At 49.5% G+C, this 57671-nt stretch carries 45 protein-coding genes, 3 tRNA genes and 1 other RNA gene (2 of these 49 only partly in view); 13 read left to right on the top strand and 36 right to left on the bottom strand.

Annotation, left to right across the window (positions count from 1 at the left end):
• The 6 genes from L4174_RS10725 to L4174_RS10750 all read right to left on the bottom strand — a co-directional run.
• Positions 1 to 61 carry the beginning of a RidA family protein gene (locus L4174_RS10725; protein WP_248140803.1) on the bottom strand. It extends 401 nt beyond the left edge of the window, so only the first 61 of its 462 coding nucleotides appear in the window; its start codon is at positions 59 to 61; its stop codon lies off the left edge, out of view.
• 37 nt (positions 62 to 98) lie between these two features.
• Entirely contained in the window at positions 99 to 569 is a 471-nt protein-coding gene (locus tag L4174_RS10730) for a GNAT family N-acetyltransferase (protein ID WP_248140805.1), read from the bottom strand.
• A gap of 229 nt (positions 570 to 798) precedes the next feature.
• Positions 799 to 1683, bottom strand: coding sequence for a radical SAM protein (locus L4174_RS10735; protein ID WP_248140807.1), 885 nt, complete (start codon positions 1681 to 1683; stop codon positions 799 to 801).
• Between the two features lie 311 nt (positions 1684 to 1994).
• Positions 1995 to 2122: non-coding RNA, RtT sRNA (locus tag L4174_RS10740), on the bottom strand.
• 46 nt (positions 2123 to 2168) lie between these two features.
• Positions 2169 to 2259, bottom strand: a tRNA-Ser gene (locus L4174_RS10745).
• A 6-nt stretch (positions 2260 to 2265) separates the two neighbouring features.
• Positions 2266 to 2353: transfer RNA gene (locus tag L4174_RS10750), tRNA-Ser, on the bottom strand.
• A 201-nt stretch (positions 2354 to 2554) separates the two neighbouring features.
• On the opposite strand from L4174_RS10750, the gene mscM reads away from it, so the two are divergent.
• On the top strand, positions 2555 to 5869 hold the full coding sequence (gene mscM, locus L4174_RS10755) for a miniconductance mechanosensitive channel MscM (RefSeq protein ID WP_248140809.1): 3315 nt from the start codon (positions 2555 to 2557) through the stop codon (positions 5867 to 5869).
• A 67-nt stretch (positions 5870 to 5936) separates the two neighbouring features.
• On the opposite strand, the gene L4174_RS10760 is transcribed toward mscM, so the two are convergent.
• From L4174_RS10760 to L4174_RS10785, 6 genes are all read right to left on the bottom strand, one after another.
• On the bottom strand, positions 5937 to 6386 hold the full coding sequence (locus L4174_RS10760) for an L-alanine exporter AlaE (RefSeq protein WP_256549293.1): 450 nt from the start codon (positions 6384 to 6386) through the stop codon (positions 5937 to 5939).
• Between the two features lie 642 nt (positions 6387 to 7028).
• The gene (locus L4174_RS10765; protein ID WP_371929335.1) at positions 7029 to 8855 is read right to left on the bottom strand and encodes a M4 family metallopeptidase; all 1827 of its coding nucleotides are present in this window, start codon (positions 8853 to 8855) and stop codon (positions 7029 to 7031) included.
• Between the two features lie 719 nt (positions 8856 to 9574).
• Positions 9575 to 10750, bottom strand: a complete 1176-nt coding sequence (locus tag L4174_RS10770; protein ID WP_248140811.1) for a toxin-antitoxin system YwqK family antitoxin — start codon at positions 10748 to 10750, stop codon at positions 9575 to 9577.
• Positions 10751 to 10760: 10 nt separating this feature from the next.
• Positions 10761 to 11384: a hypothetical protein gene (locus L4174_RS10775; RefSeq protein ID WP_248140813.1), complete on the bottom strand. Its 624-nt coding sequence runs from the start codon at positions 11382 to 11384 to the stop codon at positions 10761 to 10763.
• On the bottom strand, positions 11365 to 13083 hold the full coding sequence (locus tag L4174_RS10780) for a toxin-antitoxin system YwqK family antitoxin (RefSeq protein WP_248140814.1): 1719 nt from the start codon (positions 13081 to 13083) through the stop codon (positions 11365 to 11367). Before L4174_RS10780 ends, L4174_RS10775 begins: the two co-directional genes overlap by 20 nt.
• Before the next feature lie 88 nt (positions 13084 to 13171).
• Positions 13172 to 15739 carry a hypothetical protein gene (locus tag L4174_RS10785; protein ID WP_248140816.1) on the bottom strand — a complete coding sequence of 856 codons (2568 nt, stop codon included), beginning with the start codon at positions 15737 to 15739 and terminating at the stop codon, positions 13172 to 13174.
• A 399-nt stretch (positions 15740 to 16138) separates the two neighbouring features.
• On the opposite strand from L4174_RS10785, the gene L4174_RS10790 reads away from it, so the two are divergent.
• Complete coding sequence (locus L4174_RS10790) at positions 16139 to 19141, top strand: tetratricopeptide repeat protein (RefSeq protein WP_248140818.1); 3003 nt, start codon at positions 16139 to 16141, stop codon at positions 19139 to 19141.
• A gap of 243 nt (positions 19142 to 19384) precedes the next feature.
• Here the strand turns inward: L4174_RS10790 and L4174_RS10795 are convergent.
• Positions 19385 to 19472: transfer RNA gene (locus tag L4174_RS10795), tRNA-Ser, on the bottom strand.
• A 244-nt stretch (positions 19473 to 19716) separates the two neighbouring features.
• Between L4174_RS10795 and L4174_RS10800 the strand changes: the two genes are divergently transcribed.
• Positions 19717 to 20295 (top strand): UPF0149 family protein, encoded by a 579-nt coding sequence (locus L4174_RS10800; RefSeq protein ID WP_248140820.1) that lies wholly within the window; start codon positions 19717 to 19719, stop codon positions 20293 to 20295.
• A 105-nt stretch (positions 20296 to 20400) separates the two neighbouring features.
• Here L4174_RS10800 and nadA read toward each other — a convergent pair whose 3' ends face one another.
• The 18 genes from nadA to aspS all read right to left on the bottom strand — a co-directional run bounded on the left by nadA (position 20401) and on the right by aspS (position 37992).
• Positions 20401 to 21462, bottom strand: a complete 1062-nt coding sequence (gene nadA / locus L4174_RS10805) for a quinolinate synthase NadA (RefSeq protein ID WP_248140822.1) — start codon at positions 21460 to 21462, stop codon at positions 20401 to 20403.
• A 156-nt stretch (positions 21463 to 21618) separates the two neighbouring features.
• The gene (ybgF, locus tag L4174_RS10810) at positions 21619 to 22368 is read right to left on the bottom strand and encodes a tol-pal system protein YbgF (protein ID WP_248140824.1); all 750 of its coding nucleotides are present in this window, start codon (positions 22366 to 22368) and stop codon (positions 21619 to 21621) included.
• A 15-nt stretch (positions 22369 to 22383) separates the two neighbouring features.
• A complete protein-coding gene (gene pal, locus L4174_RS10815) occupies positions 22384 to 22914 on the bottom strand; it encodes a peptidoglycan-associated lipoprotein Pal (protein ID WP_248140826.1) in 531 nt (176 codons plus the stop codon).
• Positions 22915 to 22950: 36 nt separating this feature from the next.
• The gene (gene tolB / locus L4174_RS10820; protein ID WP_248140828.1) at positions 22951 to 24297 is read right to left on the bottom strand and encodes a Tol-Pal system beta propeller repeat protein TolB; all 1347 of its coding nucleotides are present in this window, start codon (positions 24295 to 24297) and stop codon (positions 22951 to 22953) included.
• A gap of 13 nt (positions 24298 to 24310) precedes the next feature.
• Entirely contained in the window at positions 24311 to 25357 is a 1047-nt protein-coding gene (gene tolA / locus L4174_RS10825; RefSeq protein WP_248140830.1) for a cell envelope integrity protein TolA, read from the bottom strand.
• An 8-nt stretch (positions 25358 to 25365) separates the two neighbouring features.
• The gene (tolR, locus tag L4174_RS10830; RefSeq protein WP_248140832.1) at positions 25366 to 25815 is read right to left on the bottom strand and encodes a protein TolR; all 450 of its coding nucleotides are present in this window, start codon (positions 25813 to 25815) and stop codon (positions 25366 to 25368) included.
• A 5-nt stretch (positions 25816 to 25820) separates the two neighbouring features.
• Positions 25821 to 26507, bottom strand: coding sequence for a protein TolQ (gene tolQ, locus L4174_RS10835; protein ID WP_248140834.1), 687 nt, complete (start codon positions 26505 to 26507; stop codon positions 25821 to 25823).
• On the bottom strand, positions 26508 to 26912 hold the full coding sequence (gene ybgC / locus L4174_RS10840; protein WP_248140836.1) for a tol-pal system-associated acyl-CoA thioesterase: 405 nt from the start codon (positions 26910 to 26912) through the stop codon (positions 26508 to 26510).
• A 226-nt stretch (positions 26913 to 27138) separates the two neighbouring features.
• Positions 27139 to 27444, bottom strand: a complete 306-nt coding sequence (gene ybgE, locus L4174_RS10845) for a cyd operon protein YbgE (RefSeq protein ID WP_248140838.1) — start codon at positions 27442 to 27444, stop codon at positions 27139 to 27141.
• The gene (cydX, locus tag L4174_RS10850) at positions 27434 to 27556 is read right to left on the bottom strand and encodes a cytochrome bd-I oxidase subunit CydX (protein ID WP_248140839.1); all 123 of its coding nucleotides are present in this window, start codon (positions 27554 to 27556) and stop codon (positions 27434 to 27436) included. Before cydX ends, ybgE begins: the two co-directional genes overlap by 11 nt.
• Positions 27557 to 27567: 11 nt before the next feature.
• On the bottom strand, positions 27568 to 28704 hold the full coding sequence (gene cydB, locus L4174_RS10855) for a cytochrome d ubiquinol oxidase subunit II (RefSeq protein WP_248140841.1): 1137 nt from the start codon (positions 28702 to 28704) through the stop codon (positions 27568 to 27570).
• A gap of 25 nt (positions 28705 to 28729) precedes the next feature.
• Positions 28730 to 30313 (bottom strand): cytochrome ubiquinol oxidase subunit I, encoded by a 1584-nt coding sequence (gene cydA, locus L4174_RS10860; RefSeq protein WP_248140842.1) that lies wholly within the window; start codon positions 30311 to 30313, stop codon positions 28730 to 28732.
• Positions 30314 to 31356: 1043 nt separating this feature from the next.
• Complete coding sequence (ruvB, locus tag L4174_RS10865; protein ID WP_248140843.1) at positions 31357 to 32370, bottom strand: Holliday junction branch migration DNA helicase RuvB; 1014 nt, start codon at positions 32368 to 32370, stop codon at positions 31357 to 31359.
• A gap of 14 nt (positions 32371 to 32384) precedes the next feature.
• The gene (gene ruvA, locus L4174_RS10870; protein ID WP_248140844.1) at positions 32385 to 33005 is read right to left on the bottom strand and encodes a Holliday junction branch migration protein RuvA; all 621 of its coding nucleotides are present in this window, start codon (positions 33003 to 33005) and stop codon (positions 32385 to 32387) included.
• A 102-nt stretch (positions 33006 to 33107) separates the two neighbouring features.
• Positions 33108 to 34565 (bottom strand): methyl-accepting chemotaxis protein, encoded by a 1458-nt coding sequence (locus L4174_RS10875; RefSeq protein ID WP_248140845.1) that lies wholly within the window; start codon positions 34563 to 34565, stop codon positions 33108 to 33110.
• Between the two features lie 173 nt (positions 34566 to 34738).
• The gene (gene ruvC / locus L4174_RS10880) at positions 34739 to 35260 is read right to left on the bottom strand and encodes a crossover junction endodeoxyribonuclease RuvC (protein WP_248140846.1); all 522 of its coding nucleotides are present in this window, start codon (positions 35258 to 35260) and stop codon (positions 34739 to 34741) included.
• Positions 35261 to 35265: 5 nt separating this feature from the next.
• Positions 35266 to 36009, bottom strand: coding sequence for a YebC/PmpR family DNA-binding transcriptional regulator (locus L4174_RS10885; protein ID WP_248140847.1), 744 nt, complete (start codon positions 36007 to 36009; stop codon positions 35266 to 35268).
• Positions 36010 to 36204: 195 nt separating this feature from the next.
• Positions 36205 to 37992 (bottom strand): aspartate--tRNA ligase, encoded by a 1788-nt coding sequence (gene aspS / locus L4174_RS10890; protein ID WP_248140849.1) that lies wholly within the window; start codon positions 37990 to 37992, stop codon positions 36205 to 36207.
• 299 nt (positions 37993 to 38291) lie between these two features.
• Between aspS and L4174_RS10895 the strand changes: the two genes are divergently transcribed.
• The 9 genes from L4174_RS10895 (at position 38292) to L4174_RS10935 (ending at position 47347) form a co-directional block, all read left to right on the top strand.
• The gene (locus L4174_RS10895) at positions 38292 to 39164 is read left to right on the top strand and encodes a DUF72 domain-containing protein (RefSeq protein ID WP_248140851.1); all 873 of its coding nucleotides are present in this window, start codon (positions 38292 to 38294) and stop codon (positions 39162 to 39164) included.
• A 201-nt stretch (positions 39165 to 39365) separates the two neighbouring features.
• The gene (gene cmoA / locus L4174_RS10900) at positions 39366 to 40094 is read left to right on the top strand and encodes a carboxy-S-adenosyl-L-methionine synthase CmoA (protein WP_248140852.1); all 729 of its coding nucleotides are present in this window, start codon (positions 39366 to 39368) and stop codon (positions 40092 to 40094) included.
• Positions 40095 to 40126: 32 nt separating this feature from the next.
• Positions 40127 to 41101, top strand: coding sequence for a tRNA 5-methoxyuridine(34)/uridine 5-oxyacetic acid(34) synthase CmoB (gene cmoB / locus L4174_RS10905; RefSeq protein WP_248140854.1), 975 nt, complete (start codon positions 40127 to 40129; stop codon positions 41099 to 41101).
• A 102-nt stretch (positions 41102 to 41203) separates the two neighbouring features.
• Entirely contained in the window at positions 41204 to 41959 is a 756-nt protein-coding gene (locus L4174_RS10910; RefSeq protein ID WP_371929406.1) for an ATP-dependent zinc protease, read from the top strand.
• Positions 41960 to 42062: 103 nt separating this feature from the next.
• Positions 42063 to 43568, top strand: coding sequence for an inactive transglutaminase family protein (locus L4174_RS10915; RefSeq protein ID WP_248140857.1), 1506 nt, complete (start codon positions 42063 to 42065; stop codon positions 43566 to 43568).
• Between the two features lie 3 nt (positions 43569 to 43571).
• Positions 43572 to 44543: an alpha-L-glutamate ligase-like protein gene (locus tag L4174_RS10920; RefSeq protein ID WP_248140859.1), complete on the top strand. Its 972-nt coding sequence runs from the start codon at positions 43572 to 43574 to the stop codon at positions 44541 to 44543.
• Between the two features lie 97 nt (positions 44544 to 44640).
• Complete coding sequence (locus tag L4174_RS10925; protein ID WP_248140860.1) at positions 44641 to 45789, top strand: MalY/PatB family protein; 1149 nt, start codon at positions 44641 to 44643, stop codon at positions 45787 to 45789.
• An 88-nt stretch (positions 45790 to 45877) separates the two neighbouring features.
• Positions 45878 to 46399: a VC2046/SO_2500 family protein gene (locus L4174_RS10930; protein ID WP_248140862.1), complete on the top strand. Its 522-nt coding sequence runs from the start codon at positions 45878 to 45880 to the stop codon at positions 46397 to 46399.
• A 258-nt stretch (positions 46400 to 46657) separates the two neighbouring features.
• Complete coding sequence (locus tag L4174_RS10935) at positions 46658 to 47347, top strand: SDR family oxidoreductase (protein WP_248140863.1); 690 nt, start codon at positions 46658 to 46660, stop codon at positions 47345 to 47347.
• Between the two features lie 83 nt (positions 47348 to 47430).
• On the opposite strand, the gene adhE is transcribed toward L4174_RS10935, so the two are convergent.
• Entirely contained in the window at positions 47431 to 50148 is a 2718-nt protein-coding gene (gene adhE / locus L4174_RS10940; RefSeq protein ID WP_248140865.1) for a bifunctional acetaldehyde-CoA/alcohol dehydrogenase, read from the bottom strand.
• A 600-nt stretch (positions 50149 to 50748) separates the two neighbouring features.
• Here adhE and L4174_RS10945 point away from each other — a divergent pair.
• Entirely contained in the window at positions 50749 to 51594 is an 846-nt protein-coding gene (locus L4174_RS10945; protein ID WP_248140867.1) for an ion transporter, read from the top strand.
• 57 nt (positions 51595 to 51651) lie between these two features.
• Here L4174_RS10945 and L4174_RS10950 read toward each other — a convergent pair whose 3' ends face one another.
• The 4 genes from L4174_RS10950 to cysS form a co-directional block, all read right to left on the bottom strand.
• Positions 51652 to 52680: a hypothetical protein gene (locus L4174_RS10950; protein ID WP_248140868.1), complete on the bottom strand. Its 1029-nt coding sequence runs from the start codon at positions 52678 to 52680 to the stop codon at positions 51652 to 51654.
• 65 nt (positions 52681 to 52745) lie between these two features.
• Positions 52746 to 54350, bottom strand: coding sequence for a D-arabinono-1,4-lactone oxidase (locus L4174_RS10955; RefSeq protein ID WP_248140869.1), 1605 nt, complete (start codon positions 54348 to 54350; stop codon positions 52746 to 52748).
• Between the two features lie 73 nt (positions 54351 to 54423).
• Positions 54424 to 56265: a carotenoid oxygenase family protein gene (locus tag L4174_RS10960; RefSeq protein ID WP_248140870.1), complete on the bottom strand. Its 1842-nt coding sequence runs from the start codon at positions 56263 to 56265 to the stop codon at positions 54424 to 54426.
• Between the two features lie 367 nt (positions 56266 to 56632).
• A protein-coding gene (gene cysS / locus L4174_RS10965; protein WP_248140871.1) for a cysteine--tRNA ligase crosses the window boundary here: on the bottom strand, positions 56633 to 57671 show its 3' portion. It continues 341 nt past the right edge of the window; 1039 of the gene's 1380 nt are visible here — the last part of the coding sequence; its start codon lies beyond the right edge, outside the window — the gene reads right to left on this strand; it ends in the stop codon at positions 56633 to 56635.

A 57671-nucleotide genomic window follows, 5' to 3' on the forward strand; every position in this document is an offset into this window, starting at 1 on the left:
GCGGTTCACTGACATGCGGCAATACTAAACCTAATTCAACAATCCTTTGTTCGATTGACATTCAGTCTCCCTCAAAAGCCACGCTTTGAAAACTTACCTCAACTCTCAATGGTGTCGAGATCAAGCTCCATGAAAATACTGAGCGGATGTTCCTGATACTGACCATACGGTGGACGTACCCTGTATCCCAATGTCTGATATAACCCCAGGGCTTCGGGCTGACTCACACCGGCTTCCAGGCGTGCCACCCGGACACCATTGTGTTTCAGATAATGGTGCAATGCATCCATGATCTGCCGTGAAATGCCCAGACCGCGGTAGCTGTCCAGGACAAACATCCGCTTGATCTCGCCATATTCGCCTTCATCATCCATCATTTTGACGGCGCCGATACCGGCCAGCGCGCCGCGTACAAAAGCACCAACAAGGTGAACATTCTCTTTCATCAGAGATTCTTCACTCTCCAGATTGTTTGTCTCCGGCGGATAGAGACTGTACATGTAATCATCGGACGCGCTGAGGATGCCTCGTACGTCGTCACGGTTGGGCATAATTTTTTGAATATACATAGTGTTAACCGAACGAAATTGTCACTGCCACACAGTCAAAAAATAGTGGTAATCATTGTTATCGTATTGAAATCCCAAAACTTATAAAAAGCGGGACAGCTTTTCGTGCTTCGATCCGGGACCGAAAAAACGGAAGCGAAATCGCATAATAGCAATCTCGCGACAGGAAATTGAGTCTAACTTGCAAATCACCGCATTTTTGTGCACTCACGCACATAGTGACCATTGCTTACAATCCGCGTTGCCATTCCTCACGCAGCGGGATGACTCCGGGATGACTGATTGCCAGATGAATCTGCGACAGTAATTTTTGCTTGTCCTGCCCAAGAACACCTTTCAGAACGAGATAATTCGAAGCATGATCCGAACGGAAGATCGTTTTCTCCAACTCCAGATGTTCCAGCAATGTTTGCATCTCATGAAACAGCTCAGGTTGAGTCAACGGCCGGAATTTCCCGTCAAAACCAGCCGAGAAGCGATCCTGTCCCAGCGGAAAAGACACCACCAGCGTGGAAAGGTAATCCGGTTGCGCTTCATTCATCAGACGCGCAGAAGAAACGGCATGCTGTTCACTGAGCGCAGGGCCGCCTAAACCATTGAGAATCATCACCGAGCTTTTCATCCCCGCCGCTTTTATTTTTTCCAGGGCCGTCAGGGAAGAGGCATAGGTTTCGCCTTTCCGGACCCTTGCCAGCACTTCATCATCACCGCTCTCGCAGCCGACATACATCAGGCTCAGACCCAGTGAGCGGAGTTCCGCTAACTGCCCGACCGTTTTATTCGTCAGATTACGGGGCAGACAATAGCTGGATATGCGCGTCACGGACGGCAAATATTGTCTGATTAACTCACAGATCAGTTTCAACCGGGCATACGGCAAGGTCATGGCATCGCCATCTGCCAGAAAAACCCGGCTGACCCTTACACCACTGGCTGCAATCATTGTCAGCTCGCGCTCAATCTCTTCCGGCTTTTTAGGCCGAAACTTTTTCTGCGGCTGAGTGTACATTTCACAAAAAGTGCACTGATTATGACTGCAACCGTTCGTGACTTGTAAAATCAGAGACTTCCACTCAGAAGGCGGGCGAAAAACGGGTTCAATATAATCCAGCATCGGCTCACGTCCTTACTTAAGACATCATCATTTTTGGAGTCATGACAATTTTTGGAGTCATAGCACCAAAGACGGAGGCGTACCTTACTACAGGTTGCAGGGAGCTGCTATAAAACAGCGGAGACTTCAGTAGGCTTAGCAAGCTTCAGATAAGATTTTTACCTGATCCTGTCAGGATTGACCTACAAAGCGATAAGAGCTTCGAGCAGCTGAATACTCGCCGTCCGTCCCGCCAGGCTTCTCACCCTATCTCTGCGTGCCAAAGTGCAGACGAAAAAAAACCGCTGATAGTTCAGCGGTTTCTTTAAATGTGGCGGAGAGATAGGGATTTATCGCTCGCAAGCTCGCGCCCCTTCGGGCGTTGCCTGAAGGCAACGTGGTCTCGCTGCGCTCGGCTGAACCCAACCAGGCTTCTTCACCCTATCTCTGCGTGCCAAAGTTCAGACGAAAAAAAACCGCCGATAGTTCAGCGGTTTCTTTAAATGTGGCGGAGAGATAGGGATTTGAACCCTAGATACGCTATTAACGTATGCCGGTTTTCAAGACCGGTGCTTTCAACCACTCAGCCATCTCTCCGAAATGTGGCGGTGAGGGAGGGATTCGAACCCTCGATACGTTGCCGTATACACACTTTCCAGGCGTGCTCCTTCAGCCACTCGGACACCTCACCAAATTTTTCTGTCACCGCCTGTCGCGGCAACGGCGGCTAATTTACTGGCTTGAGCCAATGGGGTCAAGGGCTTTTCCAAATTAGTTGTACTTTCTTGGCTTGAACGATGATGAAAAGATCAAATCGTTTTTTTCTTAGGCCTGACACTGGCTTATTTCTACACTAATAAGATATCTCTTTCTCATTCCATGACGTTTCAGTATGCGCAGATTCCAATCCCTTTGCCTTCTCTTACTGCTGCTGATCCCTTTTTTTTCTTGTTTCGCCAGTGAAGAGCCGCCAAGCTCGACAGAAAATAAGCATCTCACTGAATACAGCCAGGCACTAGAGAAACAAATTGAGATCGTACAGAGTCAGGAATCCACTCCGGAGAACGAAAAATTACTGGAACGCCTGCTTCAGGCACAAGATCAACTTCAAAAATCAAAAAGTTATCTCGAACAAATCAAGACCGACCGGCAACTGCTGGATAACTTCAGTGATGAGACCAAATCACTCAAATCAAAGATCGGAGAATTCAATGCGTCGACGTTCCCTGACTTCAGCAAACGGGGACAGGACCAGCTCACCCTTGAGATTGCAGAACAGGACAACAAACTCGAGCAATTGGATCTCCGCCGCCATAACTTTCGAAACGAACTGGAAGACATTGAAAGAAACATCGACGCTTTTCCAAAACGTGCAGAGCAGCTCCACCAGCAAGTGAACGATGCCGACAAAGCGCGAAAGCAGGCAGAGCGTGACCGGGATACTCAGCTTTTACTGGTTCACAATATTGAATACGACTTTTACAGCAATCAACTCTCAGCACTGGAAAGTGAGCAGCTGTCAGCGGATAACCGCAGAACACTGACCAAGCAAAAACTTCAGCTGGTGAATATTGAAATTGAGGCCCGTCAGGCCTATCGCAATAATCTCCAGCTGATGCTCAACCGGCTGTTAAGGACGGATGCAGAACAGTCTGCGCAGGATACCGATGCGCTGGTACAAGAACTGGAAGATTTGCCCCCCGAACTCAAGCAATTGAGTGAAGAAAACCGCCGCTATGCCAATGTACTGTCTGCCCTGTCTGATCAGCTCGATCAGGTTCAGGCACTTCAGGAAAAAACCGATCAGCAGATTGAGCAGGTGGCGAAATCAGCCCAGGACCTGAACAACATGGCCGAGTGGCTGCCACTCAGTCCGGCATTCAGTGAAAACATGCGCACCCGCCTGAGCCGGTTACCAAGCCAGCCGGATATGGCAGGACTCGATAACAACATCGCTCAGAATCAGGTCCGAAAATATGAGTATCAGCAGCGCTTTGAAGACCTCTCTGATATTGCCAAGTCGCCGCAGGCCAAAAATCTGTCAGAGGAACAAAAAGCACAACAAAGTGAGCTGATCAAAAATAATCTCTCCCTGCTCGAAAAGCTGATAGACAGCAGCGATATTCTGATTTACCAGCAAGCGACGCTGAAAGTCGCTTATGACAAACTCGATTCTTCGTTAAATGCACTGAAAAACAATGCCGCCAGACTCTTATTCTGGGCACCGGATACCAATGCATTCAATCTGAAGTTAATTGAGAACACGCTGGAAAAATTACAGTGGTTTTTTTCACCGGCTCATTGGGTGGGCTTACTGAAAGTTCCGTTCGTCGCTGACCCAATCCTGCTGATCTTCTGTCTGATGATCATCGGTCTGCTGATTACAGCGCTCAGCTGGTGCAGAAAACGCTGGAAACGTTACCTGAAAGACACCAGCCAAAAGATAGGCAAAGTGACGCAAGACCGATTCAGTTACAGCACAATCAACGTCGCCGTCTCCGGCCTCTTTGCCTGGCCGGTTCCACTGTCTATTGCCGTATTCGGTGCACTGTTGACGGCACTCTGGCAGCTTCCGTTTATCCATCACCTGGGTCAGGCATTGGCCCTTCCCTGGCCGCTGGTGATGTATTGTTTCATGCGGGAATTAGTTCGCCCTGACGGTCTACTGATCAAACACTTTGACTGGCATCCCAGCATCATTCAGCGGTGTTTCAGTCACTACCGGCGTTTAATCTGGATCTATTTGCCCATGATGATCCTTCAGAATTTCGCTTTCTTTTATAACGACAGCGAAGTGAACGCTACACTGGGCCGACTGGCATTTCTGATCAGTAATCTGGCCGTCAGCTTTTTCCTGTGGAAAATGGCCAGTGAACGTATTCCCATGACCTACCGGGATCTGCCGCAAGGTAATCTCCACATCGGCCATCATCTATTCTGGTGGGCACTGATTCTGTTGCCGCAAATCCTCAATTATTTTGCACTGCAAGGTTACCTCGGTTCGGCACAAAAACTGATGTCGAAACTCGAATACGCGGCTGTTCTGGGTGTCTTTACGCTGCTGATCTATTACCTGATCAAACGACTGATGCTGATTCAGCGCCGCCGCCTTGCTTTTGAACGCGCCAAAGCCAGACGTCAGGAAATCCTCGCCCAGCGGAAAGCTGAAATACTGGAGTCGAAGGAAGAGCATGCCAGTCATGAACTGCAGATTGAAATTGAAGAGCCCGAGTTAGATCTGGATGTGATCAGCGCGCAGTCGCTCAGATTACTCCGCTCTCTTCTGCTGCTGATCTACCTGTTTCTCCTTGCGCTGCTCTCTTCCGATCTCTACCAGGCCACCAGCTTTCTTGAAGATATTACGCTGTGGGATGTCAGCGCGAACATAGATGGCATTGAGCAACTCAGCCACATCACCCTCAAGAGTGTTCTGCTGGCTTTACTGGCGCTGTGGCTGACCGCCATTATTGCGCGGGATTTACCGGGCGCCATGGAATTACTGGTATTGCAGCATATCAGCCTGAATCCGGGAACGGGCTACGCCATCACCTCACTGACCCGGTATCTGGCCATTTTCTTTGGCATTATTATCGGCTCTGCACTGATTGGCTTTGACTGGTCGAAGATGCAATGGCTGATCGCAGCACTCGGTGTGGGTTTGGGGTTTGGTTTGCAGGAAATATTTGCCAATTTTATTTCCGGCCTGATCATTTTGTTTGAAAAGCCTATTCGTATCGGAGATACGGTCACCATCAGGGATTTAACGGGCGTTGTTGCCAAAATCAATACCCGGGCAACCACCATCGTGGACTGGGATCGGAAAGAAGTCATTGTTCCCAATAAAGCCTTTGTCACGGAACAGTTTGTGAACTGGTCACTCTCGGATTCCATCACCCGGGTGACCATTGCAATCAGCGTGAAGTATCTTTCCGATACTGAACTGGTCACCCGGCTGCTGTTTGAAGCCGCTGAAGAATGCGAGCTGGTACTGGATAATCCGGCTCCGGAAGTGTTCTTTCTCAGTATCACTGCAGATGCGCAAAACTTTGAAGTGCGGGCGTATGCCGCTGAAACCGGGCACCGTCTGAGTCTCACACACGATCTCCACAGTCGGATCAAACGTAAGTTTCTCAGTCACGACATTGCCATCGCCCATCCGCAGCTTGAAGTCGCTATCAAGAAGCAACAACGACATCCGATGCGTTGACTTGTCCTTGCCTGACAATCAAAAAAGCAGCCTAAATCGGCTGCTTTTTATCAGATATTCATGTGCTTCAGGCTTGCTGATAATATCCCGGCACTCTGAACATTCGCCGGCAAGCTTCCAGAAACTGTCCGTAGACACCACCAAGCATGCCACTAACAACGGCATTACTGGCAACAGCAGTCATGATTTGCTCAGGCGCTGCGCCCACAGCCCACAAAATTGCGGCGTACACAGGTGACTGGAACAGTACATAAGCCAGCATATCAGAAAGAAATTTCATCCATTTCTGTTGGCTCCGTTGCGATCCCTGCCGAATCATCCAGTCCCGGAACACTCCATAAGGCCAGGCAATGGCGATATTGACCGGAATGGCGAGTGTTCGGGATGCCAAAGACTGCTGAAGCGTCATCCCGGAAACAAACACTTCAATCATCATGCCTGTAATAAAGCAAAAAACGACCATCGCAAAAGTGTCTGCCGCTGCATTACGCACGTTAAATTGTTCTTTCACTGCCACTCCGACAAAAACAAAGAGATATTAACCAAAAAATAACACGATGAAAGACTATGCGACCGCAAAATCACCAACCACCCAGTCATATGTCGCATTAAATCAGCTTTTTTAAAAAATATCCCACCATATTGATATCAAGGTTGTCAATTTACTACTAATAAGTGTGATTCAGACCGAATTTTTAGCTACTTGCGCATCATTGGCGTGCTACACGCTCCCAAAAGCACATCTGAAACGGTCATTTTATTACACTCTTCTCGGGCAAAAACAGGCTCATGAGCCAGGTTCTGATATCAATAAACAGAATAAATCGTCAGGATAAAGAGTACGTATCAAAATCTGATAAAACGTTGCAAATGACCAATTAATCTTCTTTAAAACAATCTCTTATAAAACAAGCGCAATCAATAGCGAAGGTTTTTCAACGAATTGAATGCCTTTGCGCTACAAAAAAGTGGGTTTAAGGATCGGTACAGAAGGCAGTCGCAGGAAACACAGGAAAAGTGACAATAAAGTAATACATATGCTCATTCGTCACTCTGGCAGTAGATTTCACCAAAGAAAGTAAATTACATTTTCAACCACCAAACAGCAGAAATGAAAAAAGGGAGCCTGGCTCCCTTTCAAGTTTTGTCTCGGACACACTTAGTAGTTCAGGCTTAGCGTCACACCAGAGAAGCTGCTGTAGCCACGAACCATGACATGATATGTCTGTGATGCAGAAGCTGCGACATTACAAGTCTCACTGTTACCATAGCGATATGGACGGCAATCCCAAGAAGTCGTTGTTGGCTGGCTGCCTGCTTTCACATACAGATCCGCGTCACCTGAGCCACCGCTGATGCTTACAGACGCAGTCACAGACGATGGAACAGTGAAGGTATAACGCAGCTCAGTACCAGTGTTACCAGTCAGGCCAGTGATTGGCTTACCTTTTTCCAGCACATCAGTTGGTGGTGGTGTTGTGCCACAGTTCGCGTTCACACCAACAGTATTAAAGGCATCAATAACATCAGCCGTGTTATAACCCAGATCCTGTGCCGCTTTCACAACACCACAACCGCCCTGGTCGAAGTTCGAATTTGGTGTCCAGTACATCTGGTTCGCAACCGCAAAGATTTCAAAGCCCTTACGTGGATCCCAGCCAGCTTTATTCGACAGCAGGTAGTAAGCACGGTTGAATACACCACTTGAGTAGTGAACATTCAGACCCGAAGTATATTCAGATGCGTGGTCAATCGAACGGCCATCGCGAGAAGGCTGATCGAAATAACGTAATCCACCGGATTGCTTAAAGATATCGCTGCCGACTAACCAGTCAACATGACCGCGCATGTAATATTCCGCAGCCTCACCTGCAATATCGGAGTAAGCTTCGTTCATACCACCGGACATATCACGGTATTCCAGGCCGGAGTTTTGCTCGGTGAAACCATGGCTGACTTCGTGCGCAGTGACATTAATGTCAACCAGCGGATAGAAGGTGGTGGCACCATCACCGAAGGTCATCGCACTACCGTCCCAGAACGCATTTTCATATTTGGAACCATAGTGCACACGCATGGTCAGCTGGAACGTCAATGGTGAAGTGTTCAGCCAGTCTTTGTACATGTCGAAAACGACTTTACCAAAGTAGTGCGCGTCATTCAGCGGCGAATATGCGCCATTGATTTGCTTGTGATCATTGTAGTTACTGTCCGTCGAACAGTTATAGCTGAATGCGCTGGAACCCGAAGTTCCACCGTTCAGGTCTACAGTTTTCACCGCACTGGTATTCATGGTACAAGTCGAACCATTTTTCTCAACCATGAAGTTCGGGTAGTCGGTACCAAACTGATACTGACCGGTCTTCTGGTTACCACCAGGGCCTGTACCTGGTGCCTGAATGTGCGCAATGCTATCCCAGTTATCCACAACCGCACCCGTATTCGCATCAATGAAGTAATAAGGGCGTGACGGTTCATCACTGGCAACAAAGAAACTGACCTGATAAACAAGCTGTGCCTGATTGCTCTCATCCAGACGAACCATCAGTTTGACTTGTTCATTCTCAACCGGCAGCACCTCCCCGGCAACAGTATGTGCTGCTGCATGATGCGCCTTAGCAATCCCCAACGCTTTTTGACCTTCCAGTCCAGGCTGAATCGCAGGCAAATCCTGCTCTACATTCTGAACCATCTGACCATGGACCTGGCTCAGACCTTTTGCGTTCGTCGTCGCAACCACGCCCGAGTTATAAATAGGTAAGCCTTTATACAGCTGCTGATAACGGACTTTTTGTTTACCATTCGGCAAGGTGATCGTTTTTACTGGTTGAAAACTGTTATTTAAAGGTGTCAGTGAACGTGCCGTTAGTCCTTGCTCAAGCACGGAAGCATCAGTCACATCGACAATGTTTGCTGCCATTGCAGGCAAAGTAAATAGAGAGCCTAGCGTTAATACTGCCAATTTTTGTCGTTTGTTTGTTTTCATTACTCATTCCTAGAGATTTTTAGCGAGCTGTCCTGTTTTTCCCCAACCAATAAACCACTTCACTACAGATGCTTTATCGCCATACTTCTGAGGCCTTCCTGTTTCAGCCCTGTTATAGGTTGATTTGCTTTTTGTTAAAAGCCAGTCAACTGTGGCGTACTTTTTCAATTTGTTGCAAACAAAATAATTAAAAAATAGGGAGGGATGTGTATATGATAATTAACACTTTATTAACAAACAAAACAGTTATTAAGAGCAAAAACTCTAAAGTCAATGGAAAACAATGAGTTGATACAAATATCAATGTATTAAAATCTTTACACTTTGGTATCAACTAATATACGGATACAGGTGAAATGAAAATTAAAATGTAATTTCCGGAATGAAAATGAATAGTGACTCGCAAATATTTCCCTTATTTACTTTGGGGAAATATTAAGTTTTATTCAATAAACTTTTTTGATTTTTTCAAAACTTTATTGTGTTAAATCTTAATTGATATGCCATGTTGAAATCATGTATCAGAAACATTCCCTGAACATCACTCTTTCATGACATTTTGATGAAAAACGCGGATTGGTTATTTTTTAATCACAATCAATTCGGACTAAAATTCCAATCAACAGACCATGATCTTCTGACAATGCAGAATGCAACATTTCAATATGAAAAAAGCCCGCTGTATTCACAGCGGGCTTTCAGATCAATGGACAACTCAATTACCCCGATTCACTTTCTGAAATCAATCGAGCCTGAGTCAGCCTTCCGTTCAGATAAGTTAAGATCAACTGACGCGGCGGATGCGCTGGGGTCGCTGCGATATAGTATCGTTCTTTGCCATGCAACCGACCGTCCACGTATTCAGACACCATTAGCAGACTGCCGTCAGTCCCCCAAACACGGCTTATCCCAGTAAGTTTATCGTTTACATAATGGTTTTCGGCAAGCAATGTTCCGTCGGTATTCCAGAAACGTTCCGGGCCATGATAACGCCCTTGTTCGAAGTAACGTTCTGTTTTCAACTGAGGCTTATCTGAACCAGCAACCTGACCATACCAGCGCTTTTCAACCCCCTGACGCGCTCCATCAACGAAGTTAACCTGAACCAGTTTATGTCCCTGATTGTTCGCAATCAGAGTTTCACCATGCGGATTCGCATGTTTCAGACCAATGCTTGCCTGAAGTTTTTTATTGTCATAGAAAGTCTCAACGACCGCGCTCAGAGCATTGTCAAATTTCGCGTTTTTTTTGGGCAGATTCAGACCACGGAATCTATTTGAGGAGGCTGTACCATCTTCATTAACAGAGTAGCGCTCAATACCAATGTACTCATCAACTAAAAGGTGCTCAGTGACATACGGCGTTTGGTTGGTATAACAGCAGCGAGCCTGAAAACCATCCCTCTCTCCCCAATGATACTCCCAGCTTCTTTTCAGGTTACCCGCCATGGGTAGCTCTGCATTCGCTTCTGAGAACTGGGCTTCCCGGCCAAATTTAGCTCTGTCGACCTTGAAATAATGCCCATAATTCCCGTAAGCATGTTCATAGCCCCAACCATTCGGAACACCATTATGTCCCCGATTGACACTGTGCAGGCGGTCTCCACCATAGCTGTGTATCGGGCCATAGTAATGACCATCGATATAGAACACGACATGGCGTCCTTCTTCGTCAATCACTTCCCCTGTAAAAGGCTGACCATCCTTGACTCGAATAGATTCTGTGCCTTGTCTCACTCTTGCCAGCTCTTTACTGAGAACCTTATCGGTAAAACCTTTCATTTCGACAGTATAAAGCGCAGGATCAGTCCCTAACTCAGGGCGGGCATGAATATTGAGCGTATACGTCGCTAAGAAAAAACCTGCCACCAGGTGAACATAGTTATTGAATGTCATCGTGATTTCCTCAGTGATAAGTCACTGGTTCTCCATAAAACAGTAAATCAAGTTCCATAACTGGCTGCCCTGTCAGACCGTAGATACGCAGCCCCTGATGTGCTTCATCATCTAACACTAAGGTTTTCAGATTGTTGTATTCCAGGCTTGCGACGCGTAATTTCTTTGCCGGGTTCAGATCTAATTCGGTCAGCTGATTATCACCAAGATTGATTTTGGTTAAATTGGGAAACGCTGATATATCAAACTCACGTAAGCCAACATTGTGCAACATCAGATTGTCCAGCCGCGAATGCTGCAGTTCAGACACATCCTCAAGAAACATATCCATCAAATGCAGCTCATTCAGGCCACTCAGCTGACTCACCACCGCCAGTTCGACCGGTTCCATGGAACAGGTCAGTGATGACAATGATGCTGAGGAACGGTCAAGAGATATTTTATTTCTCTCCAGACAGGCGCGCAGCTTCGGGGCTCCTTCAGTCAGCGCCGCCAGCGTGACTATCTCTTTTGCAACCGGTATCGATGCCTCAGGTTGTGCATCAGTTTCAGTTCGATTGTCAAAGCAACCGGAGAGCATCACACTGCCGAATAAAACAGGCAGTATTGCCAACTTAACGATAACGTCTTTCAAAAGTATTCTCCTCAATTGGCAATTGATTCCCCATGCGATCGAAATGAACACCACTCAGCACCTTCTTATCTTGACGATGAACTTCGGCTTGTAACGAACCATCAGGATAAAAATAACGAACAACATCATTGTCTAAATCACGCTCGACCAGCAATTTGCCGGTGCGTTCATGAAAACGCCGATTGAAACCAACCAAGGTTCCCTGATTGTAATGAGCCTCAGAGACAACAACCGGAGAACGTTTACTGAATTCAATCACATCGCCATGAAACTTGCCGTGGTCATAGTTTGCGAGCCGTTCTGGAAAACCTGCAGAATCATACGCTTCGAGCAGACCATGCGGTTGACCATGAATGTAATGTGCCTGCTCAGATAATGTGCCATTCTGGTTGTAGGCCACAAAGTCACCATGACGCTTTCCTTCGACATAATGGGATTTTTCTTTCAAATCACCATTTTCATAGAAATGACGTTGCTCACCGTGCAGCTTATCATCCTGATAATTTAATATTCCGGTCAGTGAAGCATGCGATTCATAGTCAAATTCGCGCTTCTCTGCATCAGACAAGTAGGTGAGGAGCCGATCCACCCTTTCTTTCTGATAGTCCCGCATTTCACCCTGGCGTTGACCATCCACATATGTCACGCGGCTCAACTGGTAAACGTGTCGGTCAAAGCTGATTTGTTCTTCTATCCCGTGCTTTTTGCCCTTCACATAATGCGCTTTGAGAGTATGACGTCCTTTACTATCAAACCCTTCCACCAGACCATGCCGCTCCCCATCAACATAAGGTGTTTTCAGCGCCAGATAACCGTAACGGAACTCTTCACTGATGCCATTCTTCTCGCCTTCCTGATAACGAATAATTGAGGTTAATTGACCATCATCATCATAGTTGCGAACCTCACCGTGACGTTTCCCGCCGACAAACTGAGTGGTCGACGTTAAATGCTCACACTCGCCTTCGTCGTCACGTTCATATCGCCGGGTCGTGCCATTTAACTGGTCATCCTTATAGATATTCTCAGTACAATATCTTCGTGTAAAAGACCAGCTGGTTCCCTCACGCTTACCGTGCTGAAAATAGACTTCTTCCGTGAGCGCATCCTTATTTCTTCCGTCTTTCAGCTTCTCTTTCGCGTAATGTCGTTCCCAGCCATGCTTTTGACCGTTTTCAAAATAACGCTCATACAGCAAGCGCCCTAAACCCTCGTGATCAGAGTAACTCGGCGCAATAAAAGCACGTTCCCAGCCATGCTGAACGCCATCCACGTAATTCCCTTCATACAGAACACGTTCCGGGCTGAGCTCATAGTAACGTTCTGGTTTGGGGTAGATTCTGTCCCAACCCTGTTTTTTGCCATGCTGATATTGCGTCTGGTTTCGGATCGCATTCTCGTCATAGAAATCAGTGAAAAGACCATGGAACGCCCCGTCTGCATAAGTTATTTGACGAGCCAGATCACCGTTGGTTTTAAACAACGTGCCAGTCCCATGCCGTTTCCCATTGAGATAGGGGATTTCGCTTTTCAGCTGCCCGTCTCTGTAATAGGTACGATGCCAGCCATGCTTCTGTCCGTCTTGCATCTCAATGGTTTGCCAAAGGCTGCCATCTTGTCGATGGTATTTTTTCAACTCTGCCGCGCTCACAGACAGCGGAATTAACAAGGAAAGGGTCAATACCCTCAAAACATTCATTCAATTATCCTTTGATTGATTGCAAGGCGGTTGAAAAACCGCGGCCCACCGAATCAGGTGCCGAAGGTAGTAATACTGAGCGAATGGCTCAAAACCACTCAATATACGGCGTATCTGATACCAGGCGTCTTATCCGCCAATGGGGGTAAATATCCGATGCATGATGCTGATTTCTTGAATTGATCGGTTCAACAAATTCAAAAATTTTGCCATCGCGTGTTTCTGCCACGGTGTAATACTTAGACTTGTCGTAACGTTGACCAAACCGTTTCCACTTTTCTTTGAACAAAGGCCGTTCTTTTGAGGAGTCAGGTTTGATCATGGCAAACTCTTGCATATGGCCTTCTGCATCAATCGCGAAAACAGTCCAGGCAGCCCCAGCGCCCTTCGGCACGATGATCTGAGCTTGATTGATTGTGATTTGTGTGCGGGTGGATGGTGCGGAATGCTCATCCAAAAACTCGACACGACCATCATCTGTGAGCAGAATCAGTATTGGGATACCTGGGTCCGCACTGATACTTTGATACTTCCCTGTGATTCGGTTATCCCAATCTCCGGTATACATCCCCCAGGTATAGACACTGCCATCTTCTTTTAAAGCAAAAAAAGCCCCTTGGGTCGCCGCAAGTTGTACCACCCCTTGCTTCAGCACATCATGTGTCGCCAACTCTTCTTCAAGCGTCTTGTATTGTGAATCACTAAACATGGAAAGGCTGCTCTGAATGACCACGCCACTTGCGGCCTCTGATCCCCAGGCCATGACACTGCCATCCCGCAACAAGACAGCACTGGCACCAATATTATGCACCAGGCTTTCAACACCAACTTGCTCCATACGTTGCCTGTCGGTTAGAGCGGGATAGCACAGCCCCTTTTTTACATCTCCCAGAAACAGCAGCTCTCCGGTCGCACGCTCAGCAAGATAACCGCAATGCGTCGGCCAGATCTGCGTAATATTAACCCTTAATTTCTCTGCGGAAACTGAAGGCGGCACAAGCCGGGATGGAAGACTGATCCCGCCATCATCAAACCGATAGACAACATCCTTCCGCCAGCCTCCAAGGTGATTGGAGTTCCCATTGGCGTGTCCTGGCATCAGGCCCTGACGATCTTCACTCAACCCAACGTACGAACCTGCATAGCCATAGCCCGATACAAGGTTTTCGTCAGCTTTACGATACCAATAATTCTTGAGATCGTGAGTCGAACCGCGTCTCCAATACAGCTCACCGGTTCGTATTTGCGAGATTGGATCCCCCAATGCTGCAGACTCTCTCAACCAGACATTGGCGCATGCTGTCTGTTTTTTTTGTCGGTAGTAGCGCTCCAAAAAACGGGTTGCTTCAACAGCACCACCAACGGCTGCCTGGTGCATCTGAACGAATGCATCCGATTCCGGTTCGGGACATGCATGGCGACGAACCACCGTTTCCTCCGTCGTTAACGCTTCTGCCGGCCAGGCTGCATCAAACCACAATTGTTTTGCAGAGTCGTTGTACCCATATTTCAGATGCTTCGGCATCAAAATGCCGTTCTGAACCCGTTGATACTTATAGACATCACTGGCCGTTTTCGGTAGTTCTTCTTCCCACGCTTTGAGTGCCAGCTGGTATTTCGCCTGACTGCTGCCCAGCACAGCAGCTTGCTGCAAGTTCGATACAGCCTGTTCCCCTTGCTGATGTGTCGCCAGCTGAAACAGGCAAGTTTCACCGCAATAGCCTGACTGCTCTGCTTTCGTAAACGACGAAATCGCCTGTTCCGGTTCACCAAACTTCAGATGCCATTGACCCCGCAAATCCATCGCATACGGGTTTTCATCCTGAATCGCTTGGTTGAGCAAATCCAATGCGCGTTGTGGGTCGTATAATTTATGTACTTCGGGATTTGTGTATAACGAATAAAGTGCTTCTACCGCGAGTGGGTACTTTGCCAATGCCGCTTGAAAGTGTGCTTCTGCCTTACCCTGGTCAGCATCTTGCCCCCGCTCTAAGCCATATTGCATCACATAGCCCATGCGATAATGAGCAAAAGCGTCACCTGTCTTCTCTGCACTGTTCATGACCGGTTTAATACATGCCTGATCCAGCAAAATCGGGTCAAAAGACGCGCACACTTCAAGCATCTTGGCCTCAGAAATCTCACTGTTACTGGCATAAGCCCAACTACGAGCTGCTTCTGGTGAATGTGGTAATCCATACATGCCATACAAATAGCCGCTGACCAGATAGTCCTGACTATCATTGACGCCCTGACTGGCCGCTTGCCACAAATAAGGGGCTGACAGATTGGGATCACTGTCTTCACTCCAGAAGTTGTTGTGGCCAAGGAATGCATAATAGGCACTTTGCGCGTCCCCTAATTGCGCAGATAGCTCAAAAAGCGATAATCCCTTGGCTGGGTTAGCCTCCCCACCCTCTCCATTCACCAGCATTCGACCCAACATAGCCGCGCTCAGGTGATGATGCTGCTCGATTGACATCAGCAACTTTCTTTGTGCAATCAAATCCTCTGGTGAATTCTGATAAAGTTCAGCAAAGGCTTGCCAGCGTTGCGCATCGTTTTGCGGCATGGTTTCACTTGCACTGACAGGCGCAAGAAGTGGCAGCGACAAAGCAATACATCTGCATATTGCACTGAGATGATGGGGAAACATAATTTCACCTTAAGGAATAAACAACGAAGGATGATTGACTTTCGTGCGCTAAATCAGAGGAAAACAGCAATGAAAACTGTTAGATAGAATCTGAGTATGCAACAGAACTCTGCCATAAGCTTGATGGGCAAGTCCATATTTTATATGGGGAAAACAAACATTCACCCCAGATAACATCCTAAAATGCCTGAACTTATGGTTATGATGATTATTTCATAAAACCCATACCATCGTCGCTCAATACCATTGAGCCAAGGTAAGTAAACCGGTTGGGATAGCGAAATAGACTTGGATTTTGCTTTAGACAAGCCAGCGCTTTTCGACACTTGTGAAAAGTGTCGTTATCTTGTCCGCTTACAATACTCTCTTGATTAAAATTCTATTTTTCGGTGACTTACGGTGAAAAAAGCGTCTCTCGCCTGCGTAATGGGCCTCTTCCTCAATGCCTGTAGCAGTGTGCCTACCCCAACTCAATATGATGTCCTGTTAAAAGGTGAAGCCCGTGACAAGTACATGAGTCAGCTCATTGATGACGCCAACAGTGGCGATCCTGAACTGCAGTACTATCTCGGAACCTTGTATGAAAATGCACGTTTTACCTCAAAAGACCGGACGAAAGCCATAGAATGGTACCGGCTTGCTGCCGAGCATGGCTCAGAAAAAGGACAGGCATCCTTACTGAGATTGCTCATGAACAGTGCTGATTATTACGATCAGCGCTTCTATGTCGAGTTAGGTGATTATTATCTGCAGGGACGATATGTCCCCCAGGATTATGAAAAAGCGCTCAATATTTACTTACATGCAGCTTCTCGTGGCAATAAAGACGTCCCGCAAAAATTAATCGCATTACTCAATCAACTCATCGCAGAAAAATGTACAAACAATACAATCAGTCACTGCGACACACTCCGTACCGAGGCACAGTACCAGCTCGCGATGCTCTATCGTTCCGGCAAGTACCTTAAGAAAAACACCACAAAAAGCCAGGCACTCATGCAAAAAGCAGCCGCTCAGGGTCATGATGGTGCAAAGATTAAAACAGCAAGCGATCTGATTGGCGTCGAAAATCAGGATTGGTCAAAAATTCGCAACCTGCTCGAAAGCATCAAACAACACTCGGCGTGGAGTGCAGCATCCCTTGCTTCCTTGAGCTTCAACGGGCAAGGTGGCGACGTTGATCAAGAAAAAGCCCTGCATTTTTACGAAATCAGTGCAGAATTAGGCAATGAAGAATCTGCCGCTTATGTCTCTTACTTACACAATCAAGGGGAAATACCGGGAACGAGCCCGGAAAAGGCAGGCCACTATCTGTGGATCGCAGCCCAAAAGGATTATAAGAATACCCGCGCCCTCCTCGCCCAGTCCTATCTGTTCGGCTCAAAAGGGATTCCTGCCGACGATAGTGCAGCAGCAGAATGGGGGAAACTCGCAACAGGCGTAACAGCGGCATGGCTGTGTCATGAAGCTTATTTCCCCAATGTCCCTCAAGCTTGTATCAATCGTTCACTGGCCAAGATGGTACGCGAAGAACACCCTTTCGCCCTTTTCCTGATGGGGCGAATTTATGCTGAAGGCCCAGACAGTCACAAAAATATTGAACGTGCTATTTCGCTGTATCAATCCGCGATGTCCTACGGCGAATATGCCGCCAAATCTGCATTGGCCGAGCTCTATCTTGATGGTAAAGCAGGGGCTGAGAATCAAGAAAAAGGACTCAAATTATTACATGAAATGCAAAGAGACAGTGAGCCAGGGGCTGCCTTTCAACTTGCCAACTATGCTTTTGAACAAAAAGACTATTCACAGGCACTGCGCTTTTCTCTGCAAGCGGAAAAAGAAGATTGGGTCGGAAAGGACACCTATTACCACTTATATCGCCTCTATAGCGGTGAGCTTGGCACGCCGAAAGATAACGAGAAAGCAGCCCATTATTTTGCACTCGCCCTGAGTGAATTGAACAAAACCGCCCTCTATGACAAGGCAATCACAATTCTCGACAATATTCATGACACGATCATTACTCTAGCCAGCGATGGCCAGACGAATGGTGAGACCGCTAACGATCGTCTCGCGGCAGCCATGAATATGCTCAAAAAATCAGCGAGCAAAGGTTATATTCCCGCCATGCTTCGACTCGCGACTTATTACAATGACCAGAATCAACCCCGGCAAGCTCAAATCTGGGCATTGGAAGCTGCGGCTAACGGTGATATCAAGAGTCAAAAAGCTATCGGGGCATTCTTTGAAAGTAAGCAAACACTCACTACTGCAGCATATGCCCGTCATTGGTATGGCCAAGCCGAAATTCAGGGAGACAAAGACGCCACGCAATGGATGGCTAAATTTGGCGCAGGCAATATTGATGTTGACGACAAAGGCAAGTATTGCAACGAAGCGACAGAGTATTATTGCTACTCGCGATCAACAAGCAAAAATCCAGTCCGGTACTTCAGACAAAAATATCGCAATGAGTACAAGCTGCAACAATACGCTGACGGTTCCGTCACCTTTAGCGATAACCTGCAGCCCCATGAAGACTGGCTGCCCGATCTCAAAGCGAATATTGAACAGGTGTGGCCAACACATTGTGGATTTGCTCTGCAAAAAGCCACAGGTAACGGCTTACTCCTGTTCTCCCGGACCAAGCAATTTTGCCAACCACCGCACGATGTGGTCATGGCGGTTTACAAACATGGCATCAAAGATGTTGCCGCCAGTTCCTCAGCGACCAGTTTGTTATTAAACAATGGCGAAGTCGTTGGATTTGGCGGTGCATATAATGGTGGTGGCCTGATTATACCGGCAGCGCATAGCTATCATGAATTTCAAAGCTTAAATGATGAGGTCAAGATAAAGCGCGCCCTTGCCAGTGATGTCACCAAAATCGTCAGTGCAACAACAAGCATGGCTGCCCTCAAATCTGATGGCAGTGTTTATATCTGGGGAGATCAAGGCATCCACTTAAGCCTTCAACTTCCTGGCACATATAAAGACATCATGGCCAATGGCTCTATCGATGCTTACTGTACGAGAGACAACAATGATAAAATCAGTTGCTGGTCAGAACGTTCATACGATCACCCACAATCGTACCCAGACAATATCAAGCAATTTGCCTTGATTGAAAATGACGAGATGGCCCTGTCGTTTGACGCACAAGGTAAACTCACTGCCTGGCCAATGTACAACCTGGGCAGCCAGTACTATACGCCTTACCCATTACCATCCAGTTTGGCGAACTTCAATTGTACTCAAATCAGCAAAGAGCAAGTCACCGATGGTTTCGTGACAGTTTTGACGCGCTCTGATGGCGAACGCTTTGCCGTGCGATTCAACTCGAATCAATTTGCTGTACGACCGTTTCATCCCAAACAACCGAAAATGATGCGTGCAATGTAGCAATCACTTGCTGTCCGCCATCGGTATCACCCGATGGCACAGCAGGCGTAATACATGTTTCGTGAATAACCTCGAGCCATCATGATTTCATGATGGCTTGATTTGTTCGGGTTTGATTCAGGTATAGCGACGACTCAGATCGCACAAATGTGATGGCGTCGAAACTGCTGATAGATTTGAACGAATAGTTTTGGATAATTTTCAGATAAGAAAAAAGACGTCCTAGGACGTCTTTTCAGAAGATGGCGGTGAGGGAGGGATTCGAACCCTCGATACGTTGCCGTATACACACTTTCCAGGCGTGCTCCTTCAGCCACTCGGACACCTCACCAAATTGTTTGATCACCGTTTCTCGGCGACGGGGCGTACTATAGTGATCCTCTCATAACAGGTCAACCCAATTTCTTACATTGGCGATCAAGTGGGTAATTTTCCATCAGACATGCCGCAATCCCCCCATTTTGGGACCAATCAAAAGAACAACGCTGTGTCTTCCGGCTTCGCCTGCTACAATACCGGCATTCTGCTACAGGCTCTGCCACGCCAAGCCTGTTCATTCGATAAGAGAACGGATCATGTCTGCACAACTTTCAGTCATTTTGCAAAATTCTGAGCTCAGTCAGCATTTACTGTCTGAGCATCAAACCCGAGGCTTTGTCACTGCGATGGCTGCTGCCCCGTACCTGCTGGATCCGGCCGAATGGCTGGCCTATCTGTGGGGCGGAGAAGAGACCTCCCCTTTCACCAGCCATGAAGCATTAGAAGAGTATGCCAACGCTATTGTTGAGCTTTGGAATGAATCCAGACAGACGCTGCTTTCAAACACCTGGCAATGGCCTGAAGCCTGTCAGCTTGATGACAAGGAACTGGTGACTGAAGCAACCCGGGAATTTGCGGAGGGTGTGCTACAAGGCTGGCAACTGGCGCGTGACGACTGGGAAACCATCATGCCGGAAAATAGTCAGGACAATGCTTTATTAGGGGGTGTGCTGCTTTCCATCAGTTTGCTGTACGATCCGGAAAGTGCCATGGCGGCACTCACTGAACAAGGTGCAGAAGGATTAGCGCAATTTGAAGAAGTCTACCATGCTGTGCCCCAGATGCTGTGCGGTCTTACCCAACGCGCACAACAACTCACTGATGAAAACCCCTGATCTTTTGATGAGCCTCTGATTCTCGCCTTGTTGAGATGATAAAAAGTTAGGATGAAAAAAGCGGCTTTAAGCCGCTTTTTCTGTATGAGAGCAGTACCTGTTTTGTCAGGCGTTCCCTTTCACTTGCATTTGTAGTGAAGCAGCGAAATCCAGCATGCGGTTTAACGGGATCAGTGATTTTTGACGAATCGCTTCATCAACAAAAATTTCGTGCTGCTCACCGCCTTCACGAAGTGCCGTTTCAATCGCTTTCAAACCGTTCATCGCCATCCAGGGACAATGTGCACAGCTCCGGCAAGTTGCACCTGCCCCCGCTGTTGGTGCTTCGATCAATTCTTTCTCTGGCACCATTTGCTGCATTTTAAAGAAGATGCCTTTATCCGTGGCCACAATCAGTTTTTGCTGTGGCAGGCTCTTCGCTGCTTTAATTAACTGACTGGTCGATCCGACAGCATCTGCTAATGCAACCACACTGGCAGGGGATTCCGGGTGGACTAAAATCGCAGCATCCGGATGTAAGTGTTTCATATCTTTCAGTGCTTTGGCAGAGAACTCGTCATGAACAACGCACTCCCCCTGCCACAGCAACATATCAGCACCGGTTTTTTTCTGGATGTAGCTTCCCAGATGGCGATCCGGCCCCCAGATAATTGGCTTACCTTCGCTATCAAGATGCTCAATAATTTCCAGGGCGATACTTGAAGTCACGACCCAGTCCGCGCGTGCTTTTACCGCTGCTGAGGTATTTGCATAAACAACAACGGTATGATCAGGATGTGCATCGCAGAATTCGGTAAACGCTTCCTCAGGACAGCCCAGGTCCAGGGAACATTCAGCTTCCAGTGTCGGCATCAGAACCTGTTTCTCTGGTGTCAGGATCTTGGCAGATTCCCCCATAAAGCGAACACCGCAAATAATTAAGGTTTTCGCTGGGTGCTGGTTACCAAAGCGTGCCATTTCCAGAGAATCACCAACAAAACCACCGGTTTCTTCAGCCAACGCCTGAATCTCAGGGTCAGTATAATAATGCGCAATCAGCACTGCTTCTTTCTCTTTCAACAGCGCTTTAATTTTCGCTTTATAGTCTTGCTGCTCGTCCACAGTCAGCGGCGTCGGCTTAGGCGGGAATGGGTAAATCATTTCTGTAGGGTCAAATGTCAGACTCATTACGTCTTGCTCTATCGCTCGTCCTTTCAATCCGGGCATTATACACTGCATTAGCAGTGGAGTACCAATACGGATCGCAAAGGATGAAGCTCACCATCAACCCAAAGCGTCACTGGATTGATGGCGAAGATATTCATCTGACTGAATGCAGGAGGTTTACTTCAGTGATTTCAGGCTCTTTGTCGCCTGTTGGGAAGTGGCCGTATTCGGGTATTCTGCAATTACCTGCTGATACAGTTTTTTCGCCTCTTCCGGCTTTTTCTCACGTTCAGCCAGGACGCCCATCTTCAGCAGCGCATCACCACGCTTATTCGAATCTTTGTAATTGGCGACCGACTGGAAATGCGATTTTGCCTCAGACAATTTGTTCTGAGTGAAATACAGCTGCCCCAACCAGTAATGCGCGTTCGCTGCATAGACAGATTCTGGATAAGCTGACAGGAATTCGTTAAACGCAGTAATCGCTCCGGCATAATCCTTTTCTTTAAGGATCAGATTCACGGCCTGGTCATAGGCAGAATTCTCATCAGCATTCGCTGCATAAGACTCGCCGCCAGCCGTCTCTGCCTGGTCGTCTTTTGCTTTCGCCGGTTGCTCACGGCTCAGTTTGTCAATTTCACGATATAGCTCACGCTGACGTTCCAGCATCTGCTTCATATCATAGCTATTTCGTTCAACCATACCGCGCAGTTCACCGACTTCACGGGACAGTTCATCAAGTTGACGCTGCATCTCCAGTTGCATCTGGCTACGCGCTTCAAACATACGTTCCAAACGTTGCAGACTGCTTTCACTGCCAGAGGAGCCTGAATTCAGCTCTGTAACAGGAGCAGGTGCGGCGACCACTGGGGTCGCCGCACCAATCAGCAACGTTAATGCGATGTTTCGCATCATGTTACTGTTCATCTTAATGGCCTTTCATTAGTAAACCAGAACCGAACGACGGTTCTTCGCGTAATCGGCATCAGTGTGGCCCAGTACCAGCGGCTTCTCTTCACCGTAACTTACGATTGAAATCTGGCTTGCAGAAACACCCAGTGCTTGCAGGTATTTAGCAACTGCATTTGCACGGCGCTCACCCAGAGCGATGTTGTACTCAGGTGTACCACGCTCATCGGCGTGACCTTCGACAACAATTTTCACATCGCTGTGGTTACGCAGGTAATCAGCGTGTGCTTCCAGCATTTCCTGGTAGCTGTCCTGAATTTCTGCATTATCAAACTGGAAGTAGATAGTTTGCTCTTGACGCAACTGCTGGTTGCGAACTTCCTGCTCTGACATAGCCGCTGAACCAGAATCTACAGGAGTTACAACAGTAGTCTCTGTACCAGTCGTCGCACCAGCGTTCGTTTGAGCTGCAGAGCTGTCAGTACTTTCAGTAGAGCTACAAGCAGCCAGAGTAAACATTGGCAGCGCAATTGCCAAACCCTTTAAAACTTTATTCAGTTGCATTATTTTTCCTTATATATCGCTTTATTGCGGTGAACCTTATAAAAACGGTCCCCAAGATGGTGCCCTAACTCGACCACTGGTGGCTGGCAAACGGGCTTTGAAACGCCCATCAATAGACACCAGAGACAATTCGTTAGACTTGTTATTTACCGAACTGTAGATAACCATCCCACCGTTCGGCGCAATGCTTGGAGATTCATCCAGGAAAGTCTTGGTCAGAATCTGCAACGCACCAGTTTTCAAATCCTGTTTAGCAATGTTGTAGCCAGAATCCGATCTGTGCACCATCACCAAATAACGCCCATCCGGAGTCAGCTGACCACCGAGGTTTTGCGATCCCTGCCATGTCAGACGCTCAGTCGAACCGTCAGCTAAATTTACTCGATATATCTGAGGTTTACCACCTCTGTCTGACGTGAAGATCATCGATTGACCGCTTGGATCCCAAAACGCTTCAGTGTTGTTCGCTCGTCCGTCAGTCACCTGTTTCATCTTCTTCGTCTGCAAATCCATCACGTAGACCTGCAAACTCCCGCTTTTTGACAGAACCATGGCCAGCTTCCTGCCATCTGGCGAGAATCGAGGAGAGCCATTGTGTCTTGGGAATGAGGCGACCATTTCCCGGGTCCCATTTGTAATATTCATAATAAAAATCTGGGACTGCTGATTTTCAAAGCTGACATAAGCCAGCTGATTCCCATCCGGAGACCAGGATGGCGACATTAATGGCTGTTTCGACTTCAGAACCAGCTGCTCGTTATAACCATCGTAATCAGAAATGCGCAGCTGGTATGGATAGTCTGAGCGATCGTCAATCACGACGTAGGCAATACGCGTCAGAAACGCGCCTTTCTCGCCTGTCAGTTTCTCATAAACCACGTCCGAGATACGGTGCGAGAACTGGCGCAGACGGTTCAGTCTGACCGTCGCACGGTTGTGCAGCAAAATATGATCACTGGTCTGAACCAGCTGGCCATTTTCCAGACCGCGACTTTCGCCATTTGTCAGTTGCCCGCGCACCACATCAATCAGTTTGTAGTTGATGACATAATTCCCGTCGGCATTCTTCGAAACTGAACCTGTCACCAGGGCATCAACACCCATGGCTGTCCATGCGGCGTAATCAATCTCTGCATCTGTCGCTGGTGTCTGCGGCATTTCGCTGGGTGCGACAGGGCTGAATTTACCACTGCGGCGCAAATCAGATGCAATTACAGAAGCCATGTCGACCGGTGCAGCACCATTCCCTTCCCACTGAAACGGAATAATCCCTATAGGCCGGGCAGAGTTAACACCTTCGGTGATCACCAGTTCCAGTTCAGCATGCGCTAATTGACTCATCGTGAGCAGGGCTGCGCACAGGCCCAATATCCAACGTTTCATTTAGCCTTTCCTCTTAACTTACTGGCTTCACGGTTAAGCGAATTGATCGCACTTTCTCCGCCACAGCCGGATCCTCCGGCATCGGGAACTGGCTGACTTTCACAACAGCGGCTTTAGCGGCACGACAAAGACTGTTGTCCCCGCCAACATCCGCAACATCCAGCAACAAGCCGCTTGCCGAAAGGCGCATTTGCAAATTGCATTCTTTCCCGTTAAAACTCGGGTCAGTCAGCAGATTTTGTTGAATCATCTGTTTATAGATTTCACCATACCGAGCAGCTTCATCTGCAATAAACTGCCCTTTCGCTCCGCCACGCTGCTCACTTTCCGCTTCCAGACCAGCGAACATATCATTGAGTGCAGCCTCCTGCTGACGCTGCAACTCTTTTGCTTCTTTCGCCTTCCGTTCAGCTTCCTTTCGGGCAGCTTCAGCTTTACGGGCCGCTTCTTCCGCTTTCTTCTTCGCGGCTAATTTGGCTTTTCGCTCTTCTTCCGCTTTACGGGCAGCCTCTTCAGCGCGTTTTTGCTCTTCAACTTTCTTCTGACGAGCAATTTCAGCCTGACGGGCCGCTTCTTCAGCTTCCTGTTTCGCTTTGAGTTTCACCTGACGTTCAGCTTCGGCTTTCTTCGCAGCTTCACGGGCGACACGTGCTTCTTCGTCCGCCTGACGCTTCTCTTCGGCAGCTTTCGCTTTTTCGCGCGAAATCCGCTCACGTTCAGCATCCGCTTCACGGGCAGCTTTTTCAGCCTGAAGTTTGTCGGCTCTCAATTTACGCAGGCGTTCTTCTTCAGCCTGACGTTGCTGTTCAAGCGCTGCAGCCTGTTGTTCCAGACGCTCTAAACGCTCTTTTTCCGCCTTCTTCGCCGCGTCACGCTGCTCGCGGATCTTGCGGGCTTGCTGATTCACCAGTGCCGGATCGACGACCACAGCCTGAATTGTTGACCCGGCGGGTTTCGGTTTCGATGTGGTAAAATCCGCCCCCCAAATCAACGCAGCAATCAGTACAGCATGAAAAAATAACGAAACGATGATAGCAACTGAGTAGTTGTTTTTTTTCATTGACTTCCCTACTGCTCAAGCGGCTCTGTCATGAGTCCCACAGAGCCAACACCCGCCTGATTTAAGGCATCCAGTGTTTCGATAATGGCTGAATAAGGTACTCTTGCATCACCGCCAACCATCACCGGCGTTTTCGGGTTCAATTGCAACTCTGCTTTCACCCGGGTCAGTAGTTCTGTCAGTGCCAGACCCCGGATCATGTCGCCGTTATCGACACTCAGACCCAGCTGTCCGTCTTTATCCACTTCAACAATGATGGGCGAGCCGCTGTCATTTTCACCAGCCAGTTCTGCTGCTGTTTTTGCCGTATGTGTTGCTGGTAAATCAACATCAACGCCCTGCGTGACGAAAGGCGCTGTGACCATAAAAATGATCAGCAGCACCAGCATGACATCAATGTAAGGCACCACATTGATTTCAGCCGTCATTTTCCGTTTTTTCGGTTGATACGCTGCCATGGTGTTTACTCCTGGTTAGCAGCAAACGCCTGGCGATGCAGGATACTGGAAAACTCTTCCATGAAAGTCGCGTAGTTGTGTTCCAGCTTAGAAACTTTGTTCGACAGACGGTTATAGAACATGACCGCCGGAATGGCAGCAAACAGGCCCATAGCTGTGGCAACCAGCGCTTCGGCAATACCCGGTGCAACCATCGACAGGGTAGCCTGCTTCACCGCACCCAGCGCAATAAACGCATGCATAATCCCCCACACTGTACCGAACAGACCGATGTATGGGCTGATAGAACCAACGGTGGCCAAAAATGGCAGATGCGTTTCCATGTCTTCAACTTCACGGGACAAAGACACACGCATCGCACGGCCGGCACCTTCCATCACGGATTCCGGTGCTTTACCGTTATTCCGGTGCAGTCGGGCAAATTCTTTAAAACCCGCGTAAAAAATCTGTTCAGTTCCGCTCAGGTTATCTTTGCGACTTTGTACTTCCTGAAACAGATGAGACAAGTCAATGCCTGACCAGAAGCGGTCTTCAAAACGTTCCGCTTTCGCCGTTGCCTGAGACAGGACCTGAGAGCGCTTGAAAATCAGCGCCCAGGAGATGACCGACATGCCCAGCAGGATCAGCATCACAATCTTGACCAGCAGGCTCGCCTGCAAAAACAAATCCAGAATAGAAAGTTCAGCACTCACTTAGGCTATCTCCGACAATATATTCTTTGGTATCACAATGGGTTTCATTGTTTGAGGGTTGACACAGGCTACCTGAACAGTGGCTTTACACAAGAACTGCCCCTCATTGTTTACTAAAACCTGACAAAATTCGATCGAGGCGCGGCGCACCTGGAGCGGCCAGGTACGAACCTTGAGCTGATCGTCTAATCGTGCGCCTTTCAGGAAATTGATGTCCATATGGCTGACCACAAAGCTGTAACCCTGGTCCAGCATGTCCTGTAAGCTGACTCCGAAGCTTCTGAAAAGTTCAGTTCTGCTTCGCTCAAAGAACTTGAGATAGTTGGCATGATAAACAATCCCGCCAGTGTCCGTATCTTCGATATAGATGGTAATAGGCCACTCAAAGGCGTTTTCTTCCGTCATCCGAATACCACTGTGATGATGCATGTTGGACGCCAAAATTATGACGTCTGAGAAAAATTTTCAGCGGTAACTATACCGGAGTTAATTTACAGAATGAAACTCTCAGCCCTTCCCCGGCTTAATTTCCTTTCAATTTTTGACCCTGATGGAATTTTATTAATTTCTCAGGGCATAAAAAATACGGCCCGCAATGAAAGCGGGCCGTATCATGGACAACAATTTTGCTTCAGCTCAGACGAAGCCAGAGGATCACGGCCAGTACAGGTAAGGCAATATAGGGGCTGAACAGTACCTGCCAGTACCACCGGCGCGGCACAAAACCGACGCCAAAAATCATAGCAGTACAGCAAGACCAGATCAGCGCAGGTGAAACGACTGGACCAAAACCGCCAATCTCACGTGCAAACAGCACCGGGTCCCACATCACCAAACCGCCGGTAGCCAGCCCCATCACCAGGGCAAGCAACCGAAGCGGACTGCAGGCCAGCCACGCATGGCTGTTCTTGACCCACAGATCAATCCTATGACTCAATATCTGACTCATCATTCGCATCCATGTTCTCTGTCGTTTCCAGCCACAGCGCATTGATGATGCCAAATGAACAGGCTAACAGGACTCCCAGAATCCAGGCGAAATACCACATTGTAAGCCTCCTTAGTACAGTGAATTCTTGTTGTCTTCGATAAACTGCTTATCGAGACGACCAAACATTTTGTAATAACACCAGCAGGTGTAGCCCAGGATGATTGGCACCATCACAAAGGCAACGCCGGTCATAATCTTCAGCGTCAACTCACTGGACGTTGCATCCCACATTGTCAGGCTATGTGACGGAATCTCGCTGGATGGCATGATGAACGGGAACATGGCAAAACCAAAGGTCAGGATGATGCCCGCCATGGTCAGACTGGAGAACAGGAACGCAAAACCGGCACGCTCCATACGGGAAGCCAGGACAGTCAGCAATGGCATCACAATACCCAGTGCCGGCGCCAGCCACAGCAGCGGCTGTGCATTGAAATTATCCATCAGGGCGCCCGTTTTACGCAGAACTTCTTTGTTCAGCGGGTTGGATGCCGCATCTCTGACCAGGTCAGTCACGACAACATAGCCTTCAAGGTTTTTCGCCCAGAATCCCGCCAGAATGAAAGCAACCATGGTCATCAATGCCGTAATTGAAGCAACATTGCGAGAACGGGTGTGCAGTTCATCTTTGGTTTTCATCTGCAGATAAACCGCACCCTGCGTGATGATCATGGCCAGGCTGACCACACCGCACAGCAACGCAAAAGGATTCAGCAGTGCAAAGAATGATCCTTTGTAGGTTGGAATCAGCAAATCACTCAGGACAAAAGGCACGCCCTGCAGCAGGTTTCCGAAGGCCACACCAAAGATCACAGGCGGTACCAGACTGCCAATGAAGATGGCGCGGTCCCACAGGTTCCGCCATTTCGGATCTTCAATTTTTGAGCGATAGTCAAAACCAATCGGACGCAGCCACAATGCCGCCAGGGTGACAAGCATCGCCAGATAGAACCCTGAGAAAGCTGTCGCATACACCAGTGGCCAAGCTGCGAACAGCGCACCACCTGCAGTAATTAACCAAACCTGGTTACCGTCCCAGTGAGGGGCAATCGAGTTAATCATGATACGGCGCTCGGTATCAGTTTTACCGATCACATTGGTCAGAACACCAACCCCCATATCAAAACCATCCGTCACTGCAAAACCGATGCACAGCACACCGATCAGCAGCCACCAGATCAGACGTAACATTTCATAATCAAACATTTATTATTCTCCTGTCCGACACTGATTACTTCATGACCGGATTTTCAGTCAAATCATACGGCGCTGGATTCTGCTCAAAATGGTAACGGCCGGTTTTCAGGCTGCTTGGACCCAGACGAGCAAATTTCAGCATCAGATACACTTCCGCGACCAGGAAACAGGTGTACAGCGTAATAATCGCGGCCATTGACGTCAGGATATCCGATGCTGCCAGATTAGAAGCGGCCATACTGGTTGGCAGAATTTCACCGACTGCCCATGGCTGACGACCGTACTCTGCGACAAACCAACCGGCTTCAACAGCGATCCAAGGCAGTGGAATCGAGTAAAGTGCCGCACGAAGTACCCATTTTTTCTCGGTAATTTTGTGACGGCAGGTCTGAATAAAGGCAGCACCAAACACACCCAGCATGATAAAGCCACAGGCCACCATGATTCGGAAGCTCCAGAACAGCGGCCATACGGTCGGCAATGAGTCAGCCGCAGCGTTGGCAATGTCTTCCTCAGTTGCATCAACAACTTTATCTGTATACGGCTTCAGCAGCAGGCCGTAACCCAGGTCTTTTTTCACTTCATCGAAGGCTGCAATGTTTTCCGGCGATTTGTCACCAGCGCGCAGTTTTTCAAGCAGACCATACGCGACCATCCCGTTACGGATACGCACTTCGTGCTCATCTTTCAGATCACGAAGACCCGTCACTTCGGTGTCGATAGAGCGCGTTGCGATAATCCCCATCACGTACGGAATTTTAATCGCATAATCTGTGTGCATGGTTTCCTGATTCGGAATACCAAACAGTGTAAAGGCTGCCGGCGCTTCTTCTGTGTTCCATTCGGCTTCAATCGCTGCCAGTTTGGCTTTCTGGACGTCACCCAGCTCATAACCGGACTCATCACCCAGCACGATCACAGACAGAATCGATGCCATACCGAAAGAAGCTGCGATCGCGAAAGAACGTCGTGCAAACGGAATATCACGGCCTTTCAGCATGTAGTAGGAGCTGATACCCAGAACAAACATAGCACCGGTGACATAACCAGATGCGACAGTGTGAACAAATTTCACCTGAGCAACAGGGTTGAAGACAACTTCAGCAAAGCTCACCATTTCCATACGCATGGTTTCAAAGTTGAACTCTGCACCGACCGGGTTTTGCATCCAGCCATTTGCAACCAGAATCCACAGTGCGGAGAAGTTTGAGCCCAGTGCAACCAGCCAGGTGACCACCAGGTGCTGACGTTTGGTCAGGCGATCCCAACCGAAGAAAAACAGGCCGACAAAAGTGGATTCAAGGAAAAAGGCAATGAGCGCTTCAATGGCCAGAGGGGCGCCGAAGATATCACCGACGTAATGAGAGTAGTAGGCCCAGTTCGTACCGAACTGAAATTCCATGGTGAGACCTGTCGCCACACCCAGTGCAAAGTTGATGGCAAAAAGCTTACCCCAGAACTTGGTCATGTCCTTATAGATCTGCTTTCCTGTCATCACATACACAGACTCCATGATGGCAAGCAGGAACGCCATGCCTAAAGTCAGAGGGACGAACAAAAAGTGGTACATCGCAGTCATTGCGAACTGTAACCGCGATAGTTCGACGATATCAAACATGATAACTCCTTAAGTCACCAGTCAGCTGGTAACGTACGACATTGTAGATAGAGTACGCCCGGATAGCTCTCGTGCTGGCCGTTTTCACCTGCTGAAAATGACAGCATTCCCAGACTATTAATTATACCGCGCAATACTCATCGTAAGGCTTCGCAAAAATTTCCAGCCTAAATACCTGCGTGATCCTGAACCCTCATCCGGCAGCCCTTCAGGGGATTTCACAGATGTTGCAGGCTTGTTTCGAATTATTGATTTTAATGTAAAACCATAACTCCCCAAGCTGTAACTCATACTACTGACTTCATTGTTGAGGTTCAAAGATATTTGTAAAAAAACGCATGAACCCGCAAAACAACAGACGATTTAAATGGCATAAAATCAGCTTTACCTTGCGATAGATCAAACTTTTCATCATTGCATAGCGGTGTAGATAACACTTTAAAAAAATGTGACTTTTCAGCAATAAAACACGATTTTCCGCAAAATTATTCACATCAACTCGGCGCCAAAAACCAGAGAAATTCACGTAAAATTTCTCAGTAAAACAGCCATGGATTGATTGCATAACTATTGCTCCCTCTTTATCAAAACAAGTGCTAATACAACGTATTTAAAATCCACAGCACAAAACTTTCAGATTAGTTTTTTTTAATGATGAATACACTTCACCACCAACCATCCACCGAATGTAACACCAGCAGATGCAGCCAGTATTGATGTCCTGAAAGCATTTCAAGCCACTTTGTTATTAACATTTTCATGTGTAATCACGTAGACCTTGCTCGCATTTTAAACAATGCGCTGGGTCAAACATGCTTCTGCTGGTGATCCGATTTATCCGTCATAAGCCGCAAATTTTGACATGCAACGACCCCGCATCCAGCCTCAGTCCAGACTCGCATGTGCCAGTCAGCCGCTCCCCTTCACGCAAATGTTAAAAATCCTCACCGGATTTTGCGCTTAAACCCAACAATGCCCGGATAAAAAACAAACAAAAACGGAGCCTTGCGGCTCCGTTTTTAACATTTGATGATCCCGGATTTTCAGCTCTCAGGCAAATCCAGCCCGAAGTGAAGGTAAGCGCGCTGCGTCGCAATTCTCCCTCTCGGAGTGCGTTGCAGATACCCCTGCTGAATCAGATAAGGCTCCAGCACATCTTCAATGGTATCCCGCTCTTCACCAATCGCGGCAGCCAAGTTATCGAGACCCACCGGGCCCCCCATGAACTTATCGATAATAGCCATGAGCAACTTTCGGTCCATGTAATCAAAGCCGCTGCTGTCGACATCCAGCATATCCAGCGCCTGACTTGCGATGTCCGCACTGATATGGCCGTTTCCTTTCACCTCGGCATAGTCCCGAACCCGACGCAGAAGCCGGTTGGCAATCCGCGGTGTGCCCCGGGAACGCCGTGCTATCTCAAGCGCACCTTCAGTCACCATCGACAGGCCGAGACAATTCGCACTGCGCTGAACAATGTCCTGCAAATCAGCAACTTTGTAGTATTCCAGACGCTGGGTGATTCCGAAACGATCCCGCAACGGTGACGTCAGAGAACCCGCTCTTGTGGTCGCACCGACCAGCGTAAAAGGGGGCAGATCAATCTTAATGGAACGCGCTGCCGGTCCTTCACCAATCATGATATCGAGCTGATAATCTTCCATCGCCGGATACAGCACTTCTTCAACCTGAGGGCTGAGGCGGTGGATCTCATCGATAAACAGCACGTCATTTTCTTCAAGGTTGGTCAGCAAAGCAGCCAGATCCCCCGCTTTTTCAAGCACAGGGCCGGAAGTCGTCCGGATACTCACGCCCATTTCATTCGCGACAATGTTTGCCAGCGTCGTTTTACCCAGCCCGGGCGGACCAAAGATCAACAGGTGGTCCAGCGCCTCAGAACGCAGTTTCGCAGCCTGAATAAAGATCTCCATCTGGCTGCGAACATGATCCTGTCCTTGATAATCCTGAAGCAGCTTCGGACGGATGGCGCGGTCAATCACCTCCTCTTCTTTATTCAGGGGGTAATTACCGGAAACCAGACGGTCAGCTTCTATCATAACGCCTCACTCAATTACACCATGGAACGCAAAGCTTCACGGATTATCGTTTCACTCTGCATGCCTTCCTGTGCAACCTGAGCCACAACTTTCGAGGCCATCTGTGGTTTATAGCCCAATGCAACCAGTGCACTCACCGCTTCATCCTCGGCACGGTTCTGCGCCGATACCATTGGCTGAGCCTGGCTGGCAGCCGTATCCAGTGCAGGTGTAAACAAATCACCCTCACCCCAGCCTTTGAGACGATCTTTCATCTCAACCAGCAGGCGCTCGGCTGTTTTCTTACCCACACCCGGAATTTTCACCAGCGTCGTCACATCTTCATTTTCAACACACAGTACAAACTGACTGGCTGTCATGGCAGACAGAATCGCCAGTCCCAGTTTCGGACCGACACCATTGGCCTTAATCACTTCCCGAAACAGATCGCGTTCGCTTTTCTTATTAAAGCCGTACAGCAGCTGGGCATCTTCACGCACCACAAAATGTGTGGCGATCGTCACTTCCTTTCCCGGCTCCGGCAACTCGTAAAAGCAGCTCATCGGCATCTGGACTTCGTATCCGAGACCACCGGCTTCAATCACCACTTCCGGTGGCTGTTTTTCTATGATGATTCCACGTAATCGGCCAATCACTGCCTTGCCTCTATCTCGCAAACAAAATTGGCCCTAGGATAATCAAGTGCTGGATGGATATCCAGCCCTTTATCGGTGCAGCAATGAGATTAGTGGCGCACCTCAAACTGTCTGGCGGGAGACCAGTGCATTCAGACTGTCAGCCAGTCCTTTCAGGGTTTCAACCCGGCGGGTCAGCTCTGCGCCCTGCAATGCAACCTGATCAGACACCTGATTGGTTTGAACCACACTTTGCGCCACATCAGTGCTCGTTTGGTTAAGCTCTTTTAACGACTGAACCTGACCACCCAGCGTCTCTGCCAGCTGATTGACATCATCAGACAGCCCGGTGATCTCCGTGATAATCCGGCCCAGTTCAGTTGCAGTGGCATGAATGACTTTCTGCCCCAGCTCAACTTCCGTTTTGCTTTTTTCAAGTAATCCTCTGATTTCCGTCGCTGACGCATTACTCTTTGCCGAAAGTTTACGGACTTCATCCGCCACCACAGCAAAACCACGGCCGAATTCTCCGGCACGCGCCGCTTCAATTGCAGCATTCAGCGCCAGCAGGTTGGTTTGCTCCGCAACCGCGGTAATCAGATCCGCAGCCATCATCACTTCATTATTACTGTTCTGAATTCGTGCAATGGCATCTGTTGACGCCTCCAGCGACGCAGAACTGTTTTGTGCCTGCTGTTCAATCGTTTTACTTTTCTGCCTGAGCTCAATCACGAATCGATCCGACTCATCCAGACTCTCGGTCATTTGTTCAAGTTGCTGACTCATCTGCTCGGCAGCACTGGCCTGAGACAGACAATTCTGATTGAGGTCTTTCACCTGACCGTGAAGGACATCCGACTGCGCTTCCAGCTCTTCCGACACCTGAGCCAGCTGACCGGCATTATCACTGGCTCGGGTCATGATATCCGCCAGCGCCTGTTCACCGTGTTTTGCCTGCTCAGCCAGTGAATAACTGGCCCGTTCAGCCTCAAAGGACTTCGTCAGTGCCGCTTCACGCTGCCGCACGGTAAAAGACTGCGCAATCCCGATCACGACCAGCGGCAACAGCAGCCCGGACCAGGTCTCCAGTTGCTCCGCGGCTGGCGTCAGCACAAGATGCGGAAAATCATGCCCCGCCAGATGTTCTTTGACCATCCAGGCCGAAATCAGCACAACCACGGCACTCCAGACCATCGCCGTTACCGGCCTTGCGGCCAGAAAAAAGGCAACGATCAGTAATGGCATCCAGAACGCCTGGGTCGATACCACAAGACCACCGCTCTGATACACAATATTGACGGCGTGAATCACCATGCCAAGAAAGCCGACATTAATTGCCAACTCAACCTGTTTCAGCCACCGGACAATCAGGCCGGCACAAATTTCACAGCCAATGAGCGTCACCGAGGTCATCACCAGACTGGTGTGCGAATGACTGGCCCATTTTATCCAGCTGTAGAGACCAACAAAAAAAGAGATGAGGGTGAAAAATAGCAGGGTATCAACCAAGCGGGCCTGTTCGCCTTGCCACTCTTCCGATGAGGGAAGGAACAGACCACGCCAGAATGCGACTGGGGACATGAGGTTATCCTTGTCTTTGTTTTTATTAGAGCTTCAACAGAGCTCCGACCACTATATTCCAGCTAACAAGGAAGTAACAAAGAAAAAAGCAGCACTAAGCTGCTTTTTTTGATCTGTTCTACACAACGAATACCCTGAAAGGATATCCGCCGGATTTGGATAAACGTCCGGTACTATCTGTACCGGCCCCGACGGGATCCGGTTGCTTGCCCAGCCATTGCGGCCAGCGTTTTGTAGGTATGCGCATGACAAATTGCCACAGCCAGTGCATCCGCTGCGTCCGCCTGGGGTTTGCCGGGCAGTTTCAGCATATGGCAGACCATGTGCTGCACCTGGACTTTATCCGCACTGCCCTTGCCGACGACCGCCTGTTTGATCAGGCGCGCCGCATATTCGTTTACCGGCAAATGCGCGTTCACCGCTGCCACAATCGCACTGCCCCGCGCCTGCCCAAGCTTCAGCGCTGAACTGGCGTTCTTGCCCATGAAGACTTCTTCAATCGCAAAGGCATCCGGACGGAACTGAGTGATCACTTCGGTAACTCCGGCATAAATCTGATGCAAGCGCCCCGGAATATCCTCACAGCTGGTACGAATGCAACCGCTGCCCAGATATTCCAGTTGTCTGCCCACCTGACGAATCACACCATAACCGGTAATTCTGGAGCCGGGGTCAATCCCTAAAATAATAGCCATCTGACTTACAGCTGCGCTGCCACCTCATCGGAGATATCACCGTTATGGTATACCTCCTGCACATCGTCCAGATCTTCAAGCACATCAATCAGACGCAGGAGTTTCGGTGCGGTTTCTGCATCCAGATCGGCTTTGGTCGACGGGACCAGCGTCACTTCAGCGTTCTGCGCTTCAAAACCGGCACTGTCGAGTGCGTCTTTCACGGCACCAAAATCTGCCGGTGTGGTGTAAACATCAATGGAGCCGTCATCGTTACTTTCCACGTCATCCGCACCACCTTCCAGTGCTGCTTCCATGACTGCATCTTCATCCAGCCCCGGCGCGTATGAAATCACACCTTTTTTATCAAAGAGATAGCTGACGCTTCCATCCGTACCCAGATTGCCACCAGCTTTACTGAATGCATGGCGAACCCCGGAAACAGTCCGGTTACGGTTGTCCGTCATACACTCCACCATGACAGCAGTACCGCCCGGGCCGTAACCTTCATAAATCACGGTTTCAACGTTATCGTCACCCTCGCCACCCGCACCACGACTGATGGCACGATTAATGGTGTCGCGGGTCATATTATTTGAGAGTGCTTTATCGACTGCAGCACGCAGGCGCGGGTTACTTTCGGCTTCCGGTCCGCCTTCTTTGGCAGCGACCACAATTTCCCGGATTAATTTTGTGAAGATTTTACCGCGTTTCGCGTCTTGTGCTGCTTTACGGTGTTTGATGTTGGCCCATTTACTATGACCTGCCATAACAATTCTCCGATTGTCTGCTCCCCGAAGGGAACGAATGTACTTTGAGGTTGTTTCCCGGAATCATGTCACCGGGAGGCGTTGATCACTGTTCAGAACACGGTGTGAAATCGTTCATGTGATGGTATGAAGTTTAAAATACAATGTCTTGAAGAGTGATCGGGCTGGCAGAACAGCCAGCCCGGAATAAGCCGATCAGGCTTCAGCTTTTTCTGCGTCTTTCGCCGCAACTTTCACTGCAATGGCCAGTTCTTCCAGCGCCGCCGGATTCGCCAGGCTTGGTGCGTCGGTCATCAGACACGCTGCCGCCGTGGTTTTCGGGAAAGCAATCACGTCACGGATGTTTTCTGTACCGCACAGCAGCATCACCAGACGGTCCAGACCGAACGCCAGACCCGCATGCGGCGGCGTACCGAATTTCAGTGCATCCAGCAGGAAGCCGAATTTCAGTTGCTGTTCTGCTGCATCAATACCCAGAATGTTGAACACAGCCGCCTGCATATCTGCATTGTGGATACGGACTGAACCGCCGCCCACTTCATAACCGTTAATCACCATATCGTAGGCATTCGAGTTTGCCGCTGCCGGATTTGCAGCCAGCTCTTCAGCCGTCACACCCAGTGGTGAAGTGAACGGGTGGTGCATCGCATGCAGGTTCCCTTCGTCATCTTCTTCAAACATCGGGAAGTCAACCACCCACAGCGGCGCCCATGCAGACTCATTCGTGATACCCAGGTCTTTACCCAGTTTCAGGCGCAGCGCACCAATGGCTTCGGCCACTACGTTCGCTTTATCTGCACCGAACAGAATGATATCGCCAGATTGTGCACCTGTACGTTCGATGATGGCGTGGATGATCTCTTCTGTCAGGAATTTCGCAACCGGAGACTGAATGCCTTCCATGCCCGCGCTCAGATCGTTCACTTTCAGCCATGCCAGACCTTTCGCGCCGTAGATAGCCACGAACGCAGTGTATTCGTCGATTTGCTTACGTGTCAGCGCTGCACCGCCAGGGACACGCAGTGCTGCAACACGGCCTTTTTCATCATTTGCCGGACCGGAGAACACTTTGAAATCCACATCTTTCAGCAGATCCGCTACATCGACCAGTTCCATTGGGTTACGCAGGTCAGGTTTATCAGAACCGTAACGGCGCATGGCTTCTTCATACTTCATGATCGGGAACGCGCCCAGATCAACATTCAGCAGTTCCTGCCACATGTCTTTGATCATTTTTTCAGTGACGGCGCGCACTTCTTCCGCACTCATGAAAGACGTTTCGATATCGATCTGAGTGAATTCCGGCTGACGGTCAGCACGCAGGTCTTCATCACGGAAACATTTCACGATCTGGTAGTAACGGTCGAAACCAGACATCATCAGCAGCTGTTTGAACAACTGAGGCGACTGAGGCAGTGCATAGAAGCTGCCTTTATGAACACGGCTCGGCACCAGGTAGTCACGGGCACCTTCTGGCGTTGCTTTTGTCAGAACCGGCGTTTCTATATCCAGGAAACCGTTCTCATCGAGGAAACGACGCACAAAACTTGAGGCTTTCGCGCGCAGCTTGATGCGGTCACTCATTTCCGGACGACGCAGGTCCAGATAACGATACTTCAGACGCTGCTCTTCAGTGTTCTTCTGATTGAAATCCAGCGGCAGAACATCGGAACGGTTGATGATTTCCAGACCTTTGGCAATCACTTCCACTTCACCGGTCGCCATGTCTTTGTTGATCTGGCTGTCCGGACGCAGACGGACTTCACCGGTCAGACGGATACAAAATTCATGACGCAGATGGTTCGCAACCTCGAAGATATCTTTCATATCCGGGTCAACCACTACCTGAACAATGCCTTCGCGATCTCGCATATCAATAAAAATAAGACCGCCTAAATCACGACGGCGGTTTACCCAGCCGCAAAGCTCCACGGTTTGTCCCGCATGGGACTTGTTCAGGTGACCACAATATTGGGTGCGCATAAGAATTTCCCGATCTGTTTACTTTCAATCCTGTGTGTCCGTCTGCAAAAGAGAATGACAGACACCAACTGTGCCAATTCCGGCCGTGATTTCCTCACCACAATCGGAGGATTTAACGCCCGGAACAAAATAACGAGGCATTATAAATGAAAAATCCCACTGTAGGGAAAACCTCAGGCTGAAATCAAGCAAAATAGCCTAATTCACAGCCATATGGTTGACCGGATGACGGGATATTCTCCACAATGCAGCCAGAAAACGATTTGATTCCCTCTAAAGACGTACAGCAAGGTTTCGTAATGGACTTTTCCTCTCCGCTCAGAATCGGCATGGCCATGTGGTCTCACGCCCCCTGGCAGCGCAGCTTATACGGTCGCGGCTGCCCTTCAACCGAACGGCTGAGCCGGTATGCAGAAACCTTTTCGACCGTAGAAGGCAATACCACCTTCTACGCCACGCCGAAACCAGCCACTGTTGTGAACTGGCATCAGGCGACTCCTGAAGACTTCCGTTTCACCTTCAAGCTGCCCAAAACCATCACTCATCAATATAAGCTGATGCACTGTCAGAGCCAGCTGAGCGAATTTTTCCAGGTGATGGCACCGGTGGCTGAAAAAACCGGGATCTGGAAAATTCAGCTGCCCGCCAGCTTCGGACCGGCTGAACTGCCTGCACTTTCCGCATTTCTCAAACAGCTTCCTCAGGATATGCCGGTTGGGGTCGAAGTCCGCCATCTGGCATTCTTTGCCAAAGGTGAAGACGAAAAAGCCCTGAACCGCCTGCTGCTAGAACACCAGGCAAACCGCATCATGATGGATACCCGGCCGGTCTTTTCCGCCCCGCCAACCACTGAAGCCGTTATCGATGCGCATCAGAAAAAGCCAAAAGTCCCGGTTCATGCCATCGCTACCGGACATCACCCGGTCGTGCGCTTTATCGGCCACCCCGAACTGGCCGAGAATGATGCCTTCTTTGCCAACTGGCTGCAGCGACTGGCGCTATGGCTGAATGAAGGCAAACAGCCCTATCTCTTTATTCATACGCCGGACAATGACTTTGCCCCTGAACTGGCGGTCCGGTTGTACCGGCAACTTCGGCAGCAGATGCCCCTCAACACGATGCTGCCTGAGCTCAAGCTGCCCGAAGGCGGCGATCAGGGAACACTGCTGTGAACACCGCTCGTTCCGACCTGGGCACCGACCGCCATCGAACCAAATCGCAAGACAAAAGGCATGATTTTATCTACAATACGCGCCTTTTCAGCTGGAGAGGGACCCTCTGCACAGCAAAGAACGCCGACTGGCTACCCCGTCCGACGTTCTGCGGGAGTATGGAATCCCCGATGTTCTGGTAATGAATGTGAGGTAAGGACAATGGCAGGCCACGACAATCTGTTCGCCGCCCCGATTGACAAGCTGGGTGATTTTACCTTTGACGAGCGAGTCGCCGAAGTATTCCCGGATATGATCCAGCGCTCCGTGCCGGGCTACAGCAATATCATCTCTGCCATTGGCATGCTGGCTGAGCGTTTTGCCACACCGGATTCCAACGTGTATGACCTGGGGTGCTCGCTGGGCGCTGCAACCCTGTCGATGCGCCGTCATCTCAGCCAGTCCGGCTGCAAAATCATTGGCGTCGACAACTCGCCTGCCATGGTTGAGCGGTGCCGTCTGCATGTGAACGCCTATCGTTCCGAAACCCCGGTTGAAATTATTGAAGCTGATATCCGGGATGTGGATATTCACAATGCATCCGTTGTGGTGCTGAACTTCACGCTGCAGTTTCTGGTTCCGGAAGACCGCCGGCAGCTTCTGGAAAAAATCTATGCCGGTCTGCGTCCGGGCGGGATTTTGATTCTGTCGGAAAAGTATGTTTTTGAAGACAGTCAGGCTCATGAACTGCTGATCGACCTGCATCACGATTTTAAACGTGCCAATGGATACAGCGAACTGGAGATCAGCCAGAAACGCAGCGCCATTGAAAATGTTATGCGTCCTGACAGCATTCCGACACACCGGGCCCGTCTGACTGACATCGGCTTCAGCAGTGTGGAAGTCTGGTTCCAGTGCTTCAACTTTGGCTCTATGTTTGCCATTAAGTAACGTCAATTCATCTGAAGGTCCTGTTTCGCCCCATGTTTAGCTTTTCTGAATTTTACCGTTTACTGGCCAACGACGAGCAACTGCGTCCCTGGCTGAATGTTTTACCGCAGCAACTGTCGGACTGGGAAGCAGCCCAGCACGGTGACATGGGTCGCTGGATACGGGCACTGAAAAAATTTCCGACCGATAAGCCGGATTTAATCGACCTGAAAACCCGGGTCAGTGTGGACAACGAAATTCCGGTTGCCGATGGTGAGAAAAAACGCCTGGAAAGCCTGCTGCGCCTCCTTCATCCATGGCGGAAAGGTCCGTACCATATCCACGGCATCCACATTGATACCGAATGGCGTTCCGACTGGAAATGGGATCGTGTCCTGCCCCACATCTCCCCGCTGAAACACCGGAAAGTGCTGGATGTCGGCTGCGGCAACGGCTATCACATGTGGCGTATGCTGGGCGAAGGTGCAGCCCTGACCGTGGGGATCGACCCGTCCAATCTGTTCCTGATCCAGTTTGAAGCGATGAAGCGCCTGATGGGACAGGATGAACGAGCCTACCTGCTTCCTTTAGGGATTGAACAACTGCCTGAGCTGAAAGCGTTTGATACCGTTTTCTCCATGGGCGTGTTGTATCACCGCCGCTCTCCGCTGGATCATCTGCTTCAGCTGAAAAACCAGCTGCGTCAGGGCGGTGAGCTGGTTCTGGAAACGCTGGTGATTGAAGGAGACGAAAATGCTGTACTGGTTCCTGCACACCGGTATGCACAAATGCATAACGTCTACTTTTTCCCGTCTGCAAAGGCTCTGAAGGTCTGGCTGGAAAAAACCGGCTTTGTTGACGTCAAAATTGTGGATGAAAATATCACCACCACAGATGAGCAGCGCTCGACGGACTGGATGACAAATAATTCACTCCCTGAATATTTAGACCCGCAAGATTCCTCAAAAACGATCGAGGGCTATCCAGCCCCCCGCCGTGCGGTCCTTGTTGCAACAAATCCTGACTGAAGGTTAACAAAAGGGTGCTACCCGCATCCTTTTTTGTGCGCTAAACTACGGCCCCCTAAAGAAAAACTTATAAAAGACTATACAATTTTTGCGGGAGTGCGAATGCTTGGCCGTGGCGCGACTTTGATTGCATTGACCTTTCTTTCCGGCTGCTCAATGCTCAAGACAGAACAGGTTAATCGACGGGACACCAATACACTGACAGCGATTGAGATGATGGAAACCAATGTACATTTCCGTCTGAACCGCATGTCACAACAAATTAATGAACAAAATGAAAACATTGCTAAGTTAGAAAAAGAGCTATCATCAATGTCAGAAGAACTGAATAAAGTAACTTCTGTGCCACCCCCTAAACCTGAAGTGATTGTTGAGAAAAAAATAGTGCCAGTACCACAAAATTCTATCGACATCGATCCAAAAACTGCCCATGGAAAAGTCATTCTGGGTGAAGAGGAATGGGTCTGGCTGGATTCAGTACAATCCTTTTTTAAAGCAAGGGTAGACACTGGCGCGACCACCTCTTCAATCAATGCCCTGGATATCCAGGTGTTTGAGCGTGACGGCAAACAATGGGCCCGCTTCAACCTCAGTCATAGCGGTGAAGAGAATCAGCCTGCCGACCAGATTGTCGAAGCGCCAGTCATTCGCTGGGTCAAAATCCGACAGTCCTCTGCCGATGATTCAGAGCGCCGCCCGGTGGTAGAAATGTGGCTGAAGCTGGGTAAATTGCATGAGAAAGCTCAATTTACTCTGGCAGACAGAACACAGATGACCTATCCGGTATTACTGGGCCGGGAGTTCTTTAAAGACGTGGCATTAGTTGACGTCGGTAAACAATTTGTACAGGGACGATAATCGCATTCCGTTGGGGCATAACCTGGTTACTGCCCCATTTTCATATTCATCACTTTGCTGATTCAACCAACAAAGGGAAAAATATTCATATTCAGAGGTTGTCATGTCGTCAAGAGTTCCGTTTTATTTTCTCATTACCTTGCTCGTCATTGCCGGCGCCGCACTGAGCCTTTACCGTCATGATGTCTATGGTGTGCCATGGACTCCAGGTGAAAAACGAGCCCTGTGGGAGCTGGAGGCGCGCATTGAATTTGACGCCATTGGTAAGGCCGTCAAAGTTTCCATGGCTGCCCCGGAAACCCAGAAAGGCTTCACCCAGATTGATGAAAGCACCTCTTCTCCCGGCTATGGTGTCGCTTTAATTGATACCGATCAGGGCCGCCGCGCCGAATGGTCCATTCGCCAGGCTTCAGGCCGGCAAGTGCTTTATTATAAAACCCAAATGCTGGTCGACCCTCTGGCCACCTTCTCTTCCGACAAACCCAAAGGCGCACCGGAATCCCCCAGTCTGGACAGCCCTCAGGAAACCGCTGCAACGGCCATTCTGACTCAGGCCAAGGCATTGTCGGCAGATAACCTGACCCTGACCCGTGAAATCCTCAAACAGCTGAATGACAGAAATAACCAGAACGCCTCACTGCTGCTGAATTCTTTCAAGAAAGAAAACGTGGTTGTTTTTTTGCTTTCCATGGAAGGCATTCATGCCCGTCTGGTGGGCGGCTTACAGCTTGAAGATGGCCGCAGACGTCAGAGCATCACACCGATGGTTGAAGTCTGGGGTGGCGAAAAATGGCACCTGTTTGACCCACACACCGGGCAGGAAGGCAAACCCAATGATGTGCTGGTCTGGAACCAGCAAGGCCACTCCCTGCTAGATGTGATTGGCGGACGCAATTCCAATATCAGTTTTTCAATTATTTCTCAGGATATTACGCCTCAGCAGGCCACCCGGGAAAAAATACAGGCGGAAGATCTGCTGAACTTCTCCATTCACAGTCTGCCGATTGAAGAACAGGCGATGTTCAAAACCATCATGCTGGTGCCGATTGGCGCTCTGATCGTGGTGTTCTTGCGAATTATTGTCGGTCTGAAAACATCGGGAACCTTCATGCCGGTACTGATTGCTGTCGCCTTCGTGCAGACACAGCTGGTGACTGGTGTTCTGGGCTTCCTGCTGATCGTCGGCACCGGTCTGATCATCCGGGGTTATCTCTCGCGGCTGAACTTACTGCTTGTCGCCCGGATATCTGCGGTCATTGTATCGGTTATACTGATCATCTCTATTTTCACTGTCGTGGCCTTTAAGATCGGCCTGGTGGAAGGCCTGACTATTACCTTCTTCCCGATGATCATCCTGTCATGGACCATCGAACGGATGTCCATTCTGTGGGAGGAAGAAGGGGCAAAAGAAGTGCTGATTCAGGGCGGCGGCTCGCTGCTGACCGCGATTATTGTCTATGTCGCGATGACCAATGACCTGATCCGCCACCTGACCTTCAACTTTATCGGTCTGCAACTCATTGTGATGGCTCTGATCCTCATGCTGGGTAACTACACCGGCTACCGCCTCAGCGAACTGCGCCGCTTTAAGCCGCTGGCGGAGGATTAAGCCATGTTTTTATCCCGTTACACCATGCCATGGCGGCTGCGTGAGCGCGGCATTATGGGTATGAACAAGCGAAATCACAGTTATATCGGCCGGTATAATGATCGCAGTTTGTTCCCGCTGGTTGATGACAAACTGAAAACCAAGATCCTTGCCCAGCGCGCAGGCGCCACTGTCCCTGAACTCATCGGGGTGATCCGGAGTCAGGTTCATGTCAAAGAAATTCATGACATGGTCCGAGACTGGCCCGGGTTTGTCATTAAGCCCGCACAGGGCTCTGGCGGTAAAGGCATTCTGGTCATTGTCAAACATGAAAACGGCCTGTATACCAAGCCCTCCGGTGCCGTGATCAACAAGCAGGATGTTGAGCGTCATATCACCAATACCCTGGCTGGCCTGTTCTCGCTGGGGGGAAAAAACGATGTGGCGATGGTCGAAAACCTGATTCAGTTTGATGATGTCTTTGATGGCTTCAGCTTTGAAGGCGTGCCGGACATTCGGGTGATTGTCTTTAAAGGTTATCCGGTGATGGCCATGATGCGTTGCTCGACCGCAGCCTCCGACGGAAAGGCAAACCTGCACCAGGGCGCTGTCGGGGTCGGCATTGATATTGCGACCGGAAAAGCCGTGCGGGCGGTTCAGTTTAACCAGCCGGTTGAACATCACCCGGATACCGAGCGCCAGCTGAGTGAACTGTGTGTTCCCAACTGGCAAAAACTACTGGAGCTGGCATCCGGCGCCTGGGAAATGACCGGGCTGGGCTATCTGGGGACAGACATGGTGCTGGATAAAGTCCGGGGACCTATGGTCCTGGAGCTCAACGCACGTCCCGGACTGGCAATTCAGATAGCCAACGGATGTGGCTTGCTGCCACGACTGCATCACATTGAAAGCCTGGGCACGCCGTCCAAGATCCCCTCTCCTGCCGAACGGGTCGCTTATGCCGCTGACCAGTTTGGTGCAAAACCACTGTTTTGATATCTATCAGGCCCCAATCCAAGATTGGGGCTTTCTTCATCTGACTGATTCATCGCATAATCACTGAAAGATATCATCAACTTGCCAGAGAAAGCCGATGTCAGAAGATCTGCACTTATTTGATCAGCATATTGACCGTACCCGCAGTAACAGCATCAAGTGGAAGAAATATCAAGGCAGAGATATTTTGCCTATGTGGGTTGCCGACAGTGATTTTAAAGTACCAGATGCGATTTCCGGCGCCCTGCACCGTCATGTCGACCACGGTATTTTCGGCTATGGCTCGGCACCGGCTTCCTTAACCGAACTAATAGTTGAACGGATGGCGGAGCGATATCACTGGCACATTAAACCAGAATGGATTGTCTATCTGCCCGGTTTAGTCAGTGGTCTCAATCTGGCCGTTCGCGCCTGTACGGACAGTCATGAAGGCGTCATCACGCCAGCACCGATTTATCCCAAATTCGTTACGGCAGCAAAATTTGCCCAGCGGCCTCTGACTTTATCCCCGGTCAAATTGCAGCATGAACGCTGGCTGACGGATCTTGAAGCAACCGAAGTGCCAGACGACAGTAAGCTGATGCTGTTCTGTAATCCCCTCAACCCGGGCGGAACCGTGCATACTCGCAGTGAACTGAACACGTTGCACCGCTTCGCGAAAAAGCATGATCTCATCGTCTGTTCTGATGAGGTTCACTGCGACCTGATTTTAGATGAAGAGGCACACCATATTCCTTTCGCCAGCCTGGATGAAGATGCCGCACAACGATCCATTACTCTGATTGCACCGAGCAAAACTTTCAACATTGCCGGACTGGGTGCCGCAATGGCCATTATTCCGAGTTTTGAGCTCAGACGTCGCTTCAACCGGGTCCGGGCCGGGATTGTACCTGACATGAACGTACTGGCCTACACCGCGGCTGAAGCTGCCTACCGGGATTGCCAGCCCTGGCTGACGCAACAGCTCAATTACCTGCGCCAGCACCGAGACCGGCTGATGAAAGAGATCAACGCAATGCCCGGGCTGAAACTTCACCCGATTGAAGCCACGTATCTGGCCTGGATAGATGCTTCTGAGTTGCCTGTTGAAAATCCGCATGCCTTTTTTGAAGCGGCTGGTGTCGGCTTTTCTCCCGGTGCAGATTTTGGGCATCCGGGCTTTATCCGAATGAACTTTGCGTGCACAACTGATACACTGACGCTCGCCATCGACCGGATGCGACATGCAATTGAATCGATTGGTTAATATCCAAACAAATCCGCGTTAATTTCTCTAAAGATTTTTGTAAAGCGTCCGATAGAGAGTGTACAGGTTTTATTTTTTGTCGGACTCCATGCAAATCCATACCCTAGACAAAGCGCAGCTGATCAGTGAAGTACAGCTCGGTTACTCCCTCAACCATGCGGTTGAGCAGGGTCGCCGTTCTGACTTCGCGTTGATGCTTGCGATGCTGTCGCCGGATTACCTGGAAACTGTCCCGACAGAAAAACCCCTGCCTCCCGGAACCACGGAAGAGCAGCTGCGGACCTATTTTGAGCTGCAGGACCCGGCCCCGCTCACCACATCCGAGTACTGTTACCCGCGGGGTGCAGAGCAATCCGACGCTTTCCATCGCGGTGGACTGATTGCAACTCGCTTGCTGAGTTCCTTACAGCCGATTGCCATTACCTTCCCGCCTCAGGACACCAAGGGCATGCCGGAAGAGCTGTACCATAACCTGTCCGGGCATGAGCGCCGCCGTCTCCCTCCGGTTCAGCAGGAGCCAATGAAGGGTTCGCCACAGGATCTATACATGAACCTCATCCGCGCGAAACGTTCCGCAGAAATGTATGGCACAGTAGCCAAATTCAACTGATTAACCTCACCGATTATTCCTGTTATATTTCAGTCAATTAGATATGTTTTTCGTGATGGATCACAAAGCGAAAAATTTCGTGACAGGTGTCATAAGCCGAACAATCGAATACCGCTTTCCATAAGTGCTTAACTAAGATTTAACAATATCGGGGTGTTATTAGTTTACATAATAACGAATAAATATTGATGAAAGGCTCCTTCTTGGTTGAAGCATCATAACAATATCTGTGTATCCAAATAATAGGAAGATTGCGCTATGAATATTGCAGACTCAGTGATCCTGATTACAGCTGCAGGCTGCCCATTAGGAAAAGCAGCGTCGTTCCACTTTGCTTCACTGGGGGCAAAAATTGCCCTCGTGGATACAGAATCAGATCGGTTGGATACCAACTACAAAGAATGCAAAAGTCGTGGCGGTGACTGCTTTGCACTTTGTCTGACGGATAATAAAGAGTCCACGATCGCCCATGCGATCGAATCGGTTCATGAGCATTATGGAAAAATTGATGTGCTAATTAACTGCTGGTTAGGCGTTGATATGCCGATGCTCTTAACCCAAACATCTGTTGAAGAATTTTGCCAGCTGATGACGGAAGGCACCTCTGCTTTCCTGTCATTCGGAAAACAAACAGCCGGTTATATGCGGGCGCACAACCAGAATGGCGTGATTATCAATCTTGCCGCCTGCAGACCGGACAACCCGGTCCCGCTCAACAGCAGTTCCAGAGCCATGCTGGCCGGATTTACTCAGAGCTGGTCCAAAGAACTGGCCCAATACAAAATCCGGGTCGGTGGCGTATTTCCGCTGATTTTCGACGAAAAGCAGGATCTGCCGCCCAGTACGCTGCTCAGTCTGCCGATGCAGTACGAGATCGCCAGAAGCGCTGAGTACATAGTCACCAATGACTATTTTAATGGCCGCATGATTGAAGCCGAAGTCGTCTGAACACAAACGTCGTTCATACAGATGCACACAAAAAAAGAACCCGCCGATTGGCGGGTTCTTTCATGCTGCAGAGTGATTAAGCGTTATGCTTTCTCTGCAACTTTTTTCGCTTTTGCTGCAGGTGCCGCGACTTTTGTTGCTTCCGCTGGTTTCTGATCTGCTTTTTTCAGAATCACAGTGGTGCCTTCAACGGTTTCACCTTCGACATAAGCTTTACCGTAGTAAGAAGCCAGCAGCACTTCTTTCAGCTCAGTGATCAGCGGGTAGCGAGGGTTCGCACCGGTACACTGGTCATCGAATGCTTCTACGGCCAGCTCATCCAGCTTCGCCAGGAAGTCTGATTCTGGCACACCCGCTGCCTGAATAGACTTCGGAATGTCCAGGTTGTCTTTCAGCTCGTCCAGCCAGCTCAGCAGACGCTCAATTTTCTTCGCTGTACGGTCACCCGGCAGAGACAGACCCAGATGATCCGCGACTTCAGCATAACGACGGCGTGCCTGTGGACGGTCGTACTGAGAGAAAGCCGTTTGCTTGGTTGGATTATCGTTGGCGTTATAGCGCACCACGTTCGCAATCAGCAGAGCATTCGCCAGGCCATGCGGCAGATGGAATTCTGCACCAATCTTATGCGCCATTGAGTGGCACACACCCAGGAAAGCGTTCGCAAATGCGATACCGGCAATGGTTGCGGCATTGTGCACTTTCTCACGGGCAATCGGGTCTTTCGCACCGTTTGCATAGCTTGATGGCAGGTACTGTTTCAGCAGTTGCAGGGCTTGCAGTGCCTGACCGTCTGAGTACTCGTTTGCCAGAACAGACACATAAGCTTCCAGTGCATGCGTCACGGCATCGTAACCACCAAATGCAGTCAGCGACTTCGGCATGTTCATCACCAGGTTGGCATCCACAATCGCCATCTGAGGTGTCAGCTCGTAATCAGCCAGCGGATATTTGGCACCGGTCTCATCGTCAGTCACAACTGCAAATGGCGTTACTTCAGAGCCAGTCCCTGAGGTGGTTGTAATACACACCAGCTCAGCTTTCTTGCCCATTTTCGGGAATTTGTAGATACGTTTACGGATATCCATAAAGCGCATCGCCAGTTCCTCAAAATGCGTGTCCGGATGCTCGTACATTACCCACATGATTTTCGCAGCATCCATCGGTGAACCACCGCCCAGTGCAATGATGACATCCGGCTGGAAGCTCTTCATCGCTTCCGCACCTTTTTTCACCACGGTCAGTGTCGGGTCTGCTTCCACATCGTAGAAAGCATGCACATCCATCCCCTGCGCTTTGAGCAGCGACATCACTTCGTCCGCATAACCATTGTTGAACAGGAAGCGGTCTGTCACCAGAAATGCACGTTTCTTGTCTTCCAGGTCAGTCAGCGCAACCGGCAGGCTGCCACGACGGAAGTAGATAGATTTCGGCAGTTTGTGCCACAACATATTTTCAGCCCGTTTTGCGACAGTTTTCTTATTGATCAGGTGCTTAGGACCCACGTTCTCTGAGATAGAGTTACCGCCCCATGAACCGCAACCCAATGTCAGGGATGGTGCCACGTTGAAGTTATACAGGTCACCGATACCACCATGAGTGGTAGGAATGTTCACCAGAATACGCGCTGTTTTCAGCTTGTCACCGAAGTACTTGATACGATCTTCATTGATATCCTGGTTGGTATAGAGGCCGGACGTGTGACCGATACCGCCCAGTTCAACCATCTGACAGGCCATATCAACCGCATCTTCGAATGTCTTCGCACGGAACATCCCCAAAGTCGGAGACAGTTTTTCATGCGCAAATTCTTCGTCAATGGTGATCGCAACACCTTCGCCAATCAGCACTTTGGTGTCTGAAGGAACCGCAATCCCAGCCATCTCAGCAATCTTGGTTGCCGGCTGACCAACGATATTCGCGTTGAGATTGCCTTCAATCAGAATCACTTTACGGACTTTGTCAGCTTCTTCTTTGCTCAGCACATAACCTTTATGGCTTGCAAAACGCTCTTTCACTTCGTCATAGACTTCATCCATGACAATCACAGCCTGTTCTGAAGCACAGACCACGCCGTTATCGAAAGTTTTTGACATCAGGACAGAAGCAACTGCACGCTTGATGTCCGCTGTTTCATCAATGACGACAGGCACGTTACCGGCACCTACACCGATGGCAGGCTTACCAGATGAATAGGCCGCTTTCACCATGCCCGGACCACCGGTTGCCAGAATCAGGTTGATATCGTCATGCTTCATCAGTGCATTGGACAGCTCAACCGATGGCTGATCAATCCAGCCGATAATATCTTTCGGTGCACCTGCGGCAACCGCAGCATCCAGCACCAGTTTGGCCGCAGCATTGGTTGATTCTTTCGCACGCGGGTGTGGCGAGAAGATAATACCGTTACGGGTTTTCAGTGAAATCAGAGACTTGAAGATCGCTGTTGACGTCGGGTTGGTGGTTGGCACAATACCGCAAATCAGGCCCACCGGCTCAGCAATCGTCAGCGTGCCAAATTCATCATTTTCTTCAAGAATGCCGCAGGTTTTTTCGTCTTTATATTTGTTATATATAAATTCAGAGGCAAAGTGGTTTTTGATCACTTTGTCTTCGACAATACCCATGCCAGACTCATTCACCGCTTGCTGTGCCAGCGGAATACGGGCATTGTTTGCCGCCAGTGAAGCCGCACGGAAGATCTTATCGACCTGCTCCTGAGAGTACGTCGCAAACACTTTCTGTGCTGCTTTAACACGGGCAACCATTGCATCGAGTTCAGCCAAATTCGTGACAGGCATAGTCAACTCCTAACTTTAAGATTGAAAACTTTTTAGTAAGGATACGTCTTAAATCCTTGCCATAAGGGCGCTTATCGCCGATGTCGCACTCTTAGTAAATTGCTTTCAAAACTGATTTTATGACTTCATCTTCGTAAAAGACTTGATCTGGATCATGTGAAGTGCACAGTTCAACAACACTTCAAATGAAGAAAAATTCACTCAAAAAATCAGATACTTAAAAGCAACATATATTCAACCAATTCAATAGTCAGCCAATGTGCACTGAATTGATCTTGAAAAAAAATTACTCGACTGAAAATAAATTTCGTTAGCACAACAAACCGCATGTTCCGCTGCATCCAGCCCGGGATGGCCCATCATGAGGATGGTTGCTATCCCATAAAGCCTAATCCACATTGGTACGTCACGATAAATTCACTGTATAAATTTTCACCCGAAATTGAGCAACAAAGAGCATATCACTTCAGGGAGGAAGTCTCACGATATGAAAACAAAATCGTATTTCGCTTCCCAGTTCCCAAAGACATTGAACAACGCCATAGCAACGGTCGCTACACTTGGGTATGCTTTTGTTTTTTCACCTTTCAGATTGTATTTATGTCCCGTTCGTCATTGCAGGAAACCATTTACGTCACCATTTTTGGTACCCACACGCCTGCCGGTAAAACCTTCGATATTGCACTCATTGTGACCATCCTTGCTTCTATTACTGTGCTGATGCTTGGCTCAGTCAGCAGTATCGGCGCGCTGTGGGGCAAAGTGTTTTACTGGATGGAATGGGGATTCACGCTGGTATTCACGATTGAGTACCTGCTGCGTCTCTACAGCTCGCCGAAACCAGCAGCCTATGCACGCAGCTTTTATGGCATTGTGGACTTATTAGCCATCCTGCCCACATATCTGGTGTTCCTGTTCCCGACAGCCCATTATCTGATGGTCATCCGACTTCTGCGGGTGATGCGGATTTTCCGGGTGCTGAAACTCATGCGCTACTTACAGGACTCGAATCTGCTGCTCCGTTCCCTGCTGCAATCGAGCCGGAAAATTTTGATCTTTTTCACGACTGTCGCTGTACTGGTTACCGTTTTCGGTTCGCTGATGTTTGTGATTGAAGGGCCCGAACATGGGTTTACCAGTATTCCCTACAGCATTTACTGGGCCATCGTGACACTGACAACGGTCGGTTATGGTGATGTCGTACCTCAGACTGACCTGGGTAAGGCGCTGGCTTCATTTACCATGCTGATGGGTTACTCCATTATTGCCGTCCCAACCGGCATTATTACGGCAGAGATAGGCCATCAGAGCCAGCTGCACCGTACGCTGGTGAAATGCATGAACTGTTCCCGCGCTGGCCATGAACCTGATGCTGTCTTTTGTAAGCACTGTGGCAGCCAGCTGGCTGACCCTGATGATCGGGTCGTTCAGACGACAGAAAGCTGAATCAGTCCAGCAATGTATGTCCGGAGATTTCTTTCTCGCCGGACATACACATTTTTTTTACTGCGGGCACATCTCACTGCCACTAAATTCCAGTAACCCCTGAGGCACTTCCATAGTATCCACCAGCCGGCCCCACCGGTACACTTTGGCGGTAATCCGGGCATTCATCGATTTCATAATGGGCTGGTCCTGCCCGAAGACGACTTTCGAAGGCATTTCCGAAATATAAAAATCGGTCAAATCAGAACTGGCTTCGACTTCAATTTTCTTCCCGAGCTTGGTGATGGTCAGTTTCAGGTAGCCGTTACAGGCATTGGATTCTTTCTGAACACTCAAGCCCACCAGAGACGGATGTAGCAGAATATCTGCTTGTTCTGACACATAGCGGCCAACCCAGAGCTCCAGAGGCAACCCTCCCTGTGAACCGCCGGTCATCATCAATTGCCTTTCCGGCGTAAATGCCCCTAAAAAAGAAAATCCTTCGCTTTTCTTGGCATCAAACCACCCCTTGTCCAGATAAGTCACCCCCTCTCCGGTATGAGAGATCTCCCCGAGCCGGAATTCATACTGACTGGGCGTCCCCATCGAATAAACAAAGTAATTCACAGCCACGCCGGGAAAATCGCCAATCAGCCCGAACGGATTCTGACCCGGATTTGATCCGCCGGTGTAGTGGCGGTGCTCTCCGGTGTATTTCAGATGAAAGCTCAGATTCTCCAGATTCAGACGAATGCCATCCTGATCAATGTCGACCTTATCCGGCACAGAAAACCGGAACGCTTCGCTGCCGGGCTGACCTTCCAGTTCAACCTGATCAAAATACTGATCCAACACAACCTGTTGTCCCCCAACCGGCGCATAAACGACGTGTACATATGCATGCTCAGCCTGGGGGTCAAGATCAGGGGTAAGAAATGTTTGTGCACTGATTTTAAAATACCCCACCAGCGGATCATTGAGATAATAGAACCACTGTTCACTCCAGGTGTTGCTGGTCGGTGTGTGCGGGCGAATGTCATCCAGACGTGTCGCCTGACATGTCCAGCTCACAGACATGAGCAGACACCAGGTGATGATTGATTTCATCGTCACATCCCTTTTCATGCAAAGAAATGTGGCAGCTGAATCGCTGCCACGTTTGAAAGAACGCCTCAGCGACAGATTCGTGCGTCCGTAAAGTAACGGCCGGGCTGACAGCTGGTTCCTGTCGGGCAGTGTTCATCCATCTGGCAGTAGCACTCCCCGCGCGTGTTACACCCGGGAGTCAGATAATCTTCCAGCGGAATCTCCCCACTGACCCGCTCCCAGAATGGATTGGTGAAGACATTCAACGGATCCAGCTCGTTTTTGGCCTGCAGGAATTCCGGCCAGCGGTTAAAGCGTGCCGGCATGTCTTCGAAAATGGCGACGGAGTTTTTCCCCCAGTGCGGACGGGCACCGTATTTCCGGAGCGACAACTGTTCGATCTCCAGATTCACGAAATAGTTTTTCGGTTCCTTCTTCCCTTCCTGACGCAGGGTATATTCGATGCCGACAAACGCCGTATCGCGATCTGCACTCATGCCAATGTAACTTTTCGAGGCCTGACCGAACCGGAAATAAATACCGTTGAGCGGGAAACAGGTTCGGGGATGGGCTGCAACAATCTGACGAACATCCCGGATCCAGTCGGGCAACTGTTCAATATCAATGGCCACTTCCTGCAGTGCGATGGGCAGCCGGTCCCAGATACACTTGTTCGGGTCCTTACACTTGAAGTACTGCATCTGGTCGGAATAGCCGACAGGGTTGCTGATTTTCTTACCGGTCTGAATATCCCGGAAATATGAATTCGCTCTGGCCTGATAACGGGCTTTGGCTGCCAGACACTGTAAACCGCTGCCCGGGAACTCATGCGCCGCATTAAAGAGCAATCCGAAGAAAAACTCCTGCACATCAGACACATCAGCCTGAGCGTTATAAGCTTCTCCCGGTGTATCCAGTGGAACCGAGTTGTACAGTGTCGTGGTATAACGACCCAGCCCCGGGAACCAGGCAATATTGGCCGAGTAATTACTGCGGGCAATCTCAAGGACTTTGTCTTCCAGCCCTTCATCACTCAGGTAACCTTTGACGTCTGCCCTCACTTTAAAGGCGTCTTCCAGTTGCAGTGTGACTTCAACAACCACACCCAGTACCCCCAGATTCACCCGGGCCGCATCGAGCAAATCACCCGTCAGTACTCTGGCCTGCCCCTGTCCGTCGACGATTTTCATACGGGTGACGTAGTCCGCCAGCATATTACTGGGTTTTTCCAGGGTAGAGCCATGAGTACCGCTGCCCAGCATCCCGCCAATGGTAAAGGTGCCCAGCTCGGTTACCATATTGACGGCCAGCCCCTGCGAGCGCAGAAAATCATTCAAATCGTTAAATCGCATTCCGGCTTGAACCGTGACTTGCTTGCTTGCAGCATCAAACTGAACAATTTTATCCATATTTTTCAGTGTGATTTGAACCTGCTCGTCAGCCGCACAGGCAGCATCAATCTGGCTGGCAAACTTGCGGTTCCCGGTCATCACCGTTTTGCCCTGAGCCAGCGCATCTTCCACAATGGACTGCACTTCCTCTACCGAAGTGGGATCGTAGATGACACCGGGATGACAGGTGTAAGTTCCCTGATAATTTGAGAGCGTGTTTTCCGGTTCATTCGAGTGGAGCGCAAATGCCACACCAGCAGCCGCCACCCCGGCTAACAGCAGTCGTCCGACTTTCTTCATGATTTTATCCTTATAATTTGCGACTCACAGCAGAAGCTGAACCCATCCAGAGTTCGTCACCAGAGCCATTGTCCTAGCCAAAACGCGGTAATATTTGTTCTTCAATTACCTTCCTGACCGATGCCCTGTGCGACGACGCACGGGAGCGGAAAAAGTCACCCACATTGGCCCGGTAACTGTTGTCAGGCCGCCGATCAATTTCCGGGACCCAGAGTGCATGATTGGTCGTGGCAAAATTCAGATCCGGATGCCCCAGAATCGCAATGGGTCCCATCGCCAGATTCTGTGCATCAAACAACCAGATTTCCTTGCCATTCCCAAGGCCATGTGTCGGTTGCTGACGCACCACGGCAGTAAAGAGGTAGCCATCCTGCTGAGAAGTTGCATTCGGCCGGGAAATAAACTGCGGTGTCCGCATCACGCAGTCTGCCGGAAACTGATAGGCATCCGTCAGAGTCATGGTGAGACAATCCAGATGCACCAGTGCAGAAGGCTGCGTTTCCTGCGGCAGTGAGTCATTGGTGAACAGACGATTCGGATAATCCTGATAAGCTTTCGCGACCCGCGACACAACATGCTCCGGCCGGTAACCAACAGCAGCCCAGTAAATATGCTCGAACGTTTCCGGGAACTGGAAATGGCCCTGATAGGCGGGATCGTTCATGTCCCAGAACAGCTGATCATCACGCAGTAACCGGAAGTCCGCATGGATCTCCCGCACTGCATCTGACTTCACCTGAATGCGGGTCCGGGTTAAGCCGCCCACATCCACCGGGGCGGCCGGATAGCCTGCAATCCTTGCAGAGACCCGTCCACCAAAATGCAGCCGGTCCCAGGTATATTGCGGCTCCGATTTATCCATTGCGCCAAGATACTGGCCATACAGGGTAATTTCGTGGTCATGGTCATCGTAATTACACATAACATCTGAGGTATCAAAATCCAGCTCAAGATAATCTGCGATAACCTGTGTCTTTCCCGCCAGCAGATCTTTTTTGCGGATCACCCAGACCGGCGTCCGGTGTTTTTGCGGCTCGACACTGCGAATTCCGATCATGCGCAGTGGCTCAACCTGAGCAGCCGTTTCAAAAACCAGGATATGGTGGCGTGTTACTCCCAGCGAATGCGCGGTTGCCGCGATAAATGCCGGGCGGCCATCGCGGCCCATCACCTGCCAGCGCTGCAAGGCCCCTTTCTGATCCCATTTGATTAAATGAATGAAGCCGTGACGCGTCCCAAGTTTCCCAATATTGCCGCCGTAATTGATGGTGAAGCAGTCATTGGTTTCCAGATCAAAATAGGGATGTCCCGTGGTCCGGACTTGCGGGAATAACCATTTCTCCGGCGTCAGTACATCCATCAGTGGCGGCAGGCTGCTTTCCCATTCGTCGTAATGACCGATCGGCGTAACCAGTTCGAGTGACTGAGCATCAAACTCGTAAGGCACGCCGCCTTCAAAACTCAGGGCAAAACGCTTGTTCCCCATGTAATTTGGTGCCGTATTGCAGGTATTTACAAACCCCATCGTTGGGCTGTAGTACGCCATCCCCCCCATAAGTTTGAAGCGGTCCGGCCAGCTGTCGATATGCTGCTGCATCAGCACTGATGGGGTATTGATCATTTTTCGGATAAAGCGGACACCCTGCTGGGAGAGATCAATCCGGGTCAGTGCGCCCCGGCCACTGGGCGTAAAATGCCCTTCTTCGAGGGGGATACCTTCGGCAAAAAAGACATGCCCGTGGATGTCATCCGGAAGCTGACCGGACAGTACAGACAACTCACCTGAACGGTCAGTGAGGTGCGCATCCATGATACGCTGCGGAAACGATGATGAAGACTCTGCACTCATCGTCATGCCGCTGACCGGTACCATCGCAGCGCCCGCCAGCCCTTTCAAAAATGTCCTTCTTCTCATGAAGATCTTCCGCCAAAGTTACGAAAAATGTTACGTAAAAGTAACTCTAGCGGCGAATTCATTTTTCAAATGAATGTTTTAAAATTTTGCAAAACATATCAAGATATGTATGAAAAAATTATCATAATTACAAAGATTTTAGTTATTAAGCAGATAAGTACGAGTTAGAGATAGATTTATCGATAAAAATTGTTATTTATAAACAATTTAAATTGGGCAAAGAATGACCATCACTGATAAATACTGCTATTCATTCATGATTTATCGGAGAGAAAAATTACAAAAAAAGAGCTGTGCATCAAACACAGCTCTTTCTTGATAAAAATGTTATTTCTGACGTTCAGAAACCAACGAATCGTCTGACCGTTTACTTACGACGCCACGTGGTGCCCTGAGGGCCATCTTCCAGAATAATGCCCATTGCGGTCAGTTTATCACGCGCGGCATCTGCGGCTGCCCAGTCCTTCGCGGCACGAGCATCCAGACGCTGCTGAATCAGCGCTTCAATCTCAGCCACATCATCTTCTTTGGCACCACTTTGCAGGAAAGCTTCAGGTTCCTGTGCCAGCAAGCCCAGTACGCTGCCCAGTTCACGCAAGCGCGCACCCAGTGCAGAAGCGGCTGCCAGGTCTTCAGTCTTCAGACGGTTGATTTCACGGGCCATATCAAACAGCACTGAATACGCTTCAGGCGTATTGAAATCATCATCCATAGCAGCTTTGAAACGCTCAACAAAAGCTTCACCGCCCTGCGCGGCAACGGTCTCGTCCAGTCCGCGCAGTGCCGTATATAAACGTTCCAGCGCAGAGCGGGCCTGCTTCAGGTTTTCTTCGCTGTAGTTCAGCTGGCTGCGATAATGCCCGGACATCAGAAAGTAACGTACGCTCTCAGCATCGTAATAACCCAGTACATCGCGGATGGTAAAGAAGTTCCCCAGTGATTTAGACATCTTCTCACGATCAACCATCACCATGCCACTGTGCATCCAGGTATTGACATACTGAGTATCATGGGCACAGCAGGACTGAGCAATTTCGTTTTCATGATGCGGGAATTGCAGGTCAGAGCCGCCGCCATGAATATCGAAATGATCGCCCAGAATGGCAGAGTTCATCGCAGAACATTCAATGTGCCAGCCCGGACGACCCGGTCCCCATGGGGATTCCCAGGTCGGCTCACCCGGCTTGGACATTTTCCACAGGACAAAATCCAACGGACTGCGCTTGGCGGTTTCGATATCAACACGGGCGCCGGCCTGAAGCTGCTCCAGATCCTGGCCGGACAGCTTGCCGTATTCATCAAATTTGCTGACTTCGAACATGACATCGCCGTTGTCCGCCACATACGCGAATCCGCGCTCAATCAGGCGTTCACACAGTGCAATGATTTCCGTAATAAATTTAGTC

Source organism: Photobacterium sp. CCB-ST2H9, from assembly GCF_023151555.2.
Classification (GTDB): domain Bacteria; phylum Pseudomonadota; class Gammaproteobacteria; order Enterobacterales; family Vibrionaceae; genus Photobacterium.

Coding starts and splice junctions, on each gene's coding strand:
- L4174_RS10800 (WP_248140820.1), top strand. CDS start 19,717: ATGTCTGCACAACTTTCAGTCATTTTGCAAAATTCTGAGCTCAGTCAG.
- cmoB (WP_248140854.1), top strand. CDS start 40,127: ATGTTTAGCTTTTCTGAATTTTACCGTTTACTGGCCAACGACGAGCAA.
- L4174_RS10915 (WP_248140857.1), top strand. CDS start 42,063: ATGTCGTCAAGAGTTCCGTTTTATTTTCTCATTACCTTGCTCGTCATT.
- L4174_RS10925 (WP_248140860.1), top strand. CDS start 44,641: ATGTCAGAAGATCTGCACTTATTTGATCAGCATATTGACCGTACCCGC.
- nadA (WP_248140822.1), bottom strand. CDS start 21,462: ATGAGTCTGACATTTGACCCTACAGAAATGATTTACCCATTCCCGCCT.
- ruvB (WP_248140843.1), bottom strand. CDS start 32,370: ATGATAGAAGCTGACCGTCTGGTTTCCGGTAATTACCCCCTGAATAAA.
- ruvC (WP_248140846.1), bottom strand. CDS start 35,260: ATGGCTATTATTTTAGGGATTGACCCCGGCTCCAGAATTACCGGTTAT.
- L4174_RS10765 (WP_371929335.1), bottom strand. CDS start 8,855: ATGAAAACAAACAAACGACAAAAATTGGCAGTATTAACGCTAGGCTCT.
- ybgC (WP_248140836.1), bottom strand. CDS start 26,912: ATGACGGAAGAAAACGCCTTTGAGTGGCCTATTACCATCTATATCGAA.
- L4174_RS10780 (WP_248140814.1), bottom strand. CDS start 13,083: ATGAATGTTTTGAGGGTATTGACCCTTTCCTTGTTAATTCCGCTGTCT.
- L4174_RS10955 (WP_248140869.1), bottom strand. CDS start 54,350: ATGAAGAAAGTCGGACGACTGCTGTTAGCCGGGGTGGCGGCTGCTGGT.
- cmoA (WP_248140852.1), top strand. CDS start 39,366: ATGGCAGGCCACGACAATCTGTTCGCCGCCCCGATTGACAAGCTGGGT.
- L4174_RS10885 (WP_248140847.1), bottom strand. CDS start 36,009: ATGGCAGGTCATAGTAAATGGGCCAACATCAAACACCGTAAAGCAGCA.
- cydX (WP_248140839.1), bottom strand. CDS start 27,556: ATGTGGTATTTCGCCTGGATTCTGGGAGTCCTGTTAGCCTGTTCATTT.
- L4174_RS10895 (WP_248140851.1), top strand. CDS start 38,292: ATGGACTTTTCCTCTCCGCTCAGAATCGGCATGGCCATGTGGTCTCAC.
- aspS (WP_248140849.1), bottom strand. CDS start 37,992: ATGCGCACCCAATATTGTGGTCACCTGAACAAGTCCCATGCGGGACAA.
- cydB (WP_248140841.1), bottom strand. CDS start 28,704: ATGTTTGATTATGAAATGTTACGTCTGATCTGGTGGCTGCTGATCGGT.
- L4174_RS10730 (WP_248140805.1), bottom strand. CDS start 569: ATGTATATTCAAAAAATTATGCCCAACCGTGACGACGTACGAGGCATC.
- tolA (WP_248140830.1), bottom strand. CDS start 25,357: ATGAAAAAAAACAACTACTCAGTTGCTATCATCGTTTCGTTATTTTTT.
- L4174_RS10910 (WP_371929406.1), top strand. CDS start 41,204: ATGCTTGGCCGTGGCGCGACTTTGATTGCATTGACCTTTCTTTCCGGC.
- L4174_RS10960 (WP_248140870.1), bottom strand. CDS start 56,265: ATGAGAAGAAGGACATTTTTGAAAGGGCTGGCGGGCGCTGCGATGGTA.
- L4174_RS10930 (WP_248140862.1), top strand. CDS start 45,878: ATGCAAATCCATACCCTAGACAAAGCGCAGCTGATCAGTGAAGTACAG.
- pal (WP_248140826.1), bottom strand. CDS start 22,914: ATGCAACTGAATAAAGTTTTAAAGGGTTTGGCAATTGCGCTGCCAATG.
- tolB (WP_248140828.1), bottom strand. CDS start 24,297: ATGAAACGTTGGATATTGGGCCTGTGCGCAGCCCTGCTCACGATGAGT.
- cydA (WP_248140842.1), bottom strand. CDS start 30,313: ATGTTTGATATCGTCGAACTATCGCGGTTACAGTTCGCAATGACTGCG.
- L4174_RS10920 (WP_248140859.1), top strand. CDS start 43,572: ATGTTTTTATCCCGTTACACCATGCCATGGCGGCTGCGTGAGCGCGGC.
- tolR (WP_248140832.1), bottom strand. CDS start 25,815: ATGGCAGCGTATCAACCGAAAAAACGGAAAATGACGGCTGAAATCAAT.
- L4174_RS10770 (WP_248140811.1), bottom strand. CDS start 10,750: ATGACATTCAATAACTATGTTCACCTGGTGGCAGGTTTTTTCTTAGCG.
- ybgF (WP_248140824.1), bottom strand. CDS start 22,368: ATGAACAGTAACATGATGCGAAACATCGCATTAACGTTGCTGATTGGT.
- L4174_RS10945 (WP_248140867.1), top strand. CDS start 50,749: ATGTCCCGTTCGTCATTGCAGGAAACCATTTACGTCACCATTTTTGGT.
- L4174_RS10875 (WP_248140845.1), bottom strand. CDS start 34,565: ATGTCCCCAGTCGCATTCTGGCGTGGTCTGTTCCTTCCCTCATCGGAA.
- mscM (WP_248140809.1), top strand. CDS start 2,555: ATGCGCAGATTCCAATCCCTTTGCCTTCTCTTACTGCTGCTGATCCCT.
- L4174_RS10735 (WP_248140807.1), bottom strand. CDS start 1,683: ATGCTGGATTATATTGAACCCGTTTTTCGCCCGCCTTCTGAGTGGAAG.
- adhE (WP_248140865.1), bottom strand. CDS start 50,148: ATGCCTGTCACGAATTTGGCTGAACTCGATGCAATGGTTGCCCGTGTT.
- L4174_RS10935 (WP_248140863.1), top strand. CDS start 46,658: ATGAATATTGCAGACTCAGTGATCCTGATTACAGCTGCAGGCTGCCCA.
- L4174_RS10785 (WP_248140816.1), bottom strand. CDS start 15,739: ATGTTTCCCCATCATCTCAGTGCAATATGCAGATGTATTGCTTTGTCG.
- L4174_RS10950 (WP_248140868.1), bottom strand. CDS start 52,680: ATGAAATCAATCATCACCTGGTGTCTGCTCATGTCTGTGAGCTGGACA.